This is a genomic window from Paraliobacillus quinghaiensis, from assembly GCF_003426025.1.
In the GTDB taxonomy this organism is placed as follows: domain Bacteria; phylum Bacillota; class Bacilli; order Bacillales; family Amphibacillaceae; genus Paraliobacillus_A; species Paraliobacillus_A quinghaiensis.
Genome location: NZ_QJSH01000002.1, coordinates 288,358 through 332,158, shown reverse-complemented (window position 1 = coordinate 332,158; position 43,801 = coordinate 288,358). Strand labels below are relative to the sequence as shown.

Annotated in this window: 44 protein-coding genes and 1 other annotated feature (1 of these 45 cut by a window edge); of the genes, 1 reads left to right on the top strand and 43 read right to left on the bottom strand. The window is 35.3% G+C overall.

All coding sequences use genetic code 11. The features are described 5' to 3' along the window. The 19 genes from D2K40_RS03650 to lspA all read right to left on the bottom strand — a co-directional run. On the bottom strand, positions 1–451 hold a 451-nt coding region (locus D2K40_RS03650; RefSeq protein WP_162879126.1), incomplete at its 3' end, for a helix-turn-helix domain-containing protein. A 112-nt stretch (positions 452–563) separates the two neighbouring features. After that, complete coding sequence (locus D2K40_RS03645; protein ID WP_117153095.1) at positions 564–752, bottom strand: hypothetical protein; 189 nt, start codon at positions 750–752, stop codon at positions 564–566. Positions 753–958: 206 nt separating this feature from the next. Beyond that, positions 959–1,828, bottom strand: coding sequence for a hypothetical protein (locus D2K40_RS03640; RefSeq protein ID WP_162879125.1), 870 nt, complete (start codon positions 1,826–1,828; stop codon positions 959–961). Positions 1,829–1,935: 107 nt separating this feature from the next. Continuing rightward, positions 1,936–2,388 (bottom strand): HIT family protein, encoded by a 453-nt coding sequence (locus D2K40_RS03635; RefSeq protein WP_229666584.1) that lies wholly within the window; start codon positions 2,386–2,388, stop codon positions 1,936–1,938. Positions 2,389–2,493: 105 nt separating this feature from the next. Continuing rightward, a complete protein-coding gene (locus D2K40_RS03630) occupies positions 2,494–2,904 on the bottom strand; it encodes a hypothetical protein (RefSeq protein WP_117153089.1) in 411 nt (136 codons plus the stop codon). A gap of 76 nt (positions 2,905–2,980) precedes the next feature. Beyond that, entirely contained in the window at positions 2,981–3,331 is a 351-nt protein-coding gene (locus tag D2K40_RS03625; protein WP_117153087.1) for a hypothetical protein, read from the bottom strand. Between the two features lie 142 nt (positions 3,332–3,473). Next, a complete protein-coding gene (locus D2K40_RS03620; protein WP_117153084.1) occupies positions 3,474–3,791 on the bottom strand; it encodes a hypothetical protein in 318 nt (105 codons plus the stop codon). 394 nt (positions 3,792–4,185) lie between these two features. Next, positions 4,186–4,809, bottom strand: coding sequence for an orotate phosphoribosyltransferase (pyrE, locus tag D2K40_RS03615; RefSeq protein WP_117153082.1), 624 nt, complete (start codon positions 4,807–4,809; stop codon positions 4,186–4,188). After that, positions 4,796–5,509 (bottom strand): orotidine-5'-phosphate decarboxylase, encoded by a 714-nt coding sequence (gene pyrF / locus D2K40_RS03610; protein WP_117153080.1) that lies wholly within the window; start codon positions 5,507–5,509, stop codon positions 4,796–4,798. Before pyrF ends, pyrE begins: the two co-directional genes overlap by 14 nt. Then, positions 5,481–6,419, bottom strand: a complete 939-nt coding sequence (locus D2K40_RS03605; RefSeq protein WP_117153078.1) for a dihydroorotate dehydrogenase — start codon at positions 6,417–6,419, stop codon at positions 5,481–5,483. The genes pyrF and D2K40_RS03605 overlap by 29 nt, the downstream gene beginning before the upstream one ends. Then, the gene (locus D2K40_RS03600) at positions 6,416–7,186 is read right to left on the bottom strand and encodes a dihydroorotate dehydrogenase electron transfer subunit (protein WP_117153076.1); all 771 of its coding nucleotides are present in this window, start codon (positions 7,184–7,186) and stop codon (positions 6,416–6,418) included. Before D2K40_RS03600 ends, D2K40_RS03605 begins: the two co-directional genes overlap by 4 nt. Further along, positions 7,183–10,383, bottom strand: coding sequence for a carbamoyl-phosphate synthase large subunit (carB, locus tag D2K40_RS03595; RefSeq protein WP_117153074.1), 3,201 nt, complete (start codon positions 10,381–10,383; stop codon positions 7,183–7,185). The genes D2K40_RS03600 and carB overlap by 4 nt, the downstream gene beginning before the upstream one ends. After that, the gene (locus D2K40_RS03590; RefSeq protein ID WP_117153072.1) at positions 10,362–11,483 is read right to left on the bottom strand and encodes a carbamoyl phosphate synthase small subunit; all 1,122 of its coding nucleotides are present in this window, start codon (positions 11,481–11,483) and stop codon (positions 10,362–10,364) included. Before D2K40_RS03590 ends, carB begins: the two co-directional genes overlap by 22 nt. Next, the gene (locus tag D2K40_RS03585) at positions 11,476–12,762 is read right to left on the bottom strand and encodes a dihydroorotase (RefSeq protein ID WP_117153070.1); all 1,287 of its coding nucleotides are present in this window, start codon (positions 12,760–12,762) and stop codon (positions 11,476–11,478) included. The genes D2K40_RS03590 and D2K40_RS03585 overlap by 8 nt, the downstream gene beginning before the upstream one ends. After that, positions 12,719–13,651 (bottom strand): aspartate carbamoyltransferase catalytic subunit, encoded by a 933-nt coding sequence (locus D2K40_RS03580; RefSeq protein WP_117153068.1) that lies wholly within the window; start codon positions 13,649–13,651, stop codon positions 12,719–12,721. Before D2K40_RS03580 ends, D2K40_RS03585 begins: the two co-directional genes overlap by 44 nt. A gap of 58 nt (positions 13,652–13,709) precedes the next feature. Then, entirely contained in the window at positions 13,710–15,086 is a 1,377-nt protein-coding gene (locus D2K40_RS03575; RefSeq protein ID WP_117153067.1) for a solute carrier family 23 protein, read from the bottom strand. A gap of 142 nt (positions 15,087–15,228) precedes the next feature. Next, positions 15,229–15,771 carry a bifunctional pyr operon transcriptional regulator/uracil phosphoribosyltransferase PyrR gene (gene pyrR, locus D2K40_RS03570; protein WP_117153065.1) on the bottom strand — a complete coding sequence of 181 codons (543 nt, stop codon included), beginning with the start codon at positions 15,769–15,771 and terminating at the stop codon, positions 15,229–15,231. Between the two features lie 180 nt (positions 15,772–15,951). Beyond that, complete coding sequence (locus D2K40_RS03565) at positions 15,952–16,866, bottom strand: RluA family pseudouridine synthase (protein WP_117153063.1); 915 nt, start codon at positions 16,864–16,866, stop codon at positions 15,952–15,954. Beyond that, positions 16,863–17,330, bottom strand: coding sequence for a signal peptidase II (lspA, locus tag D2K40_RS03560; RefSeq protein WP_117153061.1), 468 nt, complete (start codon positions 17,328–17,330; stop codon positions 16,863–16,865). The genes D2K40_RS03565 and lspA overlap by 4 nt, the downstream gene beginning before the upstream one ends. An 845-nt stretch (positions 17,331–18,175) precedes the next feature. On the opposite strand from lspA, the gene D2K40_RS03555 reads away from it, so the two are divergent. Continuing rightward, entirely contained in the window at positions 18,176–19,420 is a 1,245-nt protein-coding gene (locus D2K40_RS03555; protein ID WP_162879124.1) for an MDR family MFS transporter, read from the top strand. A 67-nt stretch (positions 19,421–19,487) separates the two neighbouring features. On the opposite strand, the gene D2K40_RS03550 is transcribed toward D2K40_RS03555, so the two are convergent. From D2K40_RS03550 to D2K40_RS03435, 24 genes are all read right to left on the bottom strand, one after another. Then, positions 19,488–19,991, bottom strand: coding sequence for a GNAT family N-acetyltransferase (locus D2K40_RS03550; protein ID WP_117153057.1), 504 nt, complete (start codon positions 19,989–19,991; stop codon positions 19,488–19,490). 98 nt (positions 19,992–20,089) lie between these two features. After that, positions 20,090–22,837 (bottom strand): isoleucine--tRNA ligase, encoded by a 2,748-nt coding sequence (ileS, locus tag D2K40_RS03545; protein WP_117153055.1) that lies wholly within the window; start codon positions 22,835–22,837, stop codon positions 20,090–20,092. An 86-nt stretch (positions 22,838–22,923) separates the two neighbouring features. Next, positions 22,924–23,149 (bottom strand) — a binding site (T-box leader). Positions 23,150–23,272: 123 nt separating this feature from the next. Next, on the bottom strand, positions 23,273–23,788 hold the full coding sequence (locus D2K40_RS03540) for a DivIVA domain-containing protein (protein ID WP_117153053.1): 516 nt from the start codon (positions 23,786–23,788) through the stop codon (positions 23,273–23,275). A gap of 80 nt (positions 23,789–23,868) precedes the next feature. Beyond that, a complete protein-coding gene (locus D2K40_RS03535) occupies positions 23,869–24,642 on the bottom strand; it encodes a YlmH family RNA-binding protein (protein ID WP_117153051.1) in 774 nt (257 codons plus the stop codon). A gap of 52 nt (positions 24,643–24,694) precedes the next feature. Further along, the gene (locus D2K40_RS03530; RefSeq protein WP_117153049.1) at positions 24,695–24,955 is read right to left on the bottom strand and encodes a YggT family protein; all 261 of its coding nucleotides are present in this window, start codon (positions 24,953–24,955) and stop codon (positions 24,695–24,697) included. Between the two features lie 6 nt (positions 24,956–24,961). Further along, positions 24,962–25,396 (bottom strand): cell division protein SepF, encoded by a 435-nt coding sequence (locus D2K40_RS03525; protein WP_117153047.1) that lies wholly within the window; start codon positions 25,394–25,396, stop codon positions 24,962–24,964. 5 nt (positions 25,397–25,401) lie between these two features. Further along, positions 25,402–26,088: a YggS family pyridoxal phosphate-dependent enzyme gene (locus D2K40_RS03520; protein ID WP_117153045.1), complete on the bottom strand. Its 687-nt coding sequence runs from the start codon at positions 26,086–26,088 to the stop codon at positions 25,402–25,404. A gap of 33 nt (positions 26,089–26,121) precedes the next feature. Continuing rightward, positions 26,122–26,928: a peptidoglycan editing factor PgeF gene (pgeF, locus tag D2K40_RS03515; protein ID WP_229666583.1), complete on the bottom strand. Its 807-nt coding sequence runs from the start codon at positions 26,926–26,928 to the stop codon at positions 26,122–26,124. A gap of 45 nt (positions 26,929–26,973) precedes the next feature. Then, positions 26,974–27,225 (bottom strand): YlmC/YmxH family sporulation protein, encoded by a 252-nt coding sequence (locus tag D2K40_RS03510; protein ID WP_117153043.1) that lies wholly within the window; start codon positions 27,223–27,225, stop codon positions 26,974–26,976. A 127-nt stretch (positions 27,226–27,352) separates the two neighbouring features. Next, on the bottom strand, positions 27,353–28,132 hold the full coding sequence (gene sigG / locus D2K40_RS03505) for an RNA polymerase sporulation sigma factor SigG (RefSeq protein ID WP_117153041.1): 780 nt from the start codon (positions 28,130–28,132) through the stop codon (positions 27,353–27,355). 120 nt (positions 28,133–28,252) lie between these two features. After that, positions 28,253–28,972 (bottom strand): RNA polymerase sporulation sigma factor SigE, encoded by a 720-nt coding sequence (gene sigE / locus D2K40_RS03500; protein ID WP_117153039.1) that lies wholly within the window; start codon positions 28,970–28,972, stop codon positions 28,253–28,255. Between the two features lie 20 nt (positions 28,973–28,992). Beyond that, complete coding sequence (spoIIGA, locus tag D2K40_RS03495) at positions 28,993–29,913, bottom strand: sigma-E processing peptidase SpoIIGA (protein WP_117153037.1); 921 nt, start codon at positions 29,911–29,913, stop codon at positions 28,993–28,995. A gap of 432 nt (positions 29,914–30,345) precedes the next feature. After that, positions 30,346–31,104 (bottom strand): ABC transporter ATP-binding protein, encoded by a 759-nt coding sequence (locus tag D2K40_RS03490; protein WP_117153035.1) that lies wholly within the window; start codon positions 31,102–31,104, stop codon positions 30,346–30,348. A 3-nt stretch (positions 31,105–31,107) separates the two neighbouring features. Further along, positions 31,108–33,423, bottom strand: a complete 2,316-nt coding sequence (locus tag D2K40_RS03485) for an ABC transporter permease (protein WP_117153033.1) — start codon at positions 33,421–33,423, stop codon at positions 31,108–31,110. Positions 33,424–33,866: 443 nt separating this feature from the next. Further along, the gene (gene ftsZ, locus D2K40_RS03480) at positions 33,867–35,015 is read right to left on the bottom strand and encodes a cell division protein FtsZ (RefSeq protein WP_117153031.1); all 1,149 of its coding nucleotides are present in this window, start codon (positions 35,013–35,015) and stop codon (positions 33,867–33,869) included. A gap of 101 nt (positions 35,016–35,116) precedes the next feature. Beyond that, complete coding sequence (ftsA, locus tag D2K40_RS03475) at positions 35,117–36,400, bottom strand: cell division protein FtsA (protein ID WP_117153029.1); 1,284 nt, start codon at positions 36,398–36,400, stop codon at positions 35,117–35,119. A 226-nt stretch (positions 36,401–36,626) separates the two neighbouring features. Beyond that, positions 36,627–36,965: a small basic family protein gene (locus tag D2K40_RS03470; protein WP_117153027.1), complete on the bottom strand. Its 339-nt coding sequence runs from the start codon at positions 36,963–36,965 to the stop codon at positions 36,627–36,629. Next, complete coding sequence (locus D2K40_RS03465) at positions 36,966–37,682, bottom strand: DUF881 domain-containing protein (protein ID WP_117153025.1); 717 nt, start codon at positions 37,680–37,682, stop codon at positions 36,966–36,968. Positions 37,683–37,696: 14 nt separating this feature from the next. Beyond that, positions 37,697–38,389, bottom strand: a complete 693-nt coding sequence (locus D2K40_RS03460) for a DUF881 domain-containing protein (protein ID WP_117153023.1) — start codon at positions 38,387–38,389, stop codon at positions 37,697–37,699. Beyond that, positions 38,373–39,158, bottom strand: coding sequence for a cell division protein FtsQ/DivIB (locus D2K40_RS03455; protein WP_117153021.1), 786 nt, complete (start codon positions 39,156–39,158; stop codon positions 38,373–38,375). Before D2K40_RS03455 ends, D2K40_RS03460 begins: the two co-directional genes overlap by 17 nt. Positions 39,159–39,415: 257 nt before the next feature. Next, complete coding sequence (gene spoVE, locus D2K40_RS03450) at positions 39,416–40,525, bottom strand: stage V sporulation protein E (protein ID WP_117153019.1); 1,110 nt, start codon at positions 40,523–40,525, stop codon at positions 39,416–39,418. A 257-nt stretch (positions 40,526–40,782) separates the two neighbouring features. Beyond that, entirely contained in the window at positions 40,783–42,132 is a 1,350-nt protein-coding gene (murD, locus tag D2K40_RS03445; protein ID WP_117153017.1) for a UDP-N-acetylmuramoyl-L-alanine--D-glutamate ligase, read from the bottom strand. Then, on the bottom strand, positions 42,129–43,115 hold the full coding sequence (mraY, locus tag D2K40_RS03440; RefSeq protein WP_117153015.1) for a phospho-N-acetylmuramoyl-pentapeptide-transferase: 987 nt from the start codon (positions 43,113–43,115) through the stop codon (positions 42,129–42,131). The genes murD and mraY overlap by 4 nt, the downstream gene beginning before the upstream one ends. A 44-nt stretch (positions 43,116–43,159) precedes the next feature. Continuing rightward, a protein-coding gene (locus tag D2K40_RS03435) for a UDP-N-acetylmuramoyl-tripeptide--D-alanyl-D-alanine ligase (RefSeq protein WP_117153013.1) crosses the window boundary here: on the bottom strand, positions 43,160–43,801 show its end. 717 nt of this gene lie beyond the right edge of the window; 642 of the gene's 1,359 nt are visible here — the last part of the coding sequence; its start codon lies beyond the right edge, outside the window; it ends in the stop codon at positions 43,160–43,162.

The window sequence follows — 43,801 nt, the reverse complement described above, 5'->3', positions numbered from 1 at the left end:
CCAGTTTTGGGAGTTTGATATGCCTATCTACTACTGCAATATTTCCGTTCGTTTGTTTTGTTGTATAAGACTGAACAGGATTCTTTTTAGATTTGAAACGCGGGTACTTATTTTGTTTCTTGTAGTAACGATTATAGGAATTGGCTAAATTTTCAACTGATCTTTGCAAGGCAATACTATCAACCTCTTTTAAAAACGCATAGTGTTTCTTTAATTCAGGGAGAGATTTGACCGTGTTGTATTTATTTAAACACTTCCCTTTCCAGTTATTCGCTGGTAGGTAACCATTTTGAACCATTTCCCGGACGATATACCAATAAGCATCTTTTTCTTTTTGTTTCCCGAAAAAGAAGTTAAAAACGAATCTGGAACAACCAATGGTTTTATTGATAAGTTCAGTCTGTTTTTTATTGGGATAGATACGAAATTTATAGGCTTTGTTTACAATCATAGTTTCACCTCCTCATTGGGTCAATTATACCATTTTGGGGAGGGTTACACAAACATTTGTTCTTGTTTTTTCGAGATTGTTGGTGTATACAAAAACTCGTATCTAATTACTTTCATGTAGCACTTAAATAATCGGACAATTGAGATGGCAAATGGCCATCCCTTGTCCGAAGCCGATTCATCTCATGACTGAAGTCACAAGTGTTCTCGGCTAATTCATAAAAATCATAAGGTTTTTCATATCTCCAGCTTAGTATTTTTCTAGCTGAATTCTCGTTCATATTTTTTATGGTTAAATTCATAATATCCCTCATTTCAATAGTCGTTTAATAAGGAGGTTTATTACACAATCCTACAAGTTGGCTCAACAAGCAATAGGAGCTGCGCCATCAACAACTCCTTGTTCCACTAAAACAACCGTTAGTGAAAAATTATACATCTCGCTCTTCTATTTTTTAATTTAATGCATTGCTAATATAATTGTTTAGATTGATAGATAATACTTCACTCAGGAAGCATGTATATCAGATTTTAAAAAGTACTTCTGAATTATTATTGAGGTAATAAATAACACCGCAATATCTATACCACATCGCACAAGCAGTTGGAGCATAACACCACTGAAAATTAATCCGATAAAACTGTTAAATATTATCCAGTTTATCCCTATAGTTAATACAACAAGTTTATAAGAAAGTAAAAATTTATTCTGACCACTAGAAAATATAGGATACAAAACCGTATAACACCATCCTAGAACGACTCCAAATACAATTGTCCATAAATAAGTGGGAATAGGAAATGTAGCAATGTTACTACCAATTACACCTGTTTCATAGCCAACTGTCCTAGCTATTAAAAAAGTAATTGTAATTAGGGCAACAACTTTAATTTTTTCTATTAAATTTAATAACTGCCAAGAGCTAGATGTGTTCTTTTTACTTAATGTAAAGTAAGCAGTCACAATACATAATAATAATGCGGGTATCGCATCACTTATACCCATTAAAAATTGGTAATTAACGAATGCTAATCCCCATTCATTAAAAGGCGAAGCCTCAACAACAACTTCCTGCATTCCTACTAAATAAAGAACTGCAAAGACTGTCCCAAACCGAAATCCGATTTGCAATTTTGTTATACTTGACCGTTTTCCAAAATATCGCATAACAATAACACAGTGTAAAAACAATAAAACAAAGTAGAAAACTGCTACTACAGGAAATCCAAAAAGTTTTACAAATATACTATCAAAATCTTCTAGATTCACATCGGCAGGTACAATAGCATGAAAGAATATTGCAATTAAAGCAGCAACTATAATAGCTAGCGCGTTTATTACTATTACTCTTTTAACACTAATAATCCGTTCTTTCATTTCAATCCCCCTTAACATACTGATAACTCCCACAGCTAAAGCAGTGGGGTTCTAAGATACTTACAAGCTTCTCAATAGTGTCTAATCTTTCCTTTTAGAAAGATTTTTCACCAAAGTACTGACCTACTTTCTCTTAAAACATTAACCGCATTGATTATTTTCCTTTTGGTTTTTGATAACCTAATATCATCTACTACATGTTCAAGTTCTTCGGCATAAAAGTCTGCAAAATTTTGACCTTTATATCTTGGAACAACGTGCATATGAAAGTGAGTTAACTCATCAAACTTACCACCATTTTGACATATAGTAATACCGTCGGATTTAAACAATTCCTTAACTACTTTTGAGAGTATCTTTGCAGAATTCATAATTGAATTAGATGTTTTTTCATCAAGTTCATAAAAATACCTTGTATGTTTTTTAGGCAATATCAAGATATGCCCTTCATTGTAAGGGGAATGGTCCAAGAAGCAACAAACATATTCATCCTCTAAAACTACATGAACTGGTTCCTGCTTATTTGCTAAATTACAGCCTAAACATTCCACTTTAAACACAGCCTTCCATTCAGTTTTCTATTTTGTTAGCCAACTACTCTGCTTCTTTAATAAAAGATACAGTATTACCGCTGTTGTGGTAATGCTTACGTTTGTTGAGGGACCTTAATTAAGATTTGAATTAAAGAATGCACCATAATAAGTATCGTCAATTTTTATAGCAACAACAGTATTACTTCGGTCTTGCTCTATTCTTTTAAATATTTTAGTACCAACCTGTAAGTTGAGGGTTGAATCATATATTACTGCTTCACCATTCTCATTTATTTCATCTACTATTGCTTTGATTTCCCCGATTTCTTTCCCTACATTTTCAACGAAAACTTTTCCACGATCAATCGTATATATACTACCTTCAAAAGCAAATGCCCCTTTTGATTCACTTGGAGTTTCACCTACTATTTTTTTTGGTTCCTCCGTATTAGAACAAGCGGTTAATAAAACAACAAAAATAAGTATAAAAAAACTTCTTGATAACCTCAGGAAAATCCCCCCTATCTCTATCCAATTTAACACCTATTTGCACATATCTTGTTTCTTTGTATATTCAAGAAACCTGTCACTTAATGCCATAAAAGAAGCTACAAATGAATTATTGTTTATTTTCAAGAAAATCTTCTAATTCTTGAGGTTCTGTAGATGTATAAACCAGTTCTTTGTGGTCAAAGACCAATGCTATTGTATTCTTTTCTAATTCAATATCTAAATCTTCGATATAAGGATTGACACCCCAAGTGACAATTTGAACCACATTCTTATCAACGTACTCATCAATAATTTCTTGCCAGACCTCTCTGTTTTCGGTGTGCGAAGTTACAATTACACTATATTTACTTTCATCAGGGGTTACCATTTCAGGCGCAGAAACTTTGTCGGTAGACGAACAACCAAGAGTTAATACACCAATTAGGCCTACATAGAGTGATAGAAAAACCTTTCGCATAGAGTAAGCCTCCTAGCCTTTTTTTAACACACTTCTTGCTCGTAAAATAAGAAACGCTTCTTTTGCTAGCCTGCCCTTCAGCAAAAAAATGGAGCTACCTTAATGACATCTCCTTTCTACTATCCTCTCGTTTAGTGAAAAATCAGTCGTCCAAACTTGCGACCATTATTGCACTGACAAACCAAATTATCAATGCTGGAATATAATATAAAATGGCAATACTCATTTCACCAATTAGAGGGCTTAGCTTGATAAAATATAAATAGTTATATGATACGAAAAGAACAAATGAGATAAGAGCTTTTAAATATGAGTTATTATATAAGATAAAGCCAATACCAGGAAGAATTAAGTTAGCAATAATGCTGACACGTCGCTTGAATGATTTTTGTTCGCTTTGTAAGATAGTAATTTTATTGTTTAATTCCCTTTTTAAAACTTTTAGTTCTTCATTTTCCATTCATAAACCTCCCTTGTATAAAACGTTTCTCTTATTAAATAAACCTGCCAGTTTAAGATCAATCCTTCACAAACTCTATATTTATTTTAACATAAAAATCCATATTCCCTTTCAAAAAATAACAAAAATGATATCCTTTCCAAATCACAAAATATTTTTACACACTCAATAAACATACAAAAGTTCAGATAAAATATAATCTAACTTTTCGCGTGCAATTTACCTTGCATATTAAAAGCAATTATAAGAAAAATGGCTTTATATCAATAAAAAATGACTACTAAATTGTAGTATAATTTAGTAGTCATTTTATGTTACATTTTTAATGTTTGCGATAGGAAACAGAACCCGTTAGGATAACCTCTATGCTTTTAAGAGTTATTTTCCACAACAATTATCCTAATGCTAATGTGTTGCGCCATTCTAGTAAGCTACTCTTTTCTTTCTCGTTAATTGCTTCCGCTTCTAGTAATTGCTCGATTAGAACATCAAAGTTTGTGATTGTAGATAAAGGTATTTGTTTTTCATCAAATACCATTTTAGCTTGTTCTAATCCGTATGTAAAAATTGCCATTACCCCTAATACCTCTGTGCCTTCTTCTCGTAGTGCAAGTGCTGAGTTAAGCGAAGAACCACCTGTTGAAATCAGATCTTCAACCACAATCACTTTTTGTCCCGGTTCAATTTGCCCCTCTATTTGATTTCCTTTTCCATGTGCTTTAGCCTTGTCACGCACATAAATCATTGGTAAATCAAGTTTTTCTGCTAACCATGCCGCATGAGGAATTCCTGCAGTTGCACATCCAGCAATTACGTCTGGTTGAACATCTAATGCTTTAATTTTCTCCACGAAAGCTGTAGCAATTTTACTTCGTATCTCAGGGTACGACATTGTTAAACGATTATCACAGTAAATTGGCGATTTTATACCAGATGTCCAAGTAAAAGAACGATCAGGTTTTATTTGAATAGCTTTTATTTTATATAAATCATTGGCAATTTGTTTAGCTAAAGACATGATTCCACTCCTTTATCGCTTTTTGATACATCACGTGTGGTTCTGTTGCTGCAGTAATACTTCGACCTATTACAAGTGCATCAACACCTTGTTTTTTGGCAAATGTTGGTGTTCCAATTCTTTTTTGGTCATCATTAGCCGTATCTGCCAATCTAATACCTGGAGTCACTGCTAAAAAAGCTTTTCCACATACTTGTTTAATAGCTTGTGCTTCATGTGCAGAACATACAACACCGTCCGCTCCGTTATGCTTACCTAAAAGAGCTAGGTCGGTTACAAGCTTTTCTACCGGTTGGTGTATAGATAATTCTTGCTCTAGTACTGCTTGGTCCATTGACGTTAACACTGTCACCACTAGAAGTTTCGGTACTTGTGCATGATTACTTCCATCTATTAAACCTTGTTTGGCTGCTGCAATCATTGCACTTCCACCAAACCCATGAACATTTACTATATCAACTTCTAATTTTGCAAGATTTTTCATCGCTTTATAAATTGTCGTCGGAATGTCATGCAGTTTAAGGTCTAAAAAGATGGAATGGTTTCTTTTTTTTAACTGTTCAATCACAGCTGGCCCTTCCCGATAAAACAGTTCCATCCCCACTTTGACTGGAACACCATCTAAGTTATTTGTTTTTAAAAAGCGATCCGTTTGTTCCCATGTAGGAAAATCAAGCGCCAGATATATCGGCTGTTGCATGTTCATGCCCCTTTCCAATTGCATCTTCTACTGATGAAAAACCGCATTTTTCTAACACACCTGGTAATGCATCAATGATTTCCGGACAAATAAACGGATTTTGAAAATTAGCTGTCCCTACTGCTACAGCACTTGCTCCAGCAAGTAAAAATTCAAGTACATCTTCCGCTGATGTAATACCACCCATACCAATGATTGGAATCGATACTTGCTGTCTTACTTGATAGATCATTCGAATTGCGATCGGTTTTAGAGCAGGACCTGACATCCCACCTATTTTATTCGCAAGAACCGGCTTACGCTTATGCAAATCAATTTGCATACCTGTTAATGTATTGATCATTGATAAACCATCGGCTCCGGCTGCTTCAACTGCTTTTGCTATTTCAACAATATCCGTTACATTAGGTGATAATTTTACGTAAACTGGAACATTACTTTTTGCTTTTACTCGCCTAGTTACTTCACTTGCTAAGGTTGGATCGGTACCAAATTGCACCCCACCCTCCTTAACATTTGGACAGGAAATATTTAATTCAATCGCAGCAATGTTTGATGATCTTGAAATAGCTTCTGCGACAGCTTCGTATTCTTCAATCGTACTTCCCGCAACATTTGCTATCACAGGTGTAGCATACTGCATTAAAAATGGAACCTCTTCAGCTAGAATTTTTTCAACTCCTGGATTTTGTAGTCCAATCGCATTTAACATTCCTGAAGCTGTCTCAGCCACTCTAGGTGTAGCATTTCCAAAGCGTGCTTCTTTCGTTGCAGCTTTGATCATGATAGCACCTAGTTTATTCAGGTCATAAAATTTGCTATACTCTCGGCCAAAGCCAAAACAGCCGGACGCAGGCATAATTGGGTTTTTTAAAGATAATCCAGGAAGTTCAACTGCTAGATTATTCATAGGATCACCTCATCCGCTTCAAATACAGGACCATCTTGACAGACCTTTTTATAACTAGTTGATGATTCTGGCGTTGGAATGACACAAGCAAAACAAGTACCAACCCCACAGCCCATCCGCTCTTCTAATGAAAGGTAACCTTTTTTATCACTTAACGTTTGAGAAACTGCTCGAAGCATTGGGGTAGGTCCACAAGAGAAATAATAATCAAACGTTGGAGATTGCTCCTGTATTACATTAGTTACAAACCCTTTACTACCATAACTCCCATCATTCGTAACAACATGACAAACACCAAGTGATGCAAATTTTTCTTCATAAAAAACGTACTCTTTTGACTGAAATCCTAAGATAACGATAACTTCTACACCCTTTTGGACCAATTGCTTTGCGAGATAATATAGAGGGGGAACGCCAATTCCGCCCCCAATTAATAATGCTTTCTGTACTTCGAGCTTATCTATCGGATACCCGGTTCCACAAGGCAGTAATATATCTAATTTATCACCGACATTAGCCTGTGCTAAGGTTTCAGTACCAGTACCAACTACTTTAAATACAATAGTCATCATCTGTTTAGGTTTATCTAAATCTGCAATTGAAATAGGTCGTCGTAATTGATGCGCATTGTCATTGCCAATTCGGATATGAATGAACTGTCCTGGTTCTACCTCATCTAAAGAAACCGTTGCTTTTAATTTCATTTCAAATGTATCTAGCGCAATTTCATTCACTTGCTCAATTGTTAAAAGGGATTTGGTGATCACCTAATGACCTCCTTGTTCGCCACAACAGCTTGTGCTGTAAATGTTGTTGAATCAATTACATCTAAAATTGCTAGTGCTGTATCTAAACTAGTTAAACAAGCAGTTCCATGTTCTACCGCTTCCCGACGAATTCTAAAGCCATCAGATCGTGGTCGTTTTCCTGAAGTAAGTGTATTGATAACAAACTGTACTTCACCATTTTCAATTATAGAAAGAACGTTTTTCCCTTCTGCTCCAATTTTACCTACTTCTGTTACAGGTAGTTGATGCTTTTGAATATACTGTGCTGTCCCAGTTGTAGCGTATAAATGAAACCCTAACTGATGGAACCGTTCTGCTATTTCAACTATCTCTTTTTTATCTTTATCCGCAACAGTTAACAGTACAGCTCCTTCCATTGGAATCGAAAGTCCTGAAGCAATTAGCCCTTTATACAAAGCTTTTGCTAATGTCTTATCTCGACCTATCGCCTCTCCAGTTGATTTCATTTCTGGTCCCAGAATTGTGTCAACACTTCGTAATTTTTCAAAAGAAAAGACAGGAACTTTTACTGAAACATGATCAGGTTCTGGGAGCAATCCGCTTGTGTAGCCCATTTCACTTAGAGATTGGTCGACGATGCATTTTGTTGCAATATTAGCCATTGTGACACCTGTAATTTTGCTTAAGAAAGGAATCGTTCTACTAGCGCGCGGATTCACTTCTATCACATAGACTTGATCTTGATGGACAACAAATTGGATGTTAACTAATCCCTTTACTTGTAATCGTTCTGCTATTTTTATCGTAGTATCAATTAATTGTTGTTTAACCGCAGGCTTAATCCGTTGTGTTGGATAAACTGCTATTGAATCGCCTGAATGGACACCTGCACGCTCAATATGCTCCATAATACCTGGTATAATTGTTGTTTCGCCATCACTAATCGCATCTACTTCTACTTCAATTCCGGTTAAATATTTGTCAATTAATACAGGATGTTTGTGCTTGATATGTGTTGTTTTTTGTAAATAACTGAATAGCTCATCCTCGTTATAGACAATTTCCATTTGACTTCCGCCAATAACATAGGACGGTCGTACTAAAACAGGATAACCAATTTCCTTTGCTGTTTCTTTCGCTTGCTCTAATTGACGGACACTTTTCCCTTTAGGTTGCGGGACATCAATACTAGTTAATAGTTGCTCAAATTTATCTCGATCCTCCGCTAGGTCAATTGCTTCTAGTGAAGTACCTAGAATCACCACACCACGTCTTTCTAATCCTGATGCTAAATTTATCGCAGTTTGTCCTCCGAACTGGACAATCACACCAATCGGATTTTCTATTTCAACAACATGCATCACATCTTCTAATGTCAATGGTTCAAAATATAATTTATCTGACACACTGAAATCAGTTGAAACTGTTTCCGGGTTATTATTCATAATAATCGCTTCATAACCCGCTTCTTTTAATGCTAAAACAGAGTGGACTGTTGCATAGTCAAATTCAATCCCTTGTCCTATCCGTATTGGACCCGAACCCAATACAAGTACTTTTTGATTCGAAGTTGGAATAGATTCTTGTTCTTCTTCATAGCTGCTATAAAAATAGGGTGTTGCCGATTCAAATTCTGCAGCGCATGTATCAACCATTTTGAATACTGGATGGATATGCTCCAATTTCCTTTGTAGATATACATCGTCTATTTCTACTTCCCAAAGACGGGCAATATGCGTATCGGAAAATCCAGCTTCTTTTGCTTCTTGAAGTACGTCTTTTGAACTTTTATTGTCTATTAATCTTGTTTCCAAGTTGATCAGTGATTTGATTTTATTCAAAAAATAAAAATCTATTTTTGTAAGCTCGTGTACTATTTCGATAGATAGGTTTCGACGAAATGCTTCAGCTAAAACAAAAACGCGTTCGTCATCAGCATGGATTAGTTTTTCTTTTAAGCTATCGAGTGAATCTTGTTCAAGGTGTGGCAAATAAAATTCATCCCCACTAATATCCAATGAACGAATCCCCTTTAAAAATGACTCTTCAAAAGTACGACCTATTGCCATTACTTCTCCAGTAGCCTTCATTTGTGTTCCAAGCGTTCGATTACCTGTTGTAAATTTATCAAATGGAAATCTTGGAAATTTTGTTACAACATAATCTAATGCTGGCTCAAAAGCGGCATATGTCGTCTGCGTTATCGGGTTTTTAATTTCATCTAATGTTAAACCAACTGCAATTTTTGCTGCTATTTTTGCAATTGGATAGCCAGTAGCCTTTGATGCCAATGCAGATGAGCGGCTTACCCTAGGGTTAACTTCAATGATATTATAATTGAAGCTGTGTGGATCGATGGCAAGTTGAACATTACATCCACCTTCAATTTTTAATGCGCGAATTATTTTTAATGACGCATTCCGTAGTAATTGGTATTCTCGGTCACTCAATGTTTGTGATGGTGCAACAACAATTGAATCACCTGTATGAATTCCAACTGGATCAATATTTTCCATATTACAAACCACAATTGCTTGGTCATTTTTATCACGCATTACTTCATATTCAATTTCTTTAAACCCCGCAATATTTCGTTCAATTAAGCACTGATTGACCGGAGATAGTGCCAAACCACTTCTGGTAATTTCACGCAACTGCTGTTCGTTATAACACATGCCACCACCAGTACCACCAAGTGTATATGCCGGCCGTACAATCAATGGAAATCCGATTTTTTCAGCAAAATTAATTGCACCTTCAACGGTTGTCACAATATCACTTTCAGGAACAGGCTCATTTAACTCGTGCATTAACGCGCGGAATTTCTCGCGGTCTTCTGCTAATTGAATTGCTTCTAATGATGTACCTAAGAGTTCCGTACCATAAACTTCTAAAATTCCTGTCTGATCAAGTGCAACAGCTAGATTTAAACCAGTCTGTCCACCTAAAGTAGGTAAAATTGCATCAGGTTGTTCTTTGCGAATGATCTTTGTTAAAAATTCAACCGTTAATGGTTCCATGTATACAGTGTCCGCAATGGTATGATCTGTCATGATTGTGGCAGGATTCGAATTCGCTAATATTACAGTGTATCCTTCCTCTTTTAATGCTTGGCATGCTTGTGTACCTGAATAATCAAACTCCGCTGCTTGTCCAATAATAATCGGTCCAGAACCGATCACCAATATCTTTTTTATATCTGTACGCTTTGGCATGTAAGATCCCCCTTTGCTTTCTTTTGGTGTTGGTTTATTTCAGAAAGAAATGCATCAAATAAATGACTTGTATCTTCTGGCCCTGGTGAACTTTCAGGGTGATATTGCACTGAAAAAGCTGGATATGTTCGATGCCTGATACCCTCAACAGAGTTATCATTTAAAGCAGTTTGAGTTAAAACTAGTTCTGTCTTTTCTAATGAATGAGTTGTGACAGCATAGCCATGGTTTTGCGATGTTATATATGTTTTGTTTCGTTCTAAATCTTTCACTGGGTGGTTTGAACCTCTATGCCCAAAGACCATTTTTTCTGTATCTGCACCACATGCTAATGCTAATAATTGATGCCCTAAACAAATTCCAAAAATAGGGGTATTGTGAATCAATGATTTAATCATCTCGATTGCTTCCGGAACATCTTTCGGATCCCCAGGTCCATTTGTCAGCATAATTCCGTCAGGCTTTAAACGCTCTATCTCGTCAGCAGAATAGTGATATGGAACAACAGTTACATGACAATTCCGTTTGGTTAAATCTCGTAATATTCCATGTTTCATTCCAAAATCAACTAATACAATTCGTTTCCCTCTTCCAGGTACAACATATGGTTTAACTGTTGAAACACGCTCTACTTGATCAGACATTAATCCTATGTTTTCAAAATCAATAGATTGATAGTTTTCAGTAAAATCAGCTTTTGCCTTCGTTAGGACAGCCTTCATCGTACCGTGCTTTCGGATAATCTTTGTTAGTTTTCTTGTATCTATTCCTGCAATAGCTGGTATATCCTTTGCTTTTAAATAACTATCTAATGTTTCTTCGTTACGAAAATTTGAAGGTTGCTCGCACATTTCTTTTACAACTAACCCATGAATAGAAGGATTAATTGTTTCAAAATCATCTCTATTCACACCATAATTTCCAATTAACGGATATGTCATCGTAACAATTTGACCGCAATAAGATGGATCAGATAAAATTTCTTGATAACCTGTCATACCTGTATTAAAAACTACCTCACCAATGCTTTCTTCTAAACTACCAAATGCTTTTCCAGTAAATATCGTACCATCTTCAAGTACCAGTTGACGTTTAAACATATGCTGCCTCCTTATAGACGATCTCCCCATTAACAAGTGTCAGTACAGGTTTTCCTGTTACTTCCCACTCATTAAAAGGTGTGTTTTTTCCTTTTGAGTAAAAGTGATCTTTATCAATTACCCACTTTTCTTCCAAGTTTAATAGTGTTAGGTCTGCTATAGCTCCTTGCTTTAGTTCACCTGCATGTAGACCAAATACTTGGGCTGGTTTGATTGTTAACCACTCAATTAATTGTGTTAGAGTTATTTTGTTTGTCTCTACAAAATTTGTATGTAGTAAGGCAAATGCCGTTTCTAAACCTACAATGCCAAATGGCGCTTCATTGATGCCTTTTTGCTTTTCTGCTTCTGTGTGTGGTGCATGATCTGTTGCGATAAAATCAATTGTTCCATCTATTAAACCATCGAATAATGCTTGTTGATCTTGTTGTGAGCGAAGTGGTGGATTCATTTTAAAATTAGGATCAGCCGAAACGATATCTTTCTCGTTTAGTAACAAATGATGTGGGGTAACCTCGGCTGTAACATAAATGCCCGCACGCTTTGCATCACGAATCACTCGCACAGACTCCTTTGTACTAACATGACAAACATGATAATGACAGCCTGTAGCTTCTGCTAGTAGTACATCTCGTGCAATTTGCACCGATTCACATATTGATGGAATGCCATTAACACCTAATCGAGCACTTACTTCTCCATCATGTACCACGCCGCTATGAATCAGTGAGTTATCTTCACAATGGGCAACTATCGTCATATTAAGTGCTGCCGCTTGCTTCATTGCCTGTAACATTTGATCAGCTGTCTGCACCCCAACACCATCATCTGTGAATCCAAAAGCACCAGCTTCTTTTAATGCTTTCATATCAGTCAGTTGCTCGCCATTTAAGCCTTTCGTAATTGACGCATAAGGTAGCACGCGAACCTTTGCTGTATCGTCTATTTTATTCAATATATCTCTTAAAACTGACGGATTATCTGGAACAGGATTTGTATTAGGCATCGAACACACTGTTGTATATCCACCTCTTGCTGCCGCTTTTGTTCCTGTTTCAATTGTTTCCTTTGCTGATCCCCCTGGTTCTCTTAAATGTACATGGACATCAATAAAACCTGGTGTCAGAAGATTTCCTTGGCAATCAATTACGGAATCAGCTTGTCTATTTTCAATCTTATTAGCAATTTCCTTAATAACTCCATCTTCTATTTTCACTTCACATGGAACACATTCATTATTTGCTAATACTTGTTTTGCGTTTGTTAAAAGCAGTTGCATGTCCAATCCCCCTTGTTTGAAATAGATGATAGATAATTGCCATTCTAGCAACTACACCGTTTTCCATTTGTTTAAAAATGCGTGAACGTTTTGATTCTACCAAGTCACTATCAATTTCAACTCCTCGATTAACTGGTGCTGGATGCATAATAATTGCATGACGAAGCATATTTTGCTCGCGCTTTTTTGTTAATCCATACTGTTCTAAATACGCAGCGTCGTTGAGCAGTTCATTGTCTTGATGTCTTTCTAATTGAACACGTAACAGCATTACGACATCACTAATTGCAACAGCATCATCTATGTCTATATAAGGAAAGTCTAACGTTTCATCTTGCCATTCTTTTTTTGTTGACAAGTAAACATTTGCTCCTAGAGTCTTTAATGCATAAGCATTGGATCGCGCAACACGACTATGTTTTATGTCACCAATTATTACTACGTTTAATCCTTTAAATGATTGAAATTCTTGATACATGGTATATAAATCGAGCAAGGATTGTGTTGGGTGTTCTCCTGAACCATCTCCAGCATTGATTACCGGAATTGTCATTCTCTTTGCTAATTCCTGTACAGCATGATCTTCAGGGTGTCTTACAACTAGCAGTTGTGCTCCAATCGCTTCAAACGTTTTAGCTGTGTCATACATGCTCTCTCCCTTTAGAAGGCTTGATGCTTCCGCATGAAAATCAAGTGTTTCTATGCCTAATTTCTTTTGCGCCACAACAAAACTCATTTTTGTTCGTGTACTTGGTTCAAAGAATAAATTTGCAGCAAATATTTTCTCATTAAAATGAGGGATTCCATTTATCTCAAAATCATTAGTCAATTTAATTAGCTGCAACATTTCATGTTCTGATAAGTTTTTCATAGAAACAAAATGGTTCATTTAAAAGATCCTCCTTTTAGTGAAGGGACTGTCTAGTAATCTAGACAGTCCCTTTCTATTATTCTTGCTCTTCTTCTATGTGTTCTTCTGTTTTAAACATATTTCCATTGCCATAACCTGTTTCTTTTCCTGGTAACACAAGATTTAGCAGCACACCAGTAATTGCTGCAAGGGCCATACCTTGAATTTCAACATTTTGTCCAAAAACATTAAATCGTACTAGTGCTCCCCCTATTCCAATTACTAGAATGACAGATGCTACAATAAGATTTCTATTATTACCAAGATCAACTTGATTATCAACTAACATGCGCAATCCACTTGATGCGATAATACCGAATAATAGAATCGACACACCACCCATAACCGCGGTTGGGATTGAACTGATTAAATCTGATATTATTCCAACAAAGCCAAATGTGATTGCGAGAACTGCTGCTCCTCCAATAACGAATACACTAAACACACGCGTAATGGCTAACACACCAATATTTTCACCATAAGTCGTGTTTGGTGGTCCACCTAAGACAGAAGCAATTAACGTTGCTACACCATCACCTAGGATCGAACGATGTAAGCCAGGTTCTTTGATAAAATTACGTCCTACAACTTTTGATAAAACCATTTGGTCACCGATATGTTCTGCAATTGTTACAGTTGCTACTGGAACCATTAACCAGAAGATGCTCCAACTGAATACATCTAGTGGATTGTAATCTTTAAAAGGGATAACAAATTCTGGTATGACGAAAATCGCACCCAAAAACGCGCCAACTGTTTCTGCTCCTGCAATATTCGACCATGTCACACTCAATGCAGATGTATCTACAATTCCTTGTGTTAAGGCAAAAAGATAACCCGTTACGATACCGATTAATATTGGTATTAGTCCAAAGAAGCCTTTAAAAAATAATGAACCTATAACTGTGACTGCTAATGTAACAATCGCAACAAGAAAATGCGTTCCACTATAGGTACCACTAGCATCATTCATTGCCATACCGATTGCTGTTGGTGCTAACCCTAAACCAATTACAATAATAACTGGTCCAACAACAATTGGAGGTAAAATCTTCATTAACCAATCTAAACCAAAAAATCCAATTAACAATGCTAAAACACCATAAACAAGACCCGCGAAGAAACTCCCTACCATTGCTCCCGGTACACCACTATCACTTATCGCCGCTCCAATTGGCGCAATAAACGCAAAGCTTGAACCTAAGTAGGCAGGAATTCTTCCTCGTGTGATAAATAAATAAGCAAGTGTCCCTGAACCACTTGAAATAAGCGCAACTGCAGGGGGTAAACCTGTTAAAAATGGAACTAAAATAGTTGCTCCAAACATTGCAAATAAGTGCTGTAAACTTAACATAAACCATTTTGATTTTTGCGGTACATCTCTTACATCCATCACCATATCTAATCGTGACATTTGACTTCCTCCCCAATTTTTCTCTTTTTTTTCATAAAAAAAACCTCTTTGCAAAGTTGCAAAGAGGTAGACGTGTCTAAATATACACGTATCCCTTAACAACCTTGCAAGCCTCACAGGACTTACTTAAAGGTTAGATATATTAATTTTCGTAAATACTTACTTGTTCTTCGTGATCTGTTTCATCTAAAGCTACAACTATTACTTCATCTTGTGAAGTTGGAATGTTTTTACCAATGTAATCTGCTCGAATTGGCAGTTCACGATGACCACGATCAATTAAAACAGCTAATTGAATTTGTGATGGTCTACCTTGATCAATAATCGCATCCATTGCAGCCCGAACGGTCCTCCCAGTATATAATACATCATCAACTAAAATTAATTTCTTCCCAGAAATTTTTGATTGAAGATCAGCTTGATGAATTACCGGCTGCTCATCAGAAGAGACATGACTTAGATCGTCACGATAAAGTGTTATATCAATTTCTCCGATTGGTACTTCTACCCCTTCTATTTCGGCAATTTTTGCACCTAATCGATTAGCTAGTGGACATCCTCTTGTTTTAATCCCCACAAGCATCAAGTCATCGACACCTTTATTTCTTTCCAGAATTTCATGGGCAATTCTAGTAAGCGCTCGGTTTATTGCTGCATGGTCTAAAACAACTGCTTTTTGCTTCATAGCACTCACCCTCACTTTCTTTGATAAATGACCAAAAAAATCCCTTTTCTCCGTGTGCGAGAAAAGGGATTTAGATAGAAAGATACTTCTATCCTGTTTACCGAATCCTTTTCAGCCTCACGGGACTGTAATTAAAGGTCATTTTATTAACTCTTATTATTCCAAAAAACCTTGCAAATGTCAACGCATTTCTTTAATCTTTTTTAAAGTATCTTGAAAATCATTTGGTGCTTCTACTTCAAATTGCATCCACTCTTTTGAACGTGGATGTTCAAAGCCCAATTCTTTTGCGTGTAATGCTTGTCCACCCATTACAATTGTTTTCCTTGGGCCATACTTTGGATCACCAACTAGTGGAAAACCAATATATTTCATATGAACACGAATTTGATGTGTTCTACCCGTCTCTAACACACATTTCACATATGTGAATTTGTCGCCTATTCGTTCATTCACCTCAAAATGAGTAACTGCAGGCTTGCCACCTGCAACAACAGCAATCTTTTGTCTATCTTTAGGATCACGTCCAAGCGGGGCTTCAATCGTACCATATTCATGAGGTATTGCACCATGGACTAGTGCTTCATAGGAACGTTTCACAGTTTTTGCTTCAAGTTGTGCTGCTAATGCTTGATGAGAGTGATCGTTTTTTGCAACCATTAACAAGCCACTTGTATCACGATCAATTCGATGCACAATACCTGGACGAATCACATCATTTATACCTGATAAATCATCACAATGATAAAGCAAAGCATTAACCAACGTTCCATTCGCGTGTCCTGCTGATGGATGTACAACCATTCCTCTCCGCTTATTCACAACAAGCAGATCTTGATCTTCATAAACTATATCTAATGGGATATTTTCTGCAACCACATCAATTGCTTCAGGTTCAGGTATCTTCCACGTTATTGTTGCACCCTCTTCACATTTATAATTATTTTTTACTGGAGACCCATCAACAAGTACATACCCTTCCTTAATCCATGATTGAATTTGAGAACGTGATGCTTCTTCTGCAACAGTAGTTAATACTTTATCTATTCGTTTGCCTTTTTCTTCAGGCAATACGATATGTTTGCTTTCTGTCATGCCTTTTTTCTCCTTTCATTTCTTTCATCTAACAATGTAGCGATTAGGACAAGAATAACTCCGACAACTAAAGCCGAATCAGCAATATTAAAGATCGGATAGTTATAACTTCCAAGATAAACGTCAAAAAAGTCGACAACTTCTTTATGGACTAGTCGATCAATAAAATTACCAATTGCTCCACCTAGAATTAATCCTAATGCAACTCCTGTTAATGCACTATCTTTTGCAATTTTTTGTATGTAATAACAAATCACCACTATTACAACTGCTGTTATAATATAAAAGAAGGTCATTTTTCCTGCTAGTATTCCCCAAGCAGCTCCTGTATTCCGATGTGATGTGATATAAAAGAAATTTTCAATCACTGTTATGCTTTCACGTAACTCCATATTTGCTATAACCCACCATTTCGTTAATTGATCAATAACAATGATGGCAAACGCTAATAAATAATAGCGCATTATACTCTCCCCCGTTCTATCTATCATCTTCGCTCTCTAGCATTTTACCACAAATTGCAGTAAAAGCGAAAAACTTCATTACGATTTAAATACAATTTAAGACCGGAAGAATCTCGGTCTTAAGTCGGTGGAAAGCTGCCTTCAGATAGATTATGCTAATATAGTTGTGATTTTACTTATGGAAGTTATTTTAAAAAGTTATATTAATATGACTTATTAAATTTATTGACCTAATCGGCAGTAGAAAGTAATGTAAGTTACTAACCCGCTACGGAAACAAAGGCTTTCCCTTTCCACGAGCACGGCCTTAGCTAACTTGGTAAAGAAATGCACTTTACCAAGTGGATCTTCGGCTCGCGCTGTTCCCGTAGGAGTATCAAGCCTTTGTTTCCTGCGCTAGTTAGTTGGTCTAATTATGATTTGAGAAACTACGCTTTTCTAGCACTAGGGTTGGCTGTAAAGCGTTCTTGTATTTTTAAACTATCTAGCGGATCAAATGAAATTGGTGACACTCCTCGGAAATATAGATCGATTTCCTTCGTGCGATGTTAATTCATTGAAGCATTCCTTGTCCTGCAGGAACAGCAAATGTTTTCGATGGGGCGAGTAATCGCAGCCCTACGGGCCGAAAATCCATTTTTAGAAGTGCTCTTCTTCTAAAAATTAGTTGAGGCCGTGCCTGCGGAAAGGGAACTAATTTCATTTGAGGAGCGCTGACTTTCGTTACTAATTACTTACTTTGTAAATTCGACCTTAATATGTAGTTTATATAAATTAGTCATAAACACTTTCATTTAGGTAACAGTTTTTGAAAATACATATCAATGCATCAAGGGGGAATATGGATGAGCACGTTTAGGAATTATCACCGCAATATTAAAATACGAATTGGACAAATATTTCTATCAGATATGGTAGCTGGTGCTATATTCCCGTTTATTGCAATTTATTTTGCTGAATACTTCGGTTCAACAGTTACAGGTATCTTACTTATTTTAAATGTTATTATTGGTCTTATTGTTGGATTATATGGTGGCTATTATGCTGATTTAATGGGACGAAAAAAATTAATGGTGATTGCAGGAATTATTCGAATGGTTGCTTTTGCTATAATGGCACTTGCAAACTCACCTTTAATGACATCACCAGAAATAACTTTTGTAATGGCGATACTTATTACAGCTTCGTTTGGTCTAGACGGACCGGCGGCCGATGCCATGATTATTGATATTACTAAACCATCAGAAAGAAAAGGTGTTTATTCACTTATCTATTGGAGTTTTAACCTTGCATTTGCTGTTGGGGGCATTGTTGGAGCATTAACATTTAACCACTATTTATTCGAATTACTTGTTGTAATGGCAATAACTAGTACAGCATCTAGTATATTAGTGATCTTTTTCATCTCTGAAACAATGGAGAAAAAGGTTAAACCAAAGGAAAAAAATGTTTTAAAAAGCATGTTTACTAGTTATAAAGATGTGGCTGGAGATAAATTATTTTTGTTATTTGTGTTTGCGGGGTTATTAATTCAATCAATTGAAAACCAAATGGAGAATTATATTGCAATTCGATTAAATAATGAAATGCAACTACAAAACATATTAGGATTTCCTTTTTCAGGTGTGGAAATGGTTGGATTTTTAAAATCAGAAAATACGATAATTGTTGTGTTTTTAACTGTTTTTGTCACTAAATTAGTTACGAAATGGAAGGAAGGTCCAACACTTTTAAGCTCAATTTTAATCTTTACGTTGGGATATGTAGGAATAAGTTATTTCAATAATATTTGGTTATTGTTTGGTTTTATGATTATTGCAACAATTGGTGAGTTAATGCGTGTACCAATTCAGTCAGACTTTTTAGCAAGCATCCCGACAGATGATAAGCGGAGTTCGTATATGGCCGTCTATGGATTAGTGTTTAATGGTTCGATGATGATTAGTTCATTTTTTGTTACACTGGGTGGCATTTTTTCTAGTGAAGTAATGTCATTACTTATTTTAGGTTGTGGCTTCGTAGGTTTCATGATTATGAAGACCATAATGGTTGATCTAAAAAGTAGAAGAGATGCCCAACTTGATAATTAGGGAACCAGCAAAAACATTCAGACCTTTCTGGATGTTTTTGCTAGTTATTTAGTTAAGAGGTAAAATATCATTTCTTCCATTCGTTAAACAGTAACCCCATAAAAATAGTGTCGTAATACTTGCCGTTTATAAAGCAATGTTCACGCAAGTTACCTTCGACTTTAAAACCTATTTTTTTGTATAGTGCTATAGCCCTTTCATTTATTCCTCTTGTCGTTAAGAATATCTTATTTAAACGCAGTTGATTAAAACCCAGTTCAATCATGCTTTCCATGGCAATTTCCCCATAGCCTTTCCCTCGATATTCTGGAGCTAATAACACACCTATCTCTGCTCTTCCATGCTCATGAGATATGTTCGAGAGATGAGTCCATCCTATCTGTTTCTCTTGATTTTCAATACACATTATAATTGTTTTTTCATTTCTCAGTTTAGATACATGTTGTTTTGTTTCTTCATAGGTCATCGGTGTTCTACCAATCATAGATAGGGTCTCAGTATCATTGAACCAACTATGTAATTTTTCAATATCAAATTCTTCAAAAGCACGTAAATTTAATTGTTTTGACATTTTTAACTCTCCAATTCTATACAGGGGCTTCTAGTACAAAAAGTAAGGGATATAAATCAATTTGATTTACACCCCTTACTATTTTTACTTAAATAGGCTTAATAATGTTCTTTCACAACTGTAGCGCATCGTGTACATAGTGTTGGATGTTCTTCATCTTCTCCAATAGTGTTAGACGAAATCCAACAACGCTCACATTTTTCTCCAGAATGCTTTTCAACTACTACTGCAACATGCTCAAAATCTTTTGCTGTAGGTGTTTCTTCTACCACTTCTACTTCTGAGACAATAAATAATTGGTGAATATCCTCAATAGTAGTAAGAAGTGTCTTTGTTTCTGCATCTTTTGCAACGATTTGTAGTTTTGCTTCTAGTGATTTTCCGATTACCTTTTCAGCTCGTGCTTCTTCAAGTGCTTTAAGAACTTCATCACGAACAGCCATGAATTGATCCCATTTCGTTTGCAACTGTTCTTTGTTTGCAATTTCTCTAGCAACTGGCATATCTGTTAATTGAACACTTGTCGCAGTTGTATTTGGAATGTGCGCCCAGATTTCTTCCGCTGTATGCGATAGGATTGGTGCTAACAACTTAACTAAACTTGTGACAATGTCATAATAAACAGTTTGAATGCTTCTACGGCTTGGGTTTTCTTTTGCTTCAATATATAAAATATCTTTTGCAAAGTCTAAGTAGAATGCACTTAGCTCAATGGAACAGAAATTATGGATTGTTTGATAAACAGTTGAGAAATCATATGCTTCATATGCCTTTGTTACCTTTTCAATTAACTGCTGCAAACGAACTTCCATATATTGATCCACTTCTTGCAGGTCCTCATCTTTCACTGTATCTTTTGTTGGATCAAAATCAGCTAGGTTTCCAAGCATGAAACGGAATGTATTCCGAATTTTACGGTAGCCTTCTGATGATTGTTTAATGATTTCATCTGAAATACGAACATCCGCTTGATAATCGACTGATGCAACCCACAAGCGTAAAATATCAGCGCCATATTGTTTCATAATTTTATCTGGAACAACAACATTCCCAACAGATTTACTCATTTTTCTGCCTTGACCATCTAAAGCAAAACCATGACTAATAATTGTTTCAAATGGCGATTTTCCTGTTACAGCAACTGCTGTTGAAATGGAAGAGTTAAACCATCCTCGGTACTGGTCCGAACCTTCTAGATATACATCTGCTGGACGTTGTAATTCAGGGCGTTCTTTCAAGACACCTTGGTGTGAGGAACCTGAATCAAACCAAACATCCATAATGTCTAATTCTTTCGTATACGTATTGTTTGGACTGTGTTCTGACGTAAATCCTTCTGGTAATAAGTCCTTAGCGTCCCATTCAAACCAAATGTTTGAACCATGTTCACGGAATAAGTCTGAAACATGCTGAATCGTTTCATCTGTAATAATTGGTGTGCGGTCTTCCCCATAAAATACAGGAATCGGAACACCCCACGTACGTTGACGCGAAATACACCAATCTTCACGGTCTCTAACCATGTTGTATAGACGGGTCTCCCCCCATTTTGGCACCCAATTAATTCGATTAACTTCTGCTAAGATATCTTCACGGAAATCTTTAATTGAAGCAAACCATTGATTTGTCGCACGGAAGATAGTTGGTTTCTTCGTACGCCAATCATGTGGATAAGAGTGCGTAATAAAGTCAAGTTTTAATAACGCGCCTACTTCTTCTAATTTCTCTGTAATGTCTTTATTAGCAGCATCATAGAATAATCCTTCAAAACCTGGTGCTTCATCAGTGAATACACCTTTTTCATCAACTGGGCAAAGTACATCTAAGCCATTAGTTTTACCAATAATAAAGTCATCTTCACCATGACCTGGTGCAGTATGGACAAGTCCTGTACCACTTTCTGTTGTTACGTGATCACCTAAAATTACAAGTGAGTCACGATCATAGAATGGATGCTTCGCTACTAGGTGTTCAGCTTGTTGACCTTTAAATGTTTGAACTACTTCTTTGTTTTCCCATTCTAGCGTTTCTCCAACCCGCTCAACCATTTCTTCTGCAACAATATACTTTGTATTATCTACTTTAACTACGGCATACGTTAAATCAGGGTGTAGCGCAAGTGCCAAGTTAGCTGGAATAGTCCAAGGTGTTGTCGTCCAAATAATGAATTTCTCATCACCTTGCAGAAGTTCTCCAGGTTCTTTGACATCAAAAGCAACATAAATAGAAGCAGAGCGTTTATCTTGGTATTCAATTTCCGCTTCAGCCAATGCTGATTCAGAAGATGGTGACCAATAAACAGGTTTTAACCCTTTGTAAATATAGCCTTTTTTCGCCATCTCACCAAATACTTCAATCTGTGCAGCCTCATATTCTTTCTCAAGTGTAATATAAGGGTTATCCCAATCGCCACGTACACCTAATTGTTTAAATTGAGTTCGCTGATTATCAACTTGTTTCAATGCATATTCCGCACACTTTTGACGAAACTCAGCAATTGTCATTTTCTTACGATTCACTTTCTTTTTAGCTAGTGCTTGCTCGATTGGTAAGCCATGTGTATCCCAACCAGGTACGTATGGTGCATGGAAACCAGACATTGACTTGTATTTCACAATAAAATCCTTCAATACTTTATTTAGCGCGTGTCCCATGTGCAGGTCACCATTTGCATATGGAGGGCCATCATGCAAAATAAACAAAGGTCTACCTTCTGTTCTTTCTTGTACTTGTTGGTAAATATTTTGTTCATCCCACTTCTCTTGCATTTTTGGTTCTTTATTTGGTAGATTACCACGCATCGGGAATTCTGTTTTTGGCATCAATAATGTATCTTTATAATCCATCTTTTTTCCTCCTTGTTCTATTCATTTTTTTTAATTCCATAATCTCGACAATTAAAATTTTCCAACAAAAAAAGCCTTCAAATCCCCAAAGGGACGAGAAGACTCGCGGTACCACCCTTACTAGATAAAAACGGTTTGACAGTTTTTATCCGCTTAGCATCGTAACGTGATGGAAACGTCTTATTTTACTAAAGTTTTCAAATAAGAAGCTTAAGGGTGATTTTCAAATAGAAGATTGTACTAGGCTTCCACCGACCCTAGCTCGCTTTTAGCAAATCATTACTATCTTACTTTCCCTCGCATTGCTGTTAGTTTATGATCATTAAAATATAATAGCTTTATAAGGTTGTTCAAAAATTCATGAAGTTAAACATTAAATTTTAAACGTACTATCTGTGAATGAATTATATGTAATAAATACAAAAACGTCAAGTCTTAATAACTATTTGTTTTTGTTTCTTCTTCACTTTCATATTCTTCATCCATGTCAATTTGAAACAAACCATCCCAGTCATCATTTTCGATTAACTCAAGTTGTGCTTCCACTAACATTTTCAAACGTGTACGGAATACTTTCGCTTGTTTTTTAAGTTCTTCCACTTCAATCGCAATGCGTCTTGATTTTTGTAATGCTTCATTAATGATACGATCAGCATTTTTTTCTGCTTCTTTAATAATTAGCTTCGATTCTTTATTCGCATTACCTTTAACTTCTTCTGCTGTTTCTTGCGCAATTAAAATTGACTTATTTAATGTTTCTTCAATATTAGAAAAGTGACCTAATCTTTCTTTCATATCTTCTACTTGATTCTTTAATTCTTTTTTGTCTCTCATTACTAATTCATAATCTTTGATCACTTGATCTAAAAATTCGTTTACTTCATCCTCGTCATAACCTCTAAATCCACGGGTGAACTCCTTATTATGAATATCCAATGGTGTCAATGGCACTATGGCCACCTCCTTATGAAGTGTACTATCTTATCTGTATATTTCGACAAAATTAGAATAATTCCTGCTAAAAAAGAAAATTATTTTAATGTTTCAAAACTAATTCTCCATTTGTCCTTTTTGGTTTGGCCTGCTACTTCCGTTAACCTACTTCTGCCTTTACTTCGAAAAGAGAACACGTCTCCCTCCTCTACAACAAAGGAAGGATTTTCAACAATACGAAAATTCACTTTAACAAGCCCTTTTTGAATAGCTTGTGCTGCGTTTTGTCTTGATACCCCGTATAATTCTTTCATCATCACATCTAGACGTAAAGAACTTACTGTAGTCGTATGAGATAGCCAGGTATCATTGGACTTTAAAGCATCATGTAACGGTTTCTCTGTCCATTCTATTGATGCCTTTTTGATCGTTGTTAAATTAAATTTAACAAAGCTTTCAATATCTGCTGAAACCATTAATTGAATGAGCCCGTCATTTATAAAAACATCACCTAACTTTTTCCGCTTTAGACCGAGTGATAAAAAAGCACCAAGTACATCCCGATGTTCTATTGTCATAAACTTTGTTGGATAGGTTGCTTCCAATAATGTAATTGGGAAATCCATCTCTTCAATTGTTTCATAATATGGTGCTAAGATCGCTTGTTTTCTTTCGGTTTCAGAGGTGCCACCAAAAAAAGAAAGAACAAATTGCTCATCATTACCGATTAAACTTCGATAAATTTTCTGTTCTCTTGGATCAAGGAAATCACTATCTCTACGTTGGTATTGTTTCTCGACCTGATCTCTCCAAGAAAGAACTTGATCAATAAAGGGTTGTTCCTCTTTCCGAAAGTGCTGATAAATCTCCATACCTATATCCACCTATTTTAATTTAGCTAATTATGATAAAAAGCTATTCATTTTAAAAGAAATTAAACAGTTGTACTAATCCTGACGTAGCCAATTGTAATGTAATAATTGCTACGATTGGTGAAATATCAAGCATTCCTAATGGCGGAATGATTTTGCGAAATGGTTCTAGGTAAGGTTCAACAATTTTCGCTAAGAATTGGCCAATTGTCGATTCTCTTGCACCCGGAAACCACGACATTAAAATGTAACCAATTAATGCCCAACTATATAGTTGAACTAAATTCAATATTAAATCTTGTAGCATACCCATCTAATCTTACCACCTTTTCTCAAATTCTTCTTCATCTTCAAGTGTTTCTGTAATACTACCTGATACATTCACATTATCTGGTGTGCACAAAAAGGTGTGCGGTCCAAGCTTTTGAATTTCACCTGAAACAGCATATACTGTTCCACTTAAAAAATCAACAATTCGCTTTGCTTGTTGAAAGTCAACTCGTTGTAAGTTTATAACGACAGAACGACGATTGACAATATGATCAGCTATCTCTTGGGTTTCGTCATAAGATCGTGGTTCAGATAATACCACTTTAGACGAGGCTTGGACAGATTTTAAGCTAACAACATTTTGAGAAGAATTACGTTTTTCACTTCTTGTTGTAGGCTCTTCTGTTTCCTCTGTTTCTATCTCCGTATACTCATACTCATCTTCTATTGAAAATAACGTTTTAAATTTATTCTTAATACTCATCACGTTCACCTCGTTTCAGAAGTTCCAACTAAGCTAGAACCAATTCGGATGTGGGTTGCCCCTTCTTCAATTGCAATTTTGTAGTCATGACTCATTCCCATTGATAAATACCTGCAAGGTGCATGCTCCCAATTTTTCTCTTGTATTGTATCACGTAATTCTCTCAATTGACGAAAAACAGCACGAATTTCCTTTTCATCATCAATAAAAGGAGCCATTGTCATTAAGCCAACTACTTGAATATTAGAATAATCCCTTAATGCTTTAACGAATTCGACTACCTCATCTTTTGCTAATCCGTGTTTTGAATCTTCGCCACTAACATTTACTTGAATAAAGCACGGTAAAACCTTTGATGAACGTTTATCGATTTCTTTTGCTAAAGATAAACGGTCAAGAGAATGCAAATAATCGATAGAATCAACAACATTTTTTACTTTTCTGGATTGTAATGTTCCAATAAAATGCCAAGTTACTTGATCATTAGCAATTTGTTCTTTTTTTTCAAGTAAACCTTCCATTCTGTTTTCTGCTAAATTTATTATACCAGCTTGTCCTGCTTCTTGTGCACGTTCAATTGTGACATATTTCGTCACACCTATAATTGTAATTTCTTCTGTGTCACGATTGGAAATGTCACATGCCTCATTTATATTTCGTTGGATTATTTCTACATTAGCTTCTACATCCAATTTACATTTCCCTTTCTAACATGATCCTCTAGTTTATTTTGATCCTATGAATCCTAACATTCTCCCTGTCTTCCCATTTTCTTTTCGATGTGAAAAAAAATAGTCATCTTGATAGGTACAATAATTCGTTACAAAAATATGCTCAGGGTTCACACCTATATCTACCAGAATTATTTTATGTAGTTTTTTTAGATCAAAAAAATAGTGCGTTGAATCAATTTGCTCTGTTACTTGATCTCGCCATTTTTTTGGTATTAATTGATAAACTTTCTCGTCTACTTGATAATTTTGAGCCGAGATAGATGGTCCAATTGCGACACGTAAAGAAGTGACGTCAGCACCAAGATCTGTTAATTTACTCACCATATGTGCAGCCATTTGATTGACAGTTCCTCGCCAACCAGCATGTGCAATACCTATCCAGTTAGTGGTAGGATCCCAATAGTATAGTGGTACACAATCAGCAAACATTGCTGTTAATAACACATTTGCTTGATTTGTAATCAATCCGTCAATTCCTTTTAATGCATCTTGGTGAGACAAAGTCCCTTTTCCAAGATTTTGATCGTTTTTAGTCACAACATGAATATTTGTTTCATGTACTTGTTCTCCCATTACCCAATTACTAAGTGGAAGCGAAATCATATCTGCAACTATTTGTCGATTATCCAAAACCATACTGGGGTCATCAGGGACATGAAACCCCATGTTTAATGATGAAAATGGTGCTACACTTCTCCCTCCAAAGCGCGTTGTCATACCTGCAATAAGGGTAGCATCTTTCGTGATAGAAGAAGAAAGTTGCATGATGGAATCATTTAATAGTGTAAAAGGTTCCAAATAGATGCCTCCTTGCATTTTTCACTATTTTATCATATATCTTGACTAAATTCTTGTATCATAAGACATATTTTTAATTAAAATGACATCTGTTCCTACCGTTACGATATGTGACCAAGGAATAATGACTTCTTCTTGTTTTCCAAATAGACCAATCACCTTATTTTTGGCACCAATAATTAGATGTGTGATGATTCCTTGGTCTACGTCTATTTCTAAATCAATAATAGTACCGACTTTCTCCCCAGTATCAATTAAAATAATTTCCTTTAATTGCATTGTTGTTAATGTGACCATGATATCCACCTACCTTTTTACTACTATATGCACGTACACCTCTTTCTTTACGGATTTATGTAAAAAAATAAGCCTCACTATAACCGAATATAGTAAGGCTTACGTATTTTTTATAACATATCTGTGGCTATTCAAACATCTCCTTGTTCATTTCGTGAATAGCTGCTTTTTCTAAACGCGATACTTGTGCCTGCGAAATGCCGATTTCTTCAGCAACTTCCATTTGTGTTTTTCCTTGAAAGAATCGTTTTGTTAGGATCATTTTCTCACGCTCATTTAATCGATGCATACCTTCTTTTAAGGATAATTGATCAAGCCAGTTATCTTCTTTATCCTTGTCATCACTTATTTGATCCATTACAAAAATCGGATCCCCACCATCGTTGTATATCGGTTCAAATAAAGATACAGGATCTTGAATTGCATCCATTGCAAAAACAATGTCTGCATGTGGTACATCCATTTCCTTGGCAATCTCCATTGGTGTTGGATCCTTTAATGTTTTACTCATTAGTTTTTCTCGAACTTGCAATGCTTTGTAAGCCGTATCTCTTAAAGAACGTGAGACACGAATTGGGTTATTATCACGTAAATAACGGCGAATCTCACCAATAATCATCGGAACTGCATAGGTAGAAAATTTCACGTTTTGCCCTAAATCAAAATTATCAATTGATTTCATTAGTCCAATACAGCCAACTTGAAATAAATCATCACCATATTCCCCTCGATTTTGAAATCGTTGAATAATACTTAAAACCAAACGCAAATTTCCGTTAACCAATGTTTCTCTTGCAGATAAATCACCTTCTTGCATTTGCTTAAATAACTTTCGCATTTCTTCATTTTTAAGTACTGGCAATTTAGACGTATCTACACCACAAATTTCTACTTTATGTCTAGCCATTATCGACCCTCCCATTTGGAGATGCTGTTCATGGAACAGTATCACCACTGAAAGAGTCTTTTATGCAGGAAAAATATCCCGCTTATGTGTCAAATTCAATCAAAAACCAGAGCCTGCCTGCTATACCATCTTATTAAATTCTTTTTGCAGACGTCTAATAATTTTTTTTTCTAAACGCGAGATATAGGATTGAGATATACCCAACATATCAGCAACATCTTTTTGTGTTTTTTCTTCATTTCCAACCAATCCAAACCGTAACTCCATGATCTGTTTTTCTCTCTCATTCAGTTGCTCTAATGCACTTAACAGTAACTTTTTATCAACTTTTTCCTCTAGATCTTTTATCGTAATATCTTCATCCGTTCCTAGAATATCAGATAATAATAATTCATTACCATCCCAATCTATATTTAATGGTTCATCAAAAGATATTTCTGATTTTAGCTTATTATTTTTACGTAAGTACATTAAAATTTCATTCTCTATACATCTTGATGCGTATGTTGCTAACTTTATATTCTTGTCTATTTTAAAAGTATTAATAGCTTTTATTAATCCAATTGTACCAATACTAATAAGGTCTTCAATATTGATTCCAGTATTCTCAAACTTTCTGGCAATATAGACAACAAGACGAAGGTTTCGCTCAATCAACATTGACTTCGCAGCTGGATCTCCTACAGGTAATTTTTGTAGTAATAATTGTTCTTCATCTTTTGTTAATGGAGGTGGTAATGCCTCACTTCCACCTATGTAATAAATTTCTTCTGGTTTATAACCAAATTTCAATCGTATTTTGTACCACGTTAATTTGAGTTTAAATAACCATTTTGCCATATGTTTTTCCCCCTTCTTATTCATGCTGAATTTGTAACAACATGGTTTAATAATGCAGGCTGTAATAAACAGTGATAACTCTCATCTGGTGAAAGATTACCAAATTGTATGCCAATCAAAACTTTTGATGTTTTTATCGTCTGATTTAAATAACTAATTGTTAAATATTGTGGTTTTACGACAATTAAGAAGCTATGATCCCCAGATACACCTTGATAAGGAACAAATTGAACCTGTGTCATTAATTCATTGGAAATTTCATTAAAATCACATGTATCCTGTGCCTTTTTAATCTGCTCCAACTGTTCTATTGTATAGATTTCACGCATAATTTTATGATCACAGATAATAACAGGTTTTTTACTAATAGGATCTACTAACTGATTACCACTGTCAACATATCCAATTGTAGTAATGACCCTATCGTTTAGTGCAATAATTACATTCATATGTTGATCTTGACGAAATTTCGTTATTGCGTGCTTGTCCATAGTTCTTTTCGTAAATACCCAAACAAATGGAAATCCAATTACTACAAATAGCCAACTAATTGGATCACCGTATCCACCTTCCCATGTTAAAATGCCATGTTCTGATAGATAAACAGGACTATTTATAAAGAAATGTATTGCTGTTAGGCCACCCCCTAAAATAATAGATACAAAGTAGAATGTAATAAAAAGACGTGAAAAGCGACGAAAGTTTCCAAATCCAAATCCAACAAAAATAATAATGATGGAATAGATTACTTTTCCTAAAGGATGTAACAGAAAGGAGTCAGGATAAAAAACTGTTAGTGGAACTAACATAGCAGCTACCAAAGCCGCAAATAGTAGAGATAATCTACGTGTTGGTATTTTAGTCATCTGCTGTGTTAACAGTAAAATCATCCAATCAAGTAAAAAATTTAATAGCATAACAGCATCCAAATAGATTGTCACGTATGACTCCCTCTCTACACATCTTTTTGATTTGTTGCTAGTATATCGTAGCTTCTGACAAAAGTCTGTCAAATGTTGTAAGGGAAATACCGCTAATTTTTAGAGATTAAATTGTACTTTGTCAGATTTAACAAAACGAAAAACAAATGATAAATTCTTCGATGTCAATAACTTTTTTCAATAACTATCAGGTGTATGTCTTTTATGTTTCTTTTTGGATATTGACCTCATTTTTGTTCATCCTTTCGGAATTACTTCAAATGGACGAACTTGATTTGACAAAAATAAAAAAATAAGCCCGATGACTCTATGTCTATCGAACTTATTTTACTTATAATATTTTGATCTACTTAAACAATGTATGCTCCTTTTCATTACTCGCTTATTGAAAACCAGTTTTTTGTTTTGCTAAGTTTATTATAAGTATCAAGACTATATTTCAACTTTTAACATTTTCTCCGTCACACTTTCAACTCGTTGTTCAACTTTTGTTTTTGATAACTTACCTAATAGCAATTCATCAACGATTTGTCCGTCTTTCATAAATAATACCCGTTCACTTTGAGCAGCAACCTTTGCATCGTGAGTCACGAGCATTATCGTTGTCCCTTCTTTATTAATCTGAAGAAAATTATCAAGAATTTCCTGTGCAGCAATTGAATTTAAAGCGCCTGTTGGCTCATCACCGAAGATAATTTTTGGTTCGTTAATCAAAGCTCGACAAATCCCTGCTCTTTGTAATTGTCCACCGGACGCTTGGCTAGTCATTCGATACGCTAAATCACCAATACCTGTTTTTTCCATGAGTTGCTGTGCTTTACTAGATAATTCTTTGACCTTTTTTCTATTGTCCCGCATAGCAGGAAGAACAATATTATCTAAAATCGTTAAATTTTTCAGAAAGATAGGATGTTGGAAAACAAAGCCCATTTCTTGGCGGCGAATATCTGAGAGTTCTGTTTCTCTGCATTCTGTAAGACTTTGATCAATGAATTTAACATCTCCATTATCGATCGTATCCATTCCGCTTAAGGTATAGAGCAAAGTTGATTTCCCTGATCCTGACGGACCCATTACTGAGACAAACTCGCCATCATAAATAGTAACTGATACATCTTTTAAGACCTTAACCTTTTCCTGTTCATCACCAAAACATTTATTAATTTGCTGACCATCAATTATTCTTTTCATATTTTACTCCTTTAAATTTTCTGCTATAGCAATTCTCCCAGCTTGTTTTGTTCCAAGTTTTGTTGCCAGTAAAGTGACAAGTAACATTAATAACGGACAACCTAAGTAGATTAGTGGATGACTTACAAAAGTTAACTTCTCCACACCAAACGAAGATATTGCTAACCCTGCGAGAGATTCTCCCAATGTACTTGCTAAAATGTTTCCACCGGCAACTCCAATGATTAAAATGAAAATGCCGCGAGTTGCGTATTGTCTGGACAGATCTTGATTGTTAAATCCTATAGCTTTTAACATAGCAATTGTGGAACGATCTTTTGCCACTAACAATCTCATAAACAATAAGCTAACTAACCCTGTAATAAATAAAGCCACTACTAAAGCAATAATTGCTGCTATTTTAATAGAAGCAATTGTTGTACCGAATACTTGCTTCTTATGATTATTAGCATCGGTAACTTTAGCAAAAGGCAAAGCCTGAGAAATTTCTTCGGTTTCAAGTGCTATCTGATCTGGATTTTTAAGTTCGATATAATGGCTTAACCACATTGTTGGAGCTGTGTTATCTATGAAATTTGCTTTTGCTGTCTTTCCACCATTAAAAATATTGGAGTAAATCCCAGATACAACAAATCTCTTCATTCCACTATCAGTGATAATTTCAATTGTATCACCTACTTGTTTTCTAAATTCTGACGCATTCATGGAAGATAAAGCAATTTCGTTCCTCTTTTCTGGGGCATTTCCTGAGTTGTATTCTATTGGAAAAGCAGAATGATCTCCAAGCTCAATAACAATTTTTTCTTCTGAGCCATCCTCTTTTTTTACTTTAAAAGATTTTGAAGTTATTTTTACGTACTGATCTATAGAATCATTCTTACTTAAATAATCTGCTACTTCCTTTTCTTTTTCATTAGGTTCAAGAGATTGATAGATACTAACCATTAAATCCATTTCTCCAAAACCCAAATATTTCGTAAAGGAAGGCGAAGACACGGTGTGATAAGTGTTCCAAGGAACAATCATCATAAAAGACGAAGCCACCATGATAATTAGCATGGTTAAGAAAAGCTTCTTTCGGGACAATACATCTTTAATTCCTAAAAACGCATTGGTAGTAAACAATGAATTCTTACTGAGAAAAATATAATTCTTACGAACTGTTTTTTCCTTAGGGCTACCAGTACGGATTGCTGAAGCAGCAGAGATTTTTTTAAAGCGCCTTAATAGTAAATGAATGTAACCAATAACTAATACAAACACAACAATACTCCCAAAGATGGCTAGTAAAATACTTAAACTGCTATACTGACTTTCACCCATATAAAGTCGAATATTTTCCAATAAAGGTTCGCTAAAAGTAAAGGATATGAATAGCCCAAGTAAACTTCCTACCAAAGCAATTAAACCATATTTGGCTATATAAATTTTTTTTATATCTGCTAGCCGCAAACCAATTGCTTTCATTGTCCCAATCTCTCGATAATCCTCTTCCATTTTTGTTAATAGGGTAAAACGAATGCACATAAAGGCTATAATTACAATTAAAACACCTACCAACAGAATAAGCGCAATCATAATGCCATCTGATAACCCGTTAATCACCTTGAATAAAGTGCTGGTTAACGTTGGCCCATTGTTCTCCAGCTCTGCATCTGCATATGCCGTTTCAAATTCATTCATTTTGGAAACATCTTTTAACTGAAATTCTATCAAATATTCAAGCGTGCCTTCAGATTCCAGTTCCTTATAATCTTGTTCATTTATTAAGAAGCGTTTTGACGAAGCTAACGGTGAATTCATTTGACCGTCTCTGAGAAAACCAGCAACTTCAAATTTTCTACCGGCAACAATTGCTTCATCACCGATTTGAGCTGTTCTATCTTTCATGTACCCAATAGGAACGTACAACTCTCCTTCGGCTGCTTGGATCGGTTGACCATCCAAGTCTAAAAGATAATCAAAATGCGGACTCTGAGTAGAAAAACCATTGTCCTGAATATTATCAATTAAACTATTTTCACCTAATTGAATTTTTGAACCAGGAATGTTTAAGAAATCTAGAACCTGATAGGCTTTCACATTTTCATTTTCTACTGCAAAACTTTTTAGTCGTTCCTTATCAATATCCCCCGCATGCATTTGCAAGAAATCTGGCACCTGAGCTTGCTTCATTAACGTGTCGATGGAACCAGAAAGATTGACTGTTAAAATAGCTACTAAGCTTACTAGTGCCGTTGCTGCGGCAATGAATAACATTGTCGTAATGCTAATTAACTTGTTTCTCAAAAAGTCATTGCGTATCATTCGAAAATACATTTTGTTCTCCTTTATTTTCTTTTTAAAATTCTTATCAGCTGTAGGTAACCATGTAATATTTGTTCCGGTTTACTTTAAAAATCAAAATTACTCCTTTCTCTTTTAGACCGATTACCTATCGTTCAGTTGGGTTTTTACTCTTATTTCTTTTGCTAAAGAAAACCTTCGAATAGCTTATTAGCTAACTGTATAGTTACATTATGAAGGCAGTTTTCAATATATTCTATTGGTCTTTAGCTGTATTTTATAAGTATATTAAATAAAAAAGCCGTTCATGATTTATCATGAAACGACATTTTAAGAAAAGTTTATTTATTATTTTATTAATTAGGATTAATTTCTGACAGATTTCTAAATACAAAATATTATTTGTACAAAAAAAGAGATATTGCTGTTAACAATACCTCTTAATCTAAAAACTTTTTTTGTACTTATTCTCTTTATTACCTTCTACGGTTTCGGTTTCGTAGGAAGGTTGGTATGTCTAATGTGTCTTCTTCATGACGTGCTTTTTCTTGCGGTACTGGTTCGCGATTAAACTCATCACGTTTTTGTTCATTGTTATGTGTTGCTTGACTATGTGCTGCAACGTGTTGTTGTGCACTTGGTCTTTTTTTCGACTGTGTTGCACCAGCCTGTATTTCATCAAAACCTGTTGCAATAACTGTTACAACAATTTCATCTTTTAAGTTTTCATTAATAACAGAACCAAAAATAACATTCACTTCTTGATCTGCTGCAGACGTTACAATATCTGCTGCTTCTTGTACTTCATAAAGACTTAAGTTATTGCCACCTGTTATATTCATTAACACACCGTGAGCTCCATCAATTGATGTTTCTAAAAGTGGTGATGATATAGCTTTCTTCGCTGCTTCGGTTGCTCTACTTTCCCCAGTAGCAATACCGATACCCATTAGGGCAGATCCCTTATCAGACATAATTGTTTTCACATCCGCAAAGTCAACGTTAATTAACCCTGGTGTTGCAATTAAGTCTGAAATACCTTGTACACCTTGACGAAGTACATTATCCGCTTCACGGAATGCTTCTAACATTGGTGTGTTTTTATCAACAATTTCTAATAAGCGATCATTAGGGATTACGATTAAGGTATCTACACTTGATTTCAACCCATCAATTCCAGTTACAGCTTGAGTAGAACGTTTACGTCCTTCAAAAGTAAATGGACGTGTAACCACACCTACTGTTAAAGCCCCTAGTTCTTTTGCGACTTGTGCAATTACTGGCGCAGCACCTGTTCCTGTGCCTCCGCCCATACCTGCAGTAACAAAAACCATGTCTGCACCTTGTAAAATTTCTTCCAATTGTTCTTTACTTTCCTCAGCTGCTTTTCTCCCTACTTCAGGATTTGCTCCAGCACCAAGCCCTCTTGTTAATTTAGTTCCAACTTGAATTTTAACTTCTGCTTTTGATAGATTTAATGCTTGTGCATCTGTGTTAACGGCAATGAATTCAACACCTTGTACACCGTGCTCAATCATACGGTTAACAGCGTTGCTTCCGCCACCACCAACACCGACAACTTTTATCGTTGCAAGCTGATCCATTTCTGTATCAAACTCTAACATGTTCGTTCCTCCTAATTTACAAGTTTACAAGTTTCATTGATGTTACTTTTAATAGTAATATTTATTCACAAGATAATTAGTCTTAAAATAAAAGTCCTTTTCTAGTCAAAAAAGTACTTAAATAGGTTAGCAATACTTGAATCTTTTTTATTAGATGAATTTGACTCTTCTTTTGTTGCAACACGCTTTTGTTTCTTTGGCTTACTATCTGTTTGTTCAGCCTGTGTCACACCACCTGTTAATTGCTTCCCTTGTATTTTTGCATTACGGTGAGCAAATTTTAAAGTACCTACTCCTGAAGTGAATTGTGGTTCTCTAACTCCAATGTAATCAGGTATTGCTACCCTTACATTGGCATGAAATAAATCTCGTGCCAGTTCAATAGCACCAGGCATTTTCATACATCCACCAGTTAATACAAATCCACCTGGTAATTCAGAATAGCCCATCTTCTTAATTTCCCGTGCTACAAAAGTATAAATTTCTTCTAATCTAGCTTCAATCATATCAGAAATCTCTAATTGATTAAATGTCTGTTTTTGATCACTACCAATAATAGACGTTTCAAAAGTTTCTTCTTCTCTAGCATCTTCATAAAAAGCGTGACCATGATTAATTTTAATTTCCTCAGCATCCTCTGATGTAGTACGTAAACCAATGGAAATATCCTTTGTTATGTTATCTCCACCCAACGGGATCACTCTGGTAGCAACAAGATGCTCCTCTTCAAAGACTGAGACAGTAGTGCTACCGCCACCCACATCAATTAATGCAACTCCTAAATTCTTTTCATCTTTAGATAAAGCAATTGAGCCACTTGCAAGTGGTTGTAAACAAATATCAATCACTTCTAAGTTGGCACGCTCCACACATTTTAAGATATTATGTAACATCGTACTAGAACATGTAATAATGGTACCTTCCATCTCTAGTCTAACCCCGATCATTCCTCGTGGGTCTGTAATCTCATCTAAACCATCAACAATAAATTGTTTTGGAATAACATCGATAATTTCACGCTCTGGTGGAATTGAGATAACCTGAGCTGCATCAATAACCCGAGTCACATCAACATTATTTATTTCCCGATTTTCACTTGCAACGGCAACTACACCGTGACATGGCTGTAATTGAATATGGTTGCCATTTACTCCGACAATTACTCGGTCAATTTTCATGTCCACCATACGTTCTGCTTGTTCAACAGCTGTACGAATGGATTGAACAGTTTGATCAATGTCAACAATTGATCCTTTTTTCATTCCATTGGATTTCGCCGTGCCCACTCCAATAATGTTTAACGAATCGCTTAATACTTCCCCAATAATCACTTTTATTTTTGATGTACCTATGTCCAAGCTGACTAATATTTCATTGTTGTTCAATTGTAAGGCACCTCCTAATCTAAGGCATATGAATAGTACAAATAGTATCGAATAATGAATTAAATTACAATCAATTTGCAAAAATAAATTTTGACAAATGGAACCATTTATATGGTATACCTTTATATTATCATCTAAAATACTAACATTATATCTATACTATAATACATTATTCTACATAATACGACCATATCCCTTTAATAGTCTATTATTTAAGTTTGTTTTTTTACCTTTTTCGTTTATTAAATAAATGACGCCGAATAATAGCTATATTTTGGAATAACCTCACTCCAAAAGCAAATATAGCTGCTAAATATAAATCTACCCCTAATTGGACACCTAGAAACGCTAATAATACAGCTAAAGTAATATTAAAGAAAAAACCAGTAATAAAAATAGTTTGATCAAATTTTTTATCTAAATGAGCACGTATCCCACCAATAAGTGTATCTAATGCTGCTAATACAGCTATAGATAGATAGTTAGAATATTGATCAGGAACCGTGATGTCGGTAAGCAAACCAAGTGTGATACCAATAATTAGAAAGAATACCGGAAGCCACATTTATTCATCACCTGTTTCTTGTGTTTCATTTACTTCTACTATATCCAAATTTATGTTTCCTTGATAAGCAGGTAATGTTATCTCTTCTTGATAACTTGTATCTAAGAGCATATTTTCAATAGCAAAATCATCCTTCGATTGACTCACTTCCATGTGATCAATTAACCGATTAGGATCGTCTGCCATTATTTTTATCTCAATTGGTAGGTCTGGCAACCTCAAATTGTTCACATATGTTTCTCCATTTACATTTCTAATTGACGTGATGCTAATTACTCTTTGATTTTCAATAGCAATATCAGTAGCTCCATATGTATTTAACTCATTTATAAGACGATTCAATAATTCTGAAGTAACGCTTGGATACTCTTGTTCTGTTGAACCACGAAAAATTGGTTTAATTGTTAGGATAACGCCAGAAGTAGTTTTCCTAGTCAACCCCGCTTTTTCCTTCAATGAATCTATTGATTTTTGAAGTGTTTCTATTTGTTGTCTTTCGGTATTTTCTTGATATTGTTTGGTAACTGCCTCTAACTCTTTTAGTTGTTGGTAAAGTTTTTGTTGTGTCTTTTGCTCTTCTTGTAACTGAGCACGCACTTCCCACATATCCCTTGTATCTCTTTCTTTCGGTTTTTGAACAGATTGAAATTGAATCGCAATCATTAATCCGAAAAATGCGCATATAATGGATACAGCAAATTTACTCTTTTTAGACAATCCTATCACCTTTCTTAACTAATTCTTGCATCCATTTCAATCTTGTCCTTATTTCCAATTTCAACTTCTATATTATCATTTACTAGTATGTCAAGTACACCATTTGTTAGTTCCAAACTTACGCGTAGCGTTTCAGGTTCCCCTACTGCTTCTATAATGAAAGGAGCAGGGTGTTGATTTCCATCAACAGAGACAACCGGACCAATACAAGTAACATAGCTATCCTTATATATACGTTGTCCATTAATTGCAATGGCCTTTGCACCAGCACTAAATAGTTCATTAATCACCAATTGCATGTGTCGATCATGAACAATATATTGGTTCACATTTTCTTCAGCGGGGATATAATCTGCATCACGCAATGTCACTTTTACACCTGGTCCTTTTATTGGTAATTCACCTGTCAACAGCTGTAGTTTCTTTTTCTCTTCAACATAGTCTTTAATTGTTACCTCACGTTCACCTAAATCTTCTTCAAACAAATTTATTTCTTGACGTAGATTTTCGACCTCATGGACTAATTCGCGGTTTTTTTCTTCCAGCTGAATCAATTGTTGTCTGTAGTAAAAATCTTTTTCCCATTCTTGTTCGGACAATTGAATAACTTCTGATTGATTCTTTGTGTGTTGATAGCTAAAAGCAATCAGAAAGCCAAAAGCAAATAGTACAAGTGACAAAATGACATGTCTACCCTGCAGTCTCATTGTCTTCCTCCTTATTTGCTTTTTCATAAGGATCGAATATTGCACCACCATCACCAATTCGAATTACGCCTGTTTGATCCTTTGCTAATTGACTGACAATTGAAGGGTAGCTTTTTAGATATGTAGCAAAATTACGGATAGTCGATTCTACTTCATATCCGTCGTTCATAAAAAGCCATACTTTATATGGATTTGCGTCTGATGGTTGCCAAGATATTTCAGATATCAAGGATGAGACAGCATGAGGTAATGCATATAATTCTTTAGCAATTTCTATAATATAGGTATTATTTGTGAAATTATTTAAGATTGGTGCGTCACTGCTCAGTGATGATACATCAACAGATTCTAATATCTCTCCATTTTCCAACAAAGGGTAATATCCATCTTCTTTTTTAACATAGGCGACTTTATCTAATTCTTCAACTTTAATCACAATTGTGTTCGGTAATTCTCTTGTAACTTGCACTTCTTTTATTTCTGGATGTTCACCTACTTTGGCTGCACGCTGACTCATTTTAATGCCCCAGAAATTATCTTCCTCTGACAGTTCACTAAAAGCTATAATTGCTTCATTTGTTACATATTCATTTCCAGTCACTGTAATATGTTGAACACGACTAAGTGGTGATTGTAAATAAGCAACAATCGAAATTAAAATAAAAAATAGGGATACATAAAAAATCAGACGTCGATTTGTTTTCTTTTTTCTTTCTTGCTTCAGTTTTGGAATTCGATCTTCTATCGATACGACCTTTTTTTCTTCCATCTCCTCATTCTTCCTTTAATAACACAAATTAGTAATTAAAATTCATCAAAACGTCACATGTACTATAAAATTTTAAAAAGAACCATATTGAAAGTATATCATACATTTCAATTAAAAGTGGTCATAAAATCTGATTCAAAAGGTGGATTTTTCAGCATTTTCTGCTAATAGTTTAACAAAACTAGCTATAAGATAAAAAATTTCATAAATCAAAGAAAAAACCTATCTTTATAGAAGATAGGTTTATATTAATCAGACTACAATTTACTGTAACGACTGATGTTTATAACAATCCCAACTGATGCTAACGTTAATGTTAATGACGATCCACCATAACTTAAGAAAGGAAGTGTAATTCCTGTCACTGGAATTAGACCTATTACAACACTTATATTTATAATAACTTGCAGAGAAATCATTACTGTAATCCCTAATCCAAGAAGTGTGCCTAGTTTATCTGGGGCAGCTAAACCAATGCGAACCCCCCGCCACAGTAATAAGAAAAATAAACTTAATAGTAGTAAACCACCTAAAAAACCTAACTCTTCTGCTAGAATAGCAAAGATAAAATCATTATGAGGTTCTGGTAAATAGAAGAATTTTTGCAAACTGTTTCCTAGCCCCATACCAAGTAAACCTCCAGGGCCAATCGCATATAAAGATTGAATAATTTGAAACCCATTTCCCAATGGATCTTCCCATGGATTTAAAAAAGCTGTAATTCGATTGATGCGATATGGTGCAGAAATGATTAACCCCGCAAAACCAATTAACCCAAATATAGCTAAAAAAGTAAAGTGACTAATCTTTGCACCAGCAACAAACAACAGTACAAAACAAGTCAAAACAATAACCATACCAGTCCCTAAATCTGGTTGGAGCATTACTAAACCAAAACTTGTAAAAATCAATAAAAGTAATGGCAAAAAGCCATTTTTAAATGATGTAATATAGCGTTGTTTTTCCGCTAGATAAGTAGCTAAAAAGATAATTAGGCCTAGCTTCATAAATTCAGCAGGTTGGATACTAAATGCACCTACTCCTATCCAGCTTCTTGCTCCCCCACGAACTAGACCAACACCAGGAAGAAGTACAGCAACAAGCAGAACGAAACAAATAAATAAAATCGGCTTTGCGTAAGTTCCCCATGTGTGATAAGGAACCCTTGCTACGACAAACATAGCTATCAAGCCAATGAATGCAAATAATAATTGCCTTTTTGCAAAATAAAGAGAATCATCAAATTTATAGTTTGCCCAAATGGCTGATGCACTATAAACCATGATAATTCCAATTAACAATAAAGACACTATGACAAAGATAAGAAAATAATCGGGTGTAGACTGCGCACTTTGTTTGCTTTTCATAAGTAATTGCCCCACTTCTTTTTACATATCTTTAAATCTGTGTGTTCAAAATGTCGGCAAATTAGAGGCAAGCAGGTCGAGGCAGTGAAGTTTCTGAGGACCAGAGTGTAGGCTTCCCTACATGAGGACCGAAAGAACGAGCCAACGAAGAGATGCGCCGCTTATTTTGTGACTTTTGAACAACATTTAAATGCAAATATAGAAATTACTTCTTAACACGATAATCCAGTTAAGAAGATGAGGCTTTGTACAAGCCCTTACTTTAATGTATGCACAGCTTCCGTAAACATGTCTCCTCTTTCTTCAAAAGTTCGATATTGATCCCAACTTGCACAAGCAGGTGATAATAAAATAACATCTTTTTCATTTGAGATCTCATATGCTTGATCAACTGCTTCTTTCATTGTCTCAACAAACAAGATAGTCGATACATTTGCTGCTAACCCCGCTTTTTCTAACTTATCAGCAGTTTCCCCAAACAGAATCATTGCTTTGACATTTGTTAGATGTGGTATTAATTCCTCAAAATCATTTCCGCGATCTAATCCACCAGCTAATAATATAATTGGCTGTTCAAAAGAACCTAATGCCTTGGATGTAGCCAATATATTAGTTGCTTTTGAGTCATTATAAAACATTCGCTCATTTACATTTTCAACATATTGCGTGCGATGTTTTACGCCAGTAAATGTAGTAAGTACATTTACTATACCTTCTTTAGTGGCACCTGCTAGCATACTTGCTGCGACTGCTGCTAAAATATTTTCTAGATTGTGTTTTCCTACTAAAACAATCCTTTGTCTTTCAATTATAGGCTCTTCTTTAAAATAAATATACGTCTCGTCACACCATGCACCATCTAAACATTTTTGGCTTGAACTAAATGGTATTTTCTTAGCTGAGGCATCATTAACAAGTGCACAGATCTCATTATCATCTGCATTATATACAAGATAATCATCATTTGTCTGATTTTCAAAGATACGTGTCTTTGCTGCTTTATAATTTGGATATGTCCCATGATAATCAATATGCGATTGGAATAAATTCAAAAATACAGCAATATGCGGTCTGAACTTCTCAGTACCCATCAATTGAAAAGAAGATAACTCTACTACCATTGTTTCATCTGTAGCTAAAGTCTCAGCAACTTCAACTGCCACTTTACCTATGTTCCCAGCAATTTTACTTTTTTTATTGCTTTGTTCTAACATTTCATGGGTCAATGTGGTTGTTGTTGTTTTTCCATTTGAACCAGTAATCCCGATGTATGGACTTGAAATCAAATAATGTACCAATTCTATTTCTGTTATAACAGGTATTTCGCGACGTTTTGCTTCTTGAATAAGTGCATTCTCATAAGGAATACCAGGATTTTTTACGACAACTTCTGCATTATCCAGCAAATATAGTGGATGTGATCCAGTAACCACATCCACCCCTAAAGCTTGTAATTCTTTTACAACTTGATCTTCATTACTAGCCTTTAAATCATTTACACTAACGTTATAATTATTTTTTACCAATATTTTACTCGTAGCAGTACCACTTTTAGCTAGACCGAGTACTAAAATATTCTTATAAGGAAAGTCATTTAATTTATTCATCCAATCCACACCTCAATATATATTCCAAGCGCCGCAAAAAGCAGTCCAACTAGCCAAAATGTCGTAACAACACGCCATTCCGACCAACCTTTTAATTCATAATGATGATGAAGTGGACTCATTCTGAATATGCGCTTACCGGTTGTTTTAAAGGAAATAACCTGAATAATGACAGATAGAGTTTCCATTACAAAAACCCCACCAATGATAACTAAAAGGATCTCAAGTCTTGCTAATATAGCAACAGCAGCAATTGCTCCACCAAGTGCTAATGAGCCGGTATCCCCCATAAACACTTTAGCAGGATGTGCATTAAATACTAAAAAGCCTAACAAGGCTCCGACAACTGCTAATGAGAAAATAGTAATTTCTAACTGTGGAAGACCATACCAAGCTAAAATACCAAAGGCACCGAATGCTATTGTTGCTGTCCCTGCTAATAAACCATCTAATCCATCAGTTAAATTAACAGCATTAGAAGCACCAACAATCATAACAACAACTAATACAGCATATCCCCATCCTAAATCAATTTGCTGACTTGTTCCTGGTATCGATATGTATGTTGGAAACCCTTGTTGTCTTAAGATAATATAAAATATTACTGCAATTAACACTTGCCCGATCATTTTTTGTTTCGAGGTAAGTCCAAGGTTCCGTTTTAATGCAACCTTGATAAAGTCATCCAAGAAACCTAGAAAACCATATCCCAATAAAATAAAGATAAGTAACATGGATTCAGAATTAACCGAACTTACATTAAATTTGCTGGTCATGATTAATGTGGTAATTGTAACACTTAGAACAATCATAATACCACCCATAGTAGGTGTTCCTGTTTTTTTAAGATGCGATTGTGGACCTTCTTCACGAATACTTTGACCAAATTTTAACCTACGTAAAAATGGAATGAAAATTGGTGAAAATAGGACGGTAATTAAAAATGCGATACTTATTGTGATTATTAGTACATATTCGTTCATGATTTCTCCTCCTCTAAATGCCAAACCGTCCATTGTTTAGTTTATTATATTAATGGTTCAATAATGGTTTCTAATTTCATACCCCTTGAAGCTTTTACTAAAATAAGCGTTGTTGTGTCTAAATAGTTGGCTAGAAATGATTCAATTTCTTTTTTATCAAGAAAGTGATTTGTAATGATTGATGGATACTCTTGTTTCACTCGTTCACTAATTTCATTAGCATCAATGCCAATTGTACAAACATAATCAATTTCCGTTGACATTACATCAGCAACAGAGCGATGATACTCTTTTGATAACTCACCCAATTCAAGCATATCACCTAAAACTACGATTTTACGTTGAAAACCAACCATTTCTTTTACTACATTAACAGCTGCCTTCATAGATGTTGGTGATGCATTATAGGCATCATTAATAATCGTAACCCCTTCTTTTCCTTTTAATACTTCAAACCGCATGCCTGTCATATCTAATTGTATCAATGCCTGTTTAATTTGGCTTATTCTCATACCGATCTGTTTAGCTATCTCAATAGCAAATGTTGCATTTTTCGCATGATGCTTACCTAATAATGGGATGTTATATTCTTCATCACTATTTATAGTGAAAAGGGAATGCTCAGCATGCATTACAAAATGTTTTATTACAGTATCATTAGTCTGATCAAAACCAATACCTAGTGT

Bases quoted from the DNA above. Each gene is read 5' to 3' on its own strand.
- ftsZ (WP_117153031.1), bottom strand. From the start codon at position 35,015: ATGTTAGAGTTTGATACAGAAATGGATCAGCTTGCAACGATAAAAGTT.
- D2K40_RS03565 (WP_117153063.1), bottom strand. From the start codon at position 16,866: ATGACAGAAAGCAAACATATCGTATTGCCTGAAGAAAAAGGCAAACGA.
- D2K40_RS03455 (WP_117153021.1), bottom strand. From the start codon at position 39,158: ATGGAAGAAAAAAAGGTCGTATCGATAGAAGATCGAATTCCAAAACTG.
- spoVE (WP_117153019.1), bottom strand. From the start codon at position 40,525: ATGAAAAGCAAACAAAGTGCGCAGTCTACACCCGATTATTTTCTTATC.
- sigG (WP_117153041.1), bottom strand. From the start codon at position 28,132: ATGGCTAGACATAAAGTAGAAATTTGTGGTGTAGATACGTCTAAATTG.
- pyrF (WP_117153080.1), bottom strand. From the start codon at position 5,509: ATGCAACAGCCGATATATCTGGCGCTTGATTTTCCTACATGGGAACAA.
- D2K40_RS03530 (WP_117153049.1), bottom strand. From the start codon at position 24,955: ATGGGTATGCTACAAGATTTAATATTGAATTTAGTTCAACTATATAGT.
- D2K40_RS03535 (WP_117153051.1), bottom strand. From the start codon at position 24,642: ATGGAGATTTATCAGCACTTTCGGAAAGAGGAACAACCCTTTATTGAT.
- D2K40_RS03590 (WP_117153072.1), bottom strand. From the start codon at position 11,483: ATGTTTAAACGTCAACTGGTACTTGAAGATGGTACGATATTTACTGGA.
- D2K40_RS03470 (WP_117153027.1), bottom strand. From the start codon at position 36,965: ATGTGGCTTCCGGTATTCTTTCTAATTATTGGTATCACACTTGGTTTG.
- D2K40_RS03580 (WP_117153068.1), bottom strand. From the start codon at position 13,651: ATGAACCATTTTGTTTCTATGAAAAACTTATCAGAACATGAAATGTTG.
- D2K40_RS03640 (WP_162879125.1), bottom strand. From the start codon at position 1,828: ATGAAAGAACGGATTATTAGTGTTAAAAGAGTAATAGTAATAAACGCG.
- ileS (WP_117153055.1), bottom strand. From the start codon at position 22,837: ATGGATTATAAAGATACATTATTGATGCCAAAAACAGAATTCCCGATG.
- D2K40_RS03645 (WP_117153095.1), bottom strand. From the start codon at position 752: ATGAATTTAACCATAAAAAATATGAACGAGAATTCAGCTAGAAAAATA.
- D2K40_RS03525 (WP_117153047.1), bottom strand. From the start codon at position 25,396: ATGAGTATTAAGAATAAATTTAAAACGTTATTTTCAATAGAAGATGAG.
- murD (WP_117153017.1), bottom strand. From the start codon at position 42,132: ATGAATAAATTAAATGACTTTCCTTATAAGAATATTTTAGTACTCGGT.
- D2K40_RS03625 (WP_117153087.1), bottom strand. From the start codon at position 3,331: ATGCGAAAGGTTTTTCTATCACTCTATGTAGGCCTAATTGGTGTATTA.
- carB (WP_117153074.1), bottom strand. From the start codon at position 10,383: ATGCCAAAGCGTACAGATATAAAAAAGATATTGGTGATCGGTTCTGGA.
- mraY (WP_117153015.1), bottom strand. From the start codon at position 43,115: ATGAACGAATATGTACTAATAATCACAATAAGTATCGCATTTTTAATT.
- lspA (WP_117153061.1), bottom strand. From the start codon at position 17,330: ATGCGCTATTATTTATTAGCGTTTGCCATCATTGTTATTGATCAATTA.
- D2K40_RS03485 (WP_117153033.1), bottom strand. From the start codon at position 33,423: ATGTATTTTCGAATGATACGCAATGACTTTTTGAGAAACAAGTTAATT.
- D2K40_RS03585 (WP_117153070.1), bottom strand. From the start codon at position 12,762: ATGCAACTGCTTTTAACAAACGCAAAACAAGTATTAGCAAATAATGAA.
- D2K40_RS03555 (WP_162879124.1), top strand. From the start codon at position 18,176: ATGAGCACGTTTAGGAATTATCACCGCAATATTAAAATACGAATTGGA.
- D2K40_RS03605 (WP_117153078.1), bottom strand. From the start codon at position 6,419: ATGAATAATCTAGCAGTTGAACTTCCTGGATTATCTTTAAAAAACCCA.
- D2K40_RS03510 (WP_117153043.1), bottom strand. From the start codon at position 27,225: ATGGTCACATTAACAACAATGCAATTAAAGGAAATTATTTTAATTGAT.
- D2K40_RS03620 (WP_117153084.1), bottom strand. From the start codon at position 3,791: ATGGAAAATGAAGAACTAAAAGTTTTAAAAAGGGAATTAAACAATAAA.
- D2K40_RS03575 (WP_117153067.1), bottom strand. From the start codon at position 15,086: ATGTCACGATTAGATATGGTGATGGATGTAAGAGATGTACCGCAAAAA.
- pyrR (WP_117153065.1), bottom strand. From the start codon at position 15,771: ATGAAGCAAAAAGCAGTTGTTTTAGACCATGCAGCAATAAACCGAGCG.
- D2K40_RS03460 (WP_117153023.1), bottom strand. From the start codon at position 38,389: ATGAGACTGCAGGGTAGACATGTCATTTTGTCACTTGTACTATTTGCT.
- D2K40_RS03550 (WP_117153057.1), bottom strand. From the start codon at position 19,991: ATGTCAAAACAATTAAATTTACGTGCTTTTGAAGAATTTGATATTGAA.
- sigE (WP_117153039.1), bottom strand. From the start codon at position 28,972: ATGGCAAAATGGTTATTTAAACTCAAATTAACGTGGTACAAAATACGA.
- pyrE (WP_117153082.1), bottom strand. From the start codon at position 4,809: ATGTCTTTAGCTAAACAAATTGCCAATGATTTATATAAAATAAAAGCT.
- D2K40_RS03490 (WP_117153035.1), bottom strand. From the start codon at position 31,104: ATGAAAAGAATAATTGATGGTCAGCAAATTAATAAATGTTTTGGTGAT.